The sequence below is a fragment of the Streptomyces olivochromogenes genome (assembly GCF_001514115.1).
GTDB lineage: Bacteria > Actinomycetota > Actinomycetes > Streptomycetales > Streptomycetaceae > Streptomyces > Streptomyces olivochromogenes.
Genome location: NZ_KQ948454.1, coordinates 227910 through 283467 on the forward strand (window position 1 = coordinate 227910; position 55558 = coordinate 283467).

Consider the following 55558-nt stretch of genomic DNA (forward strand, 5'->3'; position numbering starts at 1 on the left):
AGCACGTCGTCCAGATGCAGCGCGCCCTCGTGCGAGGCGGCGTAGACGATCTCGGCCTTCAGGTAGTCCTCGGCGGCCGGAAGGGGCTCGCCCAGCGCGGGGTGGGCCGCGATGAGCTCGAAGATCTCCTCGGCCAGCACACCGAACCGGTTCAGCAGATGCTCCACCCGGACCACATGGAGCCCGGTGCGCTGAGCGATGCGCGCCCGCGCGTTCCACAGCGCCCGGTACCCCTCGGCCCCGAGCAGGGGGATGTCCTCGGTGACGCATTCGGCGACCCGCTGGTCGAGGCCGTGCACCGCCTCGTCGACCGCGTCCTTGGCCATCACCCGGTACGTCGTGTACTTGCCGCCCGCCACGACCACCAGTCCCGGCACCGGATGGGCCACGGTGTGTTCGCGCGAGAGCTTGCTGGTGGCGTCCGACTCGCCCGCGAGCAGCGGCCGCAGTCCCGCGTACACGCCCTCCACGTCGTCGCGGGTCAGGGGTACCGAGAGCACCGAGTTCACATGCTCCAGCAGATAGTCGATGTCGGCGCTGGAGGCCGCGGGGTGGGCCTTGTCGAGGTTCCAGTCGGTGTCCGTGGTGCCGATGATCCAGTGCCGCCCCCAGGGGATCACGAAGAGGACGGACTTCTCCGTGCGCAGGATCAGACCCGTCGCGGCGTTGATCCGGTCCTTCGGCACGACCAGGTGGATGCCCTTGGAGGCCCGTACGTGGAACTGGCCCCTCTCGCCCACCATGGCCTGGGTGTCGTCGGTCCACACCCCCGTGGCGTTGACGATCTGCTTGGCGTGGATCTCGTACTCCCCGCCGCCCTCGACGTCCTGCACCCTGGCGCCGACCACGCGCTCGCCCTCGCGCAGGAATCCGGTCACGCGGGCGCGGTTGGCGACCTTCGCGCCGTACGCCGTCGCCGTGCGCACCAACGTGGCCACATAGCGGGCGTCGTCCACCTGCGCGTCGTAGTACTGCAACGCGCCGACCAGCGCGTCCTTCTTCAAGGCGGGGGCTATGCGCAGGGCGTGGCTGCGCGTCAGATGGCGGTGGGCGGGCAGTCCTCGGCCGTGTCCGCTCGTCATCGACATGGCGTCGTACAGCGCGACGCCCGATCCCGCGTACAGCCGCTCCCAGCCCTTGTGCTGGAGCGGGTAGAGGAAGGGCACCGGCTTCACCAGGTGCGGTGCGAGGCGCTCCAGAAGGAGTCCACGCTCCTTTAGCGCCTCGCGCACGAGGGCGAAGTCGAGCATCTCGAGATAGCGCAGGCCGCCATGGATCAGCTTGCTTGACCTGCTGGAGGTGCCCGACGCCCAGTCGCGCGCCTCGACCAGGCCTGTGGACAGGCCGCGCGTCACGGCGTCGAGCGCCGTCCCCGCGCCGACCACGCCCGCGCCCACCACCAGCACATCCAGCTCACGCTCGGCCATTTGCGCCAGGGACTCGGCGCGCTCCGCCGGTCCCAGTTTCGCTGTCCTCACCGCTGCCTCCCGCTGTCTGTCGCGCTGGCCGCACCTGTCCGGCGACGCCCGGCTCACGTCCCCCTGCCCCAAAGTCTGACCGCGATGTCCGTCATCGGCCACCACGCGCCCCCAGCCTGTGGACAACACTCCCGGAAACTCGCCCGCCCAATACCGTAAATCGGTCATATTTACTCCTAGTCTGACATTGCGCTCGCCCGTTCTGTCCACAGGGCTTGCGCACCTGTCCCGCTTCGGTTACTGGGAAGGACGGCCCACGCCATGCCCGCAGATCTCGCCGTCATCGGACTCGGACATCTCGGCCTGCCCCTGGCCCAGGCCGCCGTCGCCGCCGGCATCCCCACGCTCGGCTACAAGACCGGGCCGGAGGGCGGCTCACTCACCCCGGCCGAACTGCGCCGGATGCTCTCGGGGGGCTTCCGGCCGACCACCAACCCCGCCGAACTCGGCCGCGTCCGCACCGCCGTCATCTGCGCCCCGACCCCACCCGGCCCGGACGGCACCCCCGACCTGGGCCAAGTGGCCTCGGCCGCCCGCACCCTGGCCGGACGGCTGCGCCCGCACACCACCGTCATCCTGGAGTCGCCGGTCCACCCCGGCACCACCGAGGACTTCCTGCGCCCGCTCATCGAAGAGGGCTCGGGCCTGCGCGCGGGGCGCGACTTCCACCTCGCGTACTCGCCCAGCCGCGTCGATCCCGGCAACCGCGACTTCACCCCCGCCAACACCCCCAAGGTCATCGGCGGCCTCACCCCTGCCTGCACCGAGTCGGCCGCCGCCTTCTACGGGCGCCTCACCGACAAGGTCGTACGCGCGCGTGGCCCCCGCGAGGCGGAGACCGTGCAGCTCCTGGAGAACAACTACCGGCACGTCAACATCGCCCTGGTCAACGAGATGGCCGTGCTCTGCCACGACCTGGGCGTCGACGTGTGGGACGTCATCCGCTGCGCCGAGACCAAGCCATTCGGATTCCAGGCGTTCCGGCCGGGACCCGGCGTCGGCGGCCACGGCATCGCCCAGGACCTGGCAAGCCACTCGGGCCGCACCCTCCGCATGGTCGAACTGGCCCAGCAGGTCAACAGCCACATGCCGCGGTACGTCATCCAGCGCGCCGCCACGCTCCTCAACGAGCACGGGAAATCGGCCCGCGCCGCGCGCGTGCTCCTCCTCGGCGTCACCTACAAGCCCGACCTCGCCGACCAACAGGGCACGCCCGCCCACGAGATCGCCCTGCGTCTGATGGAGCTCGGCGCGACCGTCAGCTACCACGACCCGCACGTCCCGGCCTGGAACGTCCTCGGCCGCCCCGTCCCGCGCGCCGACTCCCTCTACGAGGCCGCCGCCGACGCCGACCTCACGATCCTGCTCCAGCCGCACCGGACGTACGACCTCCAGGGGCTCTCCGTGAAGGCCCAGCTGCTGCTGGACACCAGGGGAGCGACCCCGACCGGAGCCGCGCACCGACTCTGACCCTGGCGAAACCCCTGGACGGGATGTCACTGCCGACTGCTACTGTGCGTCAGCTCTCGCACACCAGTGCGCCCGCGTCCCGGGCGCTCTCCGGTGTGCGCTCACATCCCTGGGGGGAACCACATGAGTCAGTCGTCTCCGCCGCCGTCCGGTCCACCGGTCGACAACCCGTACGCGGGGCAGAACCCGTACGCCGACCAGCCGGGCCAACCGCCCGCGCCGCCGCAGGACGCCGTCCCGGCCGGGTTCCCGCAGCAGGGTGCCCCGCAGGGCGCACCCCAGCCGGGCTTCCCGATGGCCCCCGTCGCCCCGGCCGCTCCGGTGCGCGACAAGCTCGGGCTCGGCCTCGCGGCCGCCGTCGGTGCCGCCCTGGTCGCGGCGGGCGTCTACGGAGTCATCATCGGCCTGACCAAGCACGAGATCGGCTGGGCGGCCGTCGGCGTCGGCTTCCTGATCGGCCTCGCCGCGGGCCGCGTCGGCGGACGCAACCCGATCCTGCCGATCGCCAGCCTGATCCTTTCGGTGGCCTCGGTCTACCTCGGTCAGCTGGTCGGCGAGGCCATGATCGGCGCCAAGGAGGTCGGCGTCAGCTTCAACGAGGTCTTCTTCCACCACTTCGGCGTGGTCCAGGAAGCCTGGAAGGCCGAGGCCGACCCGCTGACCTTCCTCTTCTTCGCCATCGCCGCGTACGCGGCCTTCTCCGGCGCCAAGAAGGCCGGTCAGTAACCCCGTCCGGCATGCGCGAGGGCCCGCCCACCTCATGGTGGACGGGCCCTTCGGCGTCGTACGAGCCGGCGTACCGCTCCCGCTAGCGCTTGTGCTGGGAGTCCGCGACCGTCACCTCGACGCGCTGGAACTCCTTGAGCTCGCTGTAGCCGGTGGTGGCCATGGCGCGGCGGAGGGCCCCGAAGATGTTCATGGAGCCGTCGGGGATGTGCGAGGGTCCGGTGAGGATCTCCTCGATGGTGCCGACGGTGCCGAGGTCGACCTTCTTGCCGCGCGGCAGCTCCTCGTTGACCGCTTCCATGCCCCAGTGGTGGCCCCTGCCGGGCGCGTCCGTGGCGCGGGCCAGCGGGGAGCCCATCATCACCGAGTCGGCGCCGCAGGCGATCGCCTTGGGGAGGTCGCCGGACCAGCCGACACCACCGTCCGCGATCACGTGCACATAGCGGCCGCCGGACTCGTCCATGTAGTCACGGCGGGCCGCGGCCACGTCGGCGACGGCGGTCGCCATCGGCACCTGGATGCCCAGCACGTTGCGCGTGGTGTGCGCGGCGCCGCCGCCGAAGCCGACCAGGACACCGGCCGCGCCCGTACGCATCAGGTGCAGCGCCGCCGTGTACGTGGCACAGCCGCCGACGATCACGGGGACGTCGAGCTCGTAGATGAACTGCTTCAGGTTCAGCGGTTCGGCGGCACCGGAGACGTGCTCCGCGGAGACCGTCGTACCGCGGATGACGAAGATGTCCACGCCCGCGTCGACGACGGCCTTGGAGAACTGCGCCGTGCGCTGCGGCGACAGGGCGGCCGCGGTGACGACGCCCGAGTCGCGCACCTCCTTGATGCGCTGCCCGATCAGCTCCTCCTTGATGGGAGCGGCGTAGATCTCCTGGAGGCGGCGGGTCGCGGTGTCCGCGTCCAGCTCGGCGATCTCGTCGAGCAGCGGCTGCGGGTCCTCGTACCGCGTCCACAGGCCTTCGAGGTTCAGTACGCCCAGGCCGCCCAGCTCGCCGATGCGGATCGCGGTGGCCGGGGAGACGACCGAGTCCATCGGGGCGGCCAGGAACGGCAGCTCGAAGCGGTAGGCGTCGATCTGCCAGGCGATCGAGACCTCCTTCGGGTCTCGCGTACGGCGGCTCGGGACGACGGCGATGTCGTCGAAGGCGTACGCCCGGCGGCCGCGCTTGCCGCGCCCGATCTCGATCTCAGTCACGTGTGTGGCCTTTCCCTCTTCGGTTCTGCGCGTCCCAGTATCCCCGACACCCACGACAAGGGCGGCCCCGGAACCTCCGGGACCGCCCTCACGTACCTGTACGGCTAGTCGTTACGGCTGTAGTTCGGCGCCTCGACCGTCATCTGGATGTCGTGCGGGTGGCTCTCCTTGAGACCCGCCGAGGTGATCCGGACGAACCGGCCCTTGGACTCCATCTCGTCGATGGTGGCGGCGCCCACGTACCCCATGGTCTGGCGCAGACCGCCGACGAGCTGGTGCAGCACGTTGGCCAGCGGGCCGCGGTAGGGCACCTGTCCCTCGATGCCCTCGGGCACGAGCTTGTCGTCGGAGGCCACGTCCGCCTGGAAGTAGCGGTCCTTCGAGTACGACCTGCCCTGGCCCCGGGACTGCATGGCGCCGAGGGAGCCCATCCCGCGGTACGACTTGAACTGCTTGCCGTTGATGAAGAGCAGCTCGCCGGGCGACTCCTCACAGCCCGCCAGGAGGCTGCCGAGCATCACCGTGTCGGCACCGGCGGCCAGCGCCTTGCCGATGTCGCCGGAGTACTGCAGACCACCGTCGCCGATCACCGGGACACCCGCGGCACGGGCCGCGAGGGCCGCTTCGTAGATGGCGGTGACCTGCGGGACGCCGATGCCGGCGACCACACGGGTGGTACAGATCGAGCCGGGGCCGACGCCCACCTTGACGCCGTCGACACCGGCGTCGATCAGGGCCTGGGCACCGTCACGGGTGGCGACGTTGCCGCCGATCACGTCGACGTGCACGCTCGACTTGATCTTCGCCATCCAGTTGAGCGCGTTGCTGTTGTGCCCGTGCGAGGTGTCGACGATCAGGAAGTCCACCCCGGCCTCGGCCAGCGCCTGGGCGCGCTCCAGCGCCTCGGGGCTGGCGCCGACGGCGGCACCCACCAGCAGCCGGCCCTCGGCGTCCTTCGCGGCGTTCGGGTACTTCTCGGCCTTCACGAAGTCCTTGACCGTGATGAGGCCCTTGAGGACACCCGCGTCGTCGACCAGCGGAAGCTTCTCGATCTTGTGGCGGCGCAGCAGCTCCATGGCGTCGGTGCCGGAGATGCCGACCTTGCCGGTGACCAGGGGCATCGGCGTCATGACCTCGCGCACCTGGCGCGAACGGTCGGTCTCGAAGGCCATGTCCCGGTTGGTGACGATGCCGAGCAGCTTGCCGCCGCCGTCGGTGACCGGCACGCCGGAGATGCGGAACTTGGCACAGAGCGCGTCGGCCTCGGCCAGCGTCGCGTCCGGGTGCACCGTGATCGGGTCGGTGACCATGCCGGACTCGGAGCGCTTCACCAGGTCGACCTGGTTGACCTGGTCCTCGATGGAGAGGTTGCGGTGCAGTACACCGACGCCTCCCTGCCGCGCCATGGCGATCGCCATGCGCGACTCGGTCACCTTGTCCATCGCCGCGGACAGCAGTGGGATGTTCACACGTACGTTGCGGGAGATACGCGACGAGGTGTCGACCGCGTTGGGCAGCACCTCGGAGGCGCCCGGCAGCAGCAGCACGTCGTCGTAGGTCAGCCCGAGTGTCGCGAATTTGGCGGGCACTCCGTCGACGTTGGCAGTCATGACACCTTCCCCAAATGGCCTTGATCGGTGCGGATGTCCATGCTAACGGGAAGCAAGGGTCTCCCATTCCACGGTTCGGATCGCCTTCGGGCTTCGTAGGTTCGTACGGGCGGGGTGGCGATGCCGTTCAGTTGTGGGCCGGGGCCCGGTCCCCGCGGAAGGACGACGCGAACCCCACGCCCGGGCAAAACCCGGTCCGCCCCTTGGGAGGGCGGACCCGTAGCGCCGGCGAACGCGTCCCCAGAGGTCCCGGTGTCGGAGGCCCCTGAGACCCGCCTACTGCTCCGCCAGCGCCCGCAACCGGCTCAGTGCGCGGTGCTGCGCCACCCGAACGGCGCCCGGTGACATTCCCAACATCTGGCCCGTCTCCTCGGCCGTGAGGCCCACCGCGATGCGCAGCAGAAGCAGCTCGCGCTGGTTCTCGGGGAGGTTGGCCAGGAGTTTCTTGGCCCACTCGGCGTCGCTGCTGAGGAGAGCGCGCTCCTCGGGGCCGAGGGAGTCGTCGGGGCGCTCGGGCATCTCGTCCGAGGGAACCGCCGTCGAACCGGGGTGGCGCATCGCGGCGCGCTGCAGGTCGGCGACCTTGTGCGCGGCGATGGCGAAGACGAACGCCTCGAAGGGGCGCCCGGTGTCCTTGTAGCGCGGCAGTGCGAGGAGCACCGCTACGCAGACCTCCTGGGCCAGGTCCTCGACGAAGTGCCGCGCGTCGCCCGGAAGCCGGGAGAGGCGGGTGCGGCAGTAGCGCAACGCCAAGGGATGTACATGCGCGAGCAGGTCGTGCGTGGCCTGCTCGTCGCCGTCGACCGCGCGATGGACGAGCGCACCGATCACCGTCGTCTCGTCGTCGCGCATCGGTCCATGGTGCCTCGGCGTCGTCTTGTCCGTGGCACCGCGTCCGTAGTTGTGCACCGAAGCGTTATGAGCAGGTGCGCCGGAACTCATCTCCTGCGCCCTCCCCTTCCGCTCGACCGACTCGTCCCCGAGGAACTCCACACCTCAAGCATGCGGCATCCGCGGCGAAACGAGCAGCGGGCACTCGGCGGGCGCTGTTGTCGGCCCCGCCCACCATGAGGTAGGCGGGGTGCGTCGTACCCCCGCGACGGCTCACCTAACGAACCAGACCCCATCGGAAACCGAGCGCCACGGCGTGCGCGCGGTCCGAGGCGCCGAGTTTCTTGAAGAGCCGCCGGGCGTGCGTCTTCACGGTGTCCTCGGAGAGGAACAGCTCGCGGCCGATCTCGGCGTTGGAGCGGCCGTGACTCATGCCTTCCAGCACCTGGATCTCACGCGCCGTGAGCGTCGGCGCCGCGCCCATCTCGGCCGACCGCAGTCTGCGCGGGGCGAGCCGCCAGGTGGGGTCGGCGAGCGCCTGGGTCACGGTCGCGCGCAGCTCGGCGCGGGAGGCGTCCTTGTGCAGATAGCCGCGGGCCCCGGCGGCGACGGCGAGCGCCACACCGTCCAGGTCCTCGGCCACGGTGAGCATGATGATGCGCGCACCGGGGTCGGCGGACAGCAGCCGCCGGACGGTCTCGACGCCACCCAGTCCGGGCATGCGTACGTCCATCAGAATCAGGTCCGAGCGGTCGGCACCCCAGCGGCGGAGGACTTCCTCGCCGTTGGCTGCCGTCGTCACGCGCTCGACGCCGGGCACGGTCGCCACCGCTCGGCGGAGCGCCTCTCGGGCAAGCGGGGAGTCGTCGCAGACGAGGACGGATGTCATGGCCGCCCTCCGCAGCTGATGCGCGTCACCTTGAGCCTCCAGGCTGGTACGAATCGTCATCTGTGCGGTCGACACTCGCCGACGGAACTGCCGTCTGCCCGAGCGCTTGTTCCTTCAACCGCCTCCGCACTCTCAACGACGGTCACTCGAAAGAGTTACGGGGCAGTCGGTCGCCTTCGGCACTCTACGTGAGGGCGTGGACACGAGGCAGACATGCGCAACGGACCCTCAACGTTTCATCACAACCTATGCCCCATTCAGCCTGTTTTCTTCCCCTTTGCTGGTGTCTGCGGCTAGATTCGCAATGAGTCATATTTTCATCTCCTTAGATCGTAGATGTACGGTCGGTGGGCACAGAGCGGCCCAGAACGGCAACAAGGGGACAAAGCAATGGCAGATTTCTCCCGCCTTCCCGGTCCGAACGCGGACCTCTGGGACTGGCAGCTCCTCGCGGCCTGCCGCGGGGTCGACAGCTCGCTCTTCTTCCACCCGGAGGGCGAGCGTGGTGCGGCACGGAGCGCTCGCGAGAACTCGGCCAAAGAGGTCTGCATGCGATGCCCGGTTCGCGCCCAGTGCGCTGCGCACGCTCTGGCGGTGCGCGAACCGTACGGCGTATGGGGCGGCCTGACCGAGGACGAGCGCGAGGAACTCATGGGGCGGGCGCGCAACCGGCTGGTGGCGGCGTCGACCACCGGGAGCGGCGATCCCGCTTCGAACAACTGAAGGAACGTTTCTGCTTTTCAGTCCACCGTCGGGCACGCGCACGCGTGCCCATGCTGTTTGGCGGCGTCAGCGGCTCGCGGCGCGCGCCAGTTGGTCGAGCGTCGCCGCCACCGCCGGCACCTGTGCCAGGTCCGGCAGGGTGAGCGCGACGATCTCGCGCCGCACCGGCGGCTCCACCGTCACGGTGCGTGCACCCTTGGGGCGTACGGACTCGATCGCGAGCTCCGGCAGGACCGCGACCCCGAGGCCCGCACCGACCAGCCCGACCACGGCCGGGTAGTCGTCGGTGGCGAAGTCGATGCGGGGCACGAAGCCCGCGGCGCGGCATACCTCCACCAGTTGTCCGCGGCAGCGCGGGCAGCCCGCGATCCAGGGCTCCTCGGCGAGTTCGGCGATCGCGACCGACCCGGCCCGCGCGAGCCGGTGCTTCTCGGGGACCAGCCCGACGAGCCGGTCCCGCAGCAGGGGCCGTACGACCAGGTCGTCCCACTCCTCGGCACCCGCGGCTCCCTCGTAGCGGAACGCGAGGGCGATGTCGCAGTCCCCGGCCCGGAGCTTCTCGACGGACTCCGGCGGCTCGGCCTCCTCCAGGGAGACCCGGGTGCCGGGATGCGCGGCGCGCAGCGCGGCGAGGGCCGTGGGGACGAGCGTGGAACTGCCGCTGGGGAACGAGACGAGCCGGACCCGGCCCGCACGCAGGCCCGCGATCGCGGCGACCTCCTCCTCGGCCGCGGTCAGGCCCGCGATGATGCCCGCCGCGTGCCGGACCAGCGCCTCGCCCGCCTGGGTGAGGCGCATCTCGCGGCCCGTGCGGACGAGCAGCGGGGTGCCGACGGACGATTCGAGCGCCTTCATCTGCTGGCTGACGGCGGGCTGGGTGCAGCCCAGTTCACGTCCCGCCGCCGAGAAGGAGCCGGTGGCGGCGACGGCGCGCAGGACACGGAGATGACGGGCCTCGATCACCTTTCGAGCATAAGTGAGTCTTGGGTACGGCGGCGAATATTGCGTCGCTGCTTTGGTTCTCATCGCCTAGCGTGCTGTCATGAAGCTTCTGTCCCTGAACATCGGCCGCCCGCGGGCCGTCCCGTACACGGACCAGCCCGAGGGCGTCACCGGCATCGACAAGCGACCGGTGGACGGGCCGGTGCGGGTGACGGCACCCGGGCCCAAGGGGGTCGGCGCGAGCGGCCTCGCCGGGGACGCGGTGTGCGACCTGCGCCATCACGGCGGGAACGACCAGGCGGTGTACGCGGTCGCCCGCGAGGACCTGGACGACTGGGGGCGCGAGCTCGGCCGGTCGCTGGCGAGCGGCGCGTTCGGCGAGAACCTGACGACCCAGGGGCTCGACGTGTCCGGCGCGCGGATCGGCGAGCGCTGGCGCGTCGGCTCCGAGGTGGTCCTCGAAGTCACCTGCGGGCGCATCCCCTGCCGTACGTTCCAGGGGCACGTCGGTGAGCAGCGCTGGGTGAAGCGGTTCACCCAGAAGGGCTCGCCCGGTGCCTATTTGCGGGTGATCGAGCCGGGCGAGATCCGGGCGGGCGACCCGATCGAGGTCGTGCACCGGCCCGACCACGAGGTGACGGTCGCCCTCGCCTTCCGCGCCGAGACGACCGAACGGGCGTTGCTGCCGAGCGTGTTGGCCGCGGGTGACGCGCTGCACCCGGAGTTGCTGGAGATGGCGGAGAAGTACATGGCGCGGCACAGCGGCTAGCCGCTCGAAGCGGGGGCGCGGGGTGGGGCACGGGGGTGGGGCGTCCGGGGTGTGCGGGGAACTCGTGGAGCAAGGTGGGCGTTGGGTGGCGGGAGTGGGGCGGGCCTGGTCAGGTCACTAGCCTTGGGCCATGACAACGGCTCTGATTACGGGATCGACCGCGGGCATCGGCGCCGCCTTCGCGCGGCGGCTGGCGGCTGACGGGCACAACCTCGTGCTGGTGGCGCGTGACACCAAGCGGCTGGGCGAGCAGGCGACCGAACTGCACGACCGGCACGGCATCGAGGCGGAGGTGCTGACCGCCGACCTGGCGACGGACGAGGGCATCGAGGCGGTGGCCACCCGCCTCTCCGACCGCAAGAACCCGGTCGACCTGCTGATCAACAACGCGGGCTTCGGCAACAAGGGCCACTATCTCGAGGTGTCGATGGCCGACGAGCTGACGATGCTCAAGGTGCACTGTGAGGCGGTGCTGCGGTTGACGTCGGCGGCGACCGAGGCCATGCGGGAGCGCGGCCGGGGCGGAGTCGTCAACGTCGCGTCGGTGGCCGCGTTCGTGCCGCGGGGTACGTACGGGGCGTCCAAGGCGTGGGTCGTGCAGTTCACGCAGGGCGCGGCGCGGGATCTGGCGGGCAGCGGCGTACGGCTGATGGCGCTGGCCCCCGGTTTCGTCCGCACCGAGTTCCACCAGCGGGCCGGGATGGGCACGGACAACATCCCGAACTGGATGTGGCTGGATGCGGACAAGCTGGTCGCGGCGGCGCTCGCGGACCTGGCCCGCGGCAAGTCGCTGTCCATCCCCGACCCCCGCTACAAGGCGCTGATGGGCCTGGTGAAGGTGGCGCCGCGCGGACTGCTGGGCGGGATCACGTCGAAGACGGGCCGGAAGTACGGCCCCCGGTAAGGACCACCGCGCAGTGGGTGGTGTCGTCCCTCCGGTGGGAAACTGAGGGTGTTCAACCGGACCCAGGGGGCCGGAGGCGACGCCATGACATTCGTACAGCTCATCGATTGCAGGACCAGCCGGTTCGACGAGATGAACCAGCTGATGGACACATGGGTCGAGAAGACCAGGGGCAAGCGGACCGCGACGCACAGTGTGATCGGCAAGGACCGCTCCGACGCGACCCACTTCATAGAGATCGTGGAGTTCCCCTCGTTCGAGGAGGCGATGCGGAACTCGCACCTCCCCGAGACCGACAGGATCTTCCAGGAGATGGTGGCGCTCTGCGACGGACTGCCGACGTTCACCGACCTGGACGTGGTGCGGGACGAGCAGCTGTTCGCGGCCAACATCCGCAGGTTCTTCGAGACGATGGCCGGCCCGGGTGAACTGCCGCCGCTCAACGGTCTGATGGTGGAGAGCTACCACGACCACGATCCCGCCAACGAGCAGGACACCATCGGCCTCGACGCGATGCGGCGCGAGATCGAGATGTGGCGCGGCGGATTCGACTTCACGTTCACCGTCGAGGACCAGCTCACCCAGGGCGACCGGGTCTGCACCCGGTGGGCCTGGAACGGCACCCACAAGGGCGACTTCATGGGGATCCCGGCGACCGGGAAGCAGGTCACCATGACCGGCACGACCGTCTTCCGCTGTCAGGAGGACGGGAAGATCGCCGAGGGCTGGTGGCAGTACGACCGGCTGGGGCTGTTGGCTCAGCTGGGGGCGCTGGACGCGCTGGAGCAGTAGTTCCGGCGGGCTGGTAGGTACCGGCTGGAGCGGTCGGAGCAGGTGGTGCCGGTCGGAGCGGGGGTACCGGGTACGGGAGAAGCCCCCGTTCCGTGCGGAACGGGGGCTTCTTCGGGAGTACGAGACTCAGTGGGAGTGCCCGTGGCCGTGACCGGCGTCGGCCTCCTCCTCGGCCGGCTTCTCGACGACCAGGGTCTCGGTCGTGAGGAGCAGGGAGGCGATGGAGGCGGCGTTCTCCAGGGCGGAGCGGGTGACCTTGACCGGGTCGATGACACCGGACTTGACCAGGTCGCCGTACTCGCCGGTGGCGGCGTTGAAGCCCTGGCCCTTGTCGAGCTCGGCGACCTTGGAGGTGATGACGTAACCCTCCAGGCCGGCGTTCTCGGCGATCCAGCGCAGCGGCTCGACGGCGGCCTTGCGGACGACCGCGACACCCGTGGCCTCGTCGCCGGTCTTGCCGAGGTTGCCCTCGAGGATCTTCACGGCGTGGACGAGCGCGGAGCCACCACCGGAGACGATGCCCTCCTCGACCGCGGCGCGGGTCGCGGAGATGGCGTCCTCCAGACGGTGCTTCTTCTCCTTGAGCTCGACCTCGGTGGCGGCGCCGACCTTGATCACGCACACGCCGCCGGCCAGCTTCGCGAGGCGCTCCTGGAGCTTCTCGCGGTCCCAGTCGGAGTCGGTGTTCTCGATCTCGGCCTTGATCTGGTTGACCCGGCCGAGGACCTCCTCGGAGTTGCCGCCACCGTCGACGATGGTGGTGTCGTCCTTGGTGACGGTCACACGGCGGGCGCTGCCCAGCACGTCCAGACCGACCTGGTCGAGCTTGAGGCCGACCTCCTCGGCGATGACCTGACCACCGGTGAGGGTGGCGATGTCGCCGAGCATGGCCTTGCGGCGGTCACCGAAGCCGGGGGCCTTCACGGCGACGGCGTTGAACGTGCCGCGGATCTTGTTCACGACCAGGGTCGACAGGGCCTCGCCCTCGACGTCCTCGGCGATGATCAGCAGCGGCCGGGAGGCGTTGGACTGGATGACCTTCTCCAGCAGCGGCAGCAGGTCCTGGATGGAGCTGATCTTGCCCTGGTGGATGAGGATGTACGGGTCGTCGAGGACGGCCTCCATACGCTCCTGGTCGGACACCATGTACGGCGACAGGTAGCCCTTGTCGAAGGCCATGCCCTCGGTGAAGTCGAGCTCCAGGCCGAAGGTGTTGGACTCCTCGACGGTGATGACACCGTCCTTGCCGACCTTGTCCATCGCCTCGGCGATGAGCTCGCCGACCTGCGGGTCCTGGGCGGACAGCGCGGCGACGGCCGCGATGTCGGACTTCTCCTCGATGGGGCGCGCGGTGGCGAGGAGCTCGTCCGAGACCGCCTTGACGGCCGCGTCGATGCCCTTCTTCAGCAGCGCCGGGGAGGCACCCGCGGCGACGTTCTTCAGGCCCTCGCGGACGAGCGCCTGGGCCAGCACGGTGGCGGTGGTCGTACCGTCACCCGCGATGTCGTTGGTCTTGGTCGCCACCTCCTTCACCAGCTGGGCGCCGAGGTTCTCGTACGGGTCGTCGAGCTCGACCTCGCGGGCGATGGTGACACCGTCGTTGGTGATGGTGGGTGCGCCGAACTTCTTGTCGATGACGACGTTGCGGCCCTTGGGGCCGATCGTCACCTTGACCGTGTCGGCAAGCTTGTTGACGCCGCGCTCGAGGGCGCGACGGGCGTCCTCGTCGAACTTCAGGATCTTCGCCATGGGAGCGATTCAGCCCTCTCGGAAAACTGGGGTGAACGAACCGCGCCCCCGACGCCCGGCTGGTTATGGTCGCGGGGGCCAGGGGCGCAGTTCACTGCAAAACTGGGTGGAACGGTGAAGCTGGGCGAACTACTTCTCGATGATCGCGAGCACGTCGCGAGCCGAGAGGACGAGGTACTCCTCGCCGTTGTACTTCACCTCGGTGCCGCCGTACTTGCTGTACAGCACGATGTCGCCGGTGCTGACGTCGAGCGGCAGGCGCTCGCCGTTCTCGAAGCGGCCCGGGCCCACGGCGAGGACGACGCCCTCCTGGGGCTTCTCCTTCGCGGTGTCCGGGATGACCAGGCCGGAAGCCGTGGTCTGCTCGGCGTCCAGCGGCTGGACCACAACACGGTCCTCGAGCGGCTTGATGGCAACCTTGGAGCTGGTGGTCGTCACGATCCGACCTCCCCCTTCGGAGATCTCACGGGGTTAACTGTCTGAGGTGGCGACCAGGTGGATCCGTCGTCGCGGGTGCCGGACCTGCCCGTCGCTATTGGCACTCTCCAGTGGGGAGTGCCAGGGCCGAGACTATGACCGCGATTAGCACTCGGTCAAGCGGAGTGCCAAAGCCTCCGGCGTGGCGTGGGGTTTTGGGCACCCGGCGCGCGTGTCGGCGTACCCCCAGCCGCATGGTCAGAGGTAGTTCTCAAGACGCGCCGGCGTGAAGCCCTCCGCCTGGATGCGTCGCAGGAGTCTGACCGTCGCCTCCGTGAGGTTGGGCTCCTCGAAGCCGGAGAGGATGTCACCCGGTCGCAGGCGGCGGGCGTCGGGCTCCCGGCCGAGGACGACGGCCGCGACCCCGCAGTCGGCGGCGGCGTGCAGCGTGGTGGTGTCGTAGGTGCCGTAGGGGGGACGGAAGAGCCTGGGGCGGACGCCGAATCGGGCCTTGAGCTTCTCCTGCTGGCCGCAGATCTCGGCCCGCTGGCCCGCGTACGGCAGTCCGCGCAGCGAGGCGTGGTGGAGGGTGTGGTTCTGCACGCTCGCGCCGACCGTCCGCAGCTGGGCGAAGTGCCCGTACCCCGGCCCGACGACACTGTCCGTGAGGAACATGCTGACCGGCAGCCGCAGTTCACGGACCATGTCGACGAACCGCGGATCGCGCTCGGCACCGTCGTCGTACGTCAGGAAGACCACCTTGTCGCGGGTGGGTACGCGGTCCACGACGGGAGCCAGCCCCGGCGCCGCACCGCGCAGGGCGGGCCGGGCGGGCCGCTGCGGCGGGGCGGCGAGCGGGGTGGGCAGCCCCCAGTGGCGGTACGTCGCCGGGGTCGGCCCCTCCGGCCTGGACCTGCGTACCTCCTGCGCGGCCTTCTTGCCCAGCCGTTCGATCGGGTCGACGGACTGGGCACAGCCGGTGCAGCCGGTCAGGAGCGCCGCGGTGAGCGCCCCCGCGACCAGCGCCCGCGTTCTCACAGGTAGTCCTCCAGCCGTGCCACCGCGTACCCCTTGTCGGTGACCAGCTTCAAAAAGCGGCGGATCATGTCGGGCATGGTGCCGTCCCAGTCCTCCCTGCCGCGGAAGTGGGTGAGGACGATGTCGCCGGGGTGCAGGTCGCGGTCCCAGTCGCGGTACTCCCAGTGGTCGACGAAGACCTCCTCGTCCCAGATGGGCGCGTACTTGATGCCACAGGACTTGGCGGCACGCAGGGTGTCCCGGTTGTAGTTGCCGTAGGGCGGCCTGAAGACCTTGGGGCGCTTGCCGAACTGCTTCTCCATGATGTCCTGCATGCCGCAGATCTCGTGCTGCTGCTCCTCGTACGACAGCCCCGGCAGGTAGGGGTGGGTGAGGGTGTGGTTGTTGAGGGTGACACCCCGGTCGCGCATCTTCCGGAAGTACCCGTAGTCGTCCTTGACCAGGTAGTTGCTCAGGAAGGCGGTGTACGGGATCTTCAGGTCGCTCATCATCCTGAGGAACGCCGGGTCCTTCTCGGAGCCGTCGTCGATGGTGAGGAAGACGACCTTGTCCTTGGTGGGGACGGTCGTGAAGACCGGCGGCAGGTCGAGCTCTTCCTGATCGGTGACCTCGAAGCCGTCGCGGGGTCCGATGACCGGCTTCCTCGCCGGGGCCGGCGGCGCGGCCAACGGGACCTTCGTGAGCCCCCAGTGCTTGGCCGCGACGGCCCGGGCGGCCTGCTGCGCGCGGAGTCTGGCGGCGTAGGAGTCGAGGGCGCGGGCCGGGGGCGCGTGCAGCGCCTGCTGGGGTCCCTCGACGGGACGGGCGCCGTTGGTGTCGTCGTCGGCGCAACCGGACGCGAGGGCGGCGACGGCGAGGACGGCCACCCCGCCCCACGCGCGCGCCCTCTTTGCGTTGTTTTTGTACTTTTGTCGTACTGATCGCATGGTGTCGGATCCTCGCAGGCCACCGCCCGTCCGGGGCTCCGACACCGCGACCGGGGGCGCACCGTCCACCGACTGGCCCACACCCACCCGCGCTGACCGACAATGGGCCGGTGAACGACGTCTCCTTCGCCTCTCTCCTCACCCCCGAGGGCCACGCCCTGCTCGACGAGGTGCGCGGCACCGAACCCGCCCAGGAGCTGGCCGTCGCCACCCGGCTGCGCCGCGACCACCCGGCCGAACTGGTCTCGGCCGCGCTCGGGCAGGCGCGGCTGCGGCAGCGGGCGGCGGCGAAGTTCGGCGCCGAGGACGCGGAGCGGATGTACTTCACCCCGAACGGGGTCGAGCAGTCGACGCGCACCACGGTCGCCACCCATCGCGCGCGGCGACTGCGGTCCCTGGGGGTGCGCTCGGTCGCCGACCTGTGCTCCGGCATCGGCGGCGACGCGATCGCGCTGGCCCGTGCCGGAATCCGCGTCCTCGCCGTGGACCGGGACCCGCTGACGGTGGCGGTGGCGCGCGCGAACGCCGAGGCGCTCGGGCTCGCCGAGCTGATCGAGGTGCGCGAGGCCGATGTCACGGAGGTCGACACACAGGCGTACGACGCGGTCTTCGTGGACCCGGCGCGGCGCGGCGGACGCGGCCGTATCTTCGATCCGGAGGCTTACTCGCCCCCGCTCTCCTGGGCGATCGCGACGGCTCTGAAGGCCCCGCTCGCCGCCCTGAAGATCGCCCCGGGCATCCCCCACGAGGCGGTCCCCGCCGAGGCCGAGGCCGAGTGGATCTCGGACGCCGGTGACGTGAAGGAGGCGGTGCTGTGGTTCGGCACCGAGCCGGGGCTGGTGCGGGCCACCCTGCTGCCCGGCCCGCGCGAGCTGCGCGGCCGCGGCCTGCCCGACCCCGCGGTGCGAGCGGTCGGGCGCTACCTGTACGAGCCCGACGGCGCCGTCATCCGGGCCCATCTGGTGGCCGAGGTCGCCGAGGAGGTCGACGGCGGCCTGGTCGACGAGACGATCGCGTACATCACGGCGGACGAACTGCGCCCGACACCGTACGCCTCCGCCTACGAGATCACCGACCGGCTTCCCTTCAACGTGAAGAAGTTGAAGGCGCTGCTGCGGGAGCGGGGGGTCGGGGTACTGACCGTGAAGAAGCGGGGGTCGGCGGTCGAGCCGGAGGAACTCCGCAAGAAGGCCCTGCCCAAGTCGCACGGCCCCCACTCGGCCACCGTCTTCCTGACCAGGGTCGCGGGGGCACCGACGATGCTGCTCGGCCACCCGGCCCAGCGGCACGCCTCCTAGGCCCTAGCGACACTCCCGCGCCCGCGTCTCCAGCAGCTCGCGTTCCCGTTCGTTGCGGGCCAGGCTCGCGGCTCGTTCGAACTCCGCGCGGGCCTCCGTCGTACGGCCGAGGCGGGCCAGCAGGTCGCCGCGGACGCTGGGCAGCAGGTGGTAGTCGCGCAGGGCCGGTTCGCCGGCCAGCCGGTCGACGATCTCCAGTGCCTGGGCGGGGCCCTCGGCCATGGAGACGGCGACGGCGCGGTTCAACTCGACCACGGGAGAGGGGGAACGGGCCGCCAGCAGCCCGTACAGGGTGGCGATCCGTTCCCAGTCCGTGTCCTCGTACGCGTACGCCTGGGCGTGGCAGGCGGCGATGGCGGCCTGGAGGGCGTACGGGCCAGGGGGGCCGGTGGTGACGGCGTTCGCCCGGCCGAGGGCGGCGAAGCCGCGGCGGATCAGCAGACGGTTCCAGCGGCGCCGGCTCTGGTCCTTGAGGAGGACGGGCTCGCCCGAGGGGCCGGTGCGGGCGGCGGCACGGGACTCCTGGAGTTCCAACAGGGACACCAACGCGTGCACTTCGGGCTCCTTGGGCATCAACTCGGCCAGCACGCGGGCCAGTCGCAGCGCGTCCTCGCACAGGGCGGGGCGCAGCAGGTCGTCGCCCGCCGTGGCCGCGTATCCCTCGTTGAAGACCAGGTAGATGACCTCGAGCACGGACCCGAGGCGGGCCTCGCGGTCCGAGCCGTAGGGGACCTCGAAGGGGACGCCCTTCGTCGCCAGGGTCCGCTTGGCGCGCACGATGCGCTGGGCGACGGTCGCCTCCGGGGCGAGGAAGGCGCGGGCGATCTCGGAGGTGGTCAGACCGCCGACCAGGCGCAGCGTGAGGGCGATGCGGGCCTCGGCGGAGAGGACGGGGTGGCAGGCGGTGAAGACGAGCCGCAGCAGGTCGTCGTCGATGTCGTCCGGGTCGGAGGGTTCGTCGAGGTGGTGCGGGGCGGTCACCGAGAGGTCCCGCCCCACCTCCGCCAGCTTGCGTGCGTACTGCTCCCGGCGGCGTACGAGATCGATCGCACGGCGCTTGGCCGTGGTCGTCAGCCAGGCGCCCGGGTTGTCCGGGACGCCGTCCCGCGGCCACTGCTCCAGCGCCGCGACCAGGGCGTCCTGCGCGAGCTCCTCGGCGATGCCGACGTCGCGGACGATGCGGGAGACGCCGGCGATGATGCGGGGCGACTCGATCCGGAAGATCGTCTCGACGGCTTCGACCGCTTCGACGGCTTCGCCGGCACCTCGGGCGGCCCCGGACGCGACGGGCTGCGTGACGGGCGTGACAGTGGGCTGCTGCTCTTCCACAACCCACCATCAGACACCCGCGTCGGCCGTGGGCCAAGGAACCGCTGCGGCATGATCCGCCGGACAGGTCCTAGCCCTCGGCGATCTCCCGCACCTCGCAGGTCACCGTCCAGTGCTCCTCGTGCACCTTCAGGAACCGCTTGGTCCACTCCAGGGCCTCGGCCATGTCCTTGCACTGCATGAGCGCGTAGCCGCCGACGACCTCCTTGGACTCGGTGAAGGGCCCGTCGGTGACGGACAGCTGCCCGCCCGACCAGTGCACCCGCTTGCCCTGGGCGGACGGCGTCAGCCCGGCGGTGTCGAGCATGACCCCCGCCTTGGTGATCTCCTCGATCAGCTCGCCCATCCGCTGCATCAGCTCCGGGCTCGGGCCCTCGGCGGGCGCGGTGCTCTCGTCGATCTGGACCAGCGACAGGTAACGCGGCATGGTGACTCCTCGTGTCCGTGGTGCCTCGGAGGCGGGGCTTCTCCCTGCCTCTCACCCGTGCGTCGAACGGGAGACACCGGTTTCGACACCGTCCCCGGATTTCTCTGGATTTTTTTCTCCCGGCGGGGTGAGGCGGCTACGGCTCAGTCGGCGAAGTCCTTGAGCTCCACGGTCTCCAGGGTAAAACCGACGGGGTCCGGCAGTTCGATGGCGGTGCCGTACGGACGAGTCGTGATGCAGCGGTACTGGCCGCCCTCGGGCTCTGCGTGGACGATGACGCTGCCCGCGTCCCTGTCGATCAGGAGATAGACGGGGATGCCCGCGGCGGCATAACCGTCGGGCTTGTCGATGTGATCACGCCGAACAGCGTCCCCGTCGTGCGAAGTGACCTCGACGGCCATCAGGACACCGTCCGAATCCGCCCACTCACGGGCCCCGACGAAATGCCGACGGGGTGCCAGGACGCCGTCCGCCTTCGCCCGTCCGTTGCGGTACTCCTCGATCTTCAGGCCTTGCTCCCCGTATAGCCAGAGATCGGGCCGGTGCTGCATGCAGATCTGCTGAAGCCAGGCGATGACCTCGTTGTGGTTACCGTCCGGCACGGGCTTGACCACGACCTTTCCGCTGATGAACTCCAGCCGCACAAGCTCGGGCGCGTTGCGGGCGAGCTCCTCGAATTCCTCGACGAGCATCTGGGGCCGGTCGGCAGTGCTGGGGGTCATGGCGTCGCCTCCTCCCCTCCATCCTGCCCCGGTCACGGGCGGACCGTGCTGCAAGGTCGTCATGTGCCTGCTCCTTTCTCCGTCTTGTCCATGCGGGTCCCGGTACGCAGGACGGCGCGCAGCCGTCCGGCATGGGCGCGCACCTCATCGACCGCGAGGGTCGGCCGCCCGCCCCAGCACCCCCCGCACAACCCGCCCCGCAGCTCGTCACCGTCCCCGCCCGGCTCCCCGCACGCCGTGCACACCACCTCGTACCGGGGCGCCGGTGACTGTGGCCGCGGCTCGGGCGGCGGGGGCAGTTTGGCGAGGAGTCGGGCGCGTACGAAGGCGTACGCGTGCGCCACGCGCTCCGGGAGCCCCGCCGTCAGCGCCTGGACGAGCTGTGCCTCACCCGCGCCCCGCGCGAACCACTCGGCGGCCTCCTCCTCCAGCGCCGCGCACTCCCCCGCCGACAGCGTGAGCCGGGCGTCGATCCGGCCGAGCCGGGCCAGCGCGCCGTACGCCGTCGAGCGCGCCGCCTGCGCCACGGGCCGCTCGGTCACCGGCGTCCGCCCGGCGAGGAAGGCGTTCCACCAGGCGTCGTCGTGCGCGGTGCGCGAGAAGAAGGTGTGCCAGACCCAGCGGGGGCAGCCGTCGACGGTGACGGGGCGGCGTACGCGGCGCAGATGGCCCGCCGCCGAGAGGTTGTTGAGGGCGGTGGCCAGGGCGCACTGGCCGTACGGGAGGTGCTTGGCGAGGGTCTTGATGGAGAGGTCCGACTCGTCGGCGAGCCGGTCGATGTACGTCGCGATCGATGCCTCGCGGGTGGGCAGATGCGCGAAGTCGCGACCCGTACGGGGGGTTTGATCGGGCGCCGACCGTTTTCCGTAGCCCGGATTGGCCAGGGGATGGGCGGAGGGGCGCGGGGCAGCACTAAGCTGGGCGACAGCCATGAGTCGAAACGTCTCTTTCGGTCTCGGTGGTCAGACCCCCGCGCGGTGCTGAGAACACCCACGGGGGTCGATGCTTTCCCGGCGCACGCTACACGTCCGCCACGCTCCGCCGCGACCCGATCACGAAAAGTCATCACCCCTGGCCGGAGCGGCACTTGGGCCGCCGGACAGGGAGGGTGGGCGGGTAGGGCCTCCCGCCCAATCCATACAAAAGCGTCTCGAATCCCGACCCCCGAAGCTCAAGTCCCGGCGAACGGGGCGCAGACGTGCTCGCGGAAGCGCGGGGCTGACCCGGGGGCCGGGTGGGCAGGTTCCTGTATGCCCTTCGATCACAACGATCACTACCACCGGATGCTGCTGCGGAAGTTGCCGAAGCACGGGCGTACCGCTCTCGACGTCGGCTGTGGCACCGGGGGTTTCGCGCGGCGGATGGCGGCGCGGGGCTATGAGGTCGACGCCGTCGATCCGTCCGCCGAGGTGATCGCCGCGGCGCAACGGATCGGGGGCGGCCCTCGGTTCCGGCGAACGGACATCGCCTCCGCCGGGCTGCCGAAGGGGCACTACGACGTCATCACCTGCCTGGCGAGCCTGCATCACATGCCGTTCGGCACGGTGACCAGGTTCCGGGAGGCGCTCGCGCCCGGCGGGGTGCTGCTGGTGCTGGGCTGCTACGCGGGAATCAGCTGGTGGGACCTCGCCGCCGTGCCCGCCAACGCCGTGGCGCGGGCGGGGGTGGCGATGGGCGAGCGGCTGCGCGGAAGCGAAGCCGTGCCCCGTGCGGGCGCCGGTGCGCGAGCCGCGGATGTCGCTGGCGGACGTCCGGAGCGAGGCGGACCGGCTGCTGCCCGGCTCCCGCGTCCGCCAACTCCTCTACTGGCGTTATCTGTTGACGTACCGGGTCGGCGGGGTCGACCGGGTCACTTGAGCGAGGCCCACAGGTCGCTCGCCTCCGGCTCGTCGGCGACCACCCGGTTGGGGTTCGACGGGGCCGTCACCACCGGCATGGTGATCGTCTTGACCTTGTCGGAGGAGAGGGACTTCAGACTCTGGCCGAGCTTCATCAGTTCGCCGAGCGAGTCGAGCCCCGTGTCCGTCGTCAGACTGCCGGTGACGGCGTCGGCGACCTTGTAGAGCTTGGCGGGGTCGGTCAGCAGGGACGTCGACGCCATCTGTTCCAGCAGTGCCTTCACCAGCTTCTGCTGGAGGCCTATGCGCCCGAGGTCGCTGCCGTCGCCTATGCCGTGCCGGGTGCGGGCAAGCGCCAGGGCCTGGGTGCCGCCCAGGTGGTGCGTGCCCGCCTTCAGGTGCAGATGGCTCTTGTCGTCGTCGATGTTCTGGTCCGTCGTGACCGTGACGCCGCCGAGCGCGTCCACCAGCTTCGCGAAGCCGGAGAAGTCGATCTCGATGTAGTGGTCCATGCGGACGTCGGTGAGGGACTCGACGGTCTTCACCGCGCAGACCGGACCGCCCACCGAGTACGCGCTGTTGAACATCGCGTTGTACGCCACCGAGGTCGTCCCGCCGGACGAGGTCGGGCACGACGGACGGGTCACCAGGGTGTCCCGGGGGATGCTCACCACCGTCGCCTCGGTGCGACCCTCGTCGATGTGGACGACCATCGCCGTGTCGGAGCGGGCGCCCGAGCTGTCACCGCCCCCGAGCGTGGCGTTCGCCTTCCCGCTGCGCGAGTCGGAGCCGAGGACCAGGATGTTCACGGCGCCGCTCGGCAGCGGGGCGGCCGAGGCGGACGCGGACGCCGACGGGGCCGACACCGCCTTCGCCGGACGGTCGTCGCCCAGCGCGCTGTTGATGTCCACGCTCTTGATGTTCTGGTTCAGATGCCAGTAGACCCAGCCCGCCCCCGCCGCGGAGAGCACGAGGACGCCGGCGAGCGTGATGCCGGCGGCTTTCAGCAGACCTCTCCGCCGTCCGGCACGTCTCGCGGCGCCCTCGTTCCCGTCCCCGCTCTCGACCCCGTTCCAGTCTCCGCGCCCGGCCCCATGTCCGCCCCCGCGCTCCTCTTCTGCAGTCACGCGGAGGAACGTAAGTCCGAATTATTACGAGCAGGAACCTCTTCTGGGGTTTCCTTCGGAAAATCTCAGACTTCTCACGCCACCCTCAGCCCAGCGTCACCGTGGGCACCGGATTGCTTCCGCTCCATGACGCGTTGAACCCGAACGTCACTGATCCGCCGTTCGGTACCGTTCCGTTGTAGGAGGCGTTCGCGCACGTCACCACCGCACCGGACTGGGTGCAGTCGGCGTTCCAGGCCTGAGTGATCCGCTGGCCCGCGCCGTAGGTCCAGTTCACCTTCCACGACGACAGCGCGGCCCCGGAACAGGCGATCCTCACCTGCCCCGTGAACCCCGTGTTCCACTGGCTCTGGACGCTGTACGCCGCCGTGCAGGCACCCGTGGGCGGTGGTGTCGTGGTCCCGCCCAGCGAGCCCGCGATCGCGTAGTACGCCGGTTTCGGCACGTAGTTCTCGTCGTACGGGGTCGCCGCGCCGTAGCCGGAGAAGACGTCCGGGATCCAGGAGTCGGAGTCGGTGAAGCCCCAGACGGTGACGCCGTAGCACCGGGACACCGCCACGCACGCGTCGAACACGGACTTGTAGTCGGCGGCCTGCTGCGCCAGCTTCGTGCTGTCGGAGGGGAGTTGCATACGGATGTCCAGCTCCGTGATCGCCACGTCGACGCCGAGGTCGGCGAAGCGCTGGATGTTCTGCTGGAGCGTGGACGGCACCTGGCCGAGGATGAGGTGGGCCTGGAGGCCGACCCCGTCGATCGGAACGCCGCGCTCCTTCAGCGACTTGACCAGGTTGTAGAGGGCGGTGCTCTTGGCGCCCACGCCCTCGACGTTGTAGTCGTTGATGTAGAGCTTGGCGCTCGGGTCGGCCGCGTGCGCCCAGGTCAGGGCCTGGGCGATGTAGTCGGAGCCGAGGCCGTTGTACCAGAGGGTCGAGCGGTAGGTGCCGTCCTCGTTGAAGGGCTCGTTCACCACGTCCCAGGCGGCCAGCTTGCCCTTGTAACGGGTGACCTCGGTGTTGATGTGGTCCTGGAGGAGGGCGCTGAGCTGGGCGGACGTCCAGGTGCCGTTCGTCAGCCAGCTCGGGTTCTGGCTGTGCCAGACCAGCGTGTGGCCGCGCACCTGCTGGTTGTGGGCCTGCGCGAAGGCCACGATCTGGTCGGCCTCGGCCCAGTTGTAGGTGCCCCGGGTGGGCTCGACGGTCTCCCACTTCATGGCGTTGCCGGGAGTGAGCGAGTTGAACTGGGCCCCGGCGATGTCGCCGTACGTCCCCGTCAGCTTGGACCCGGTGACGGCGGTGCCGATGACCTTGCCCTTGGCGGCGGCGAGGTCGCGCAGCGGGGTGTCGGCCGCGTGGGCGGTCGTTGCGACCGCGAGTAGGGCGCCCACCATCGCGCCGCCGGTGAGGAGCGCCGTGAGGCGCGCACGTAAGGAAGTTCGGGAGGTTCTCATTGCGGGTGCCTCCGAAAGTTTCGGTCGTGCAACCGATTGACTTCGGAGAGTGTCAGGCCATGCGCCCCACTCGTCAATAACAGGAACAGCAATCCGTTCCCTATGCCGGAGCCGCCCCCGTACTGCTGCGCACCACCAGACTCGTCGCCAGCTCCACCCTGGTTCCCGCCGCCGGCCGCTCCTCGCGCCCCAGCTCCAGCACCAGCTTGGCCGCCGCCTCCGCCATCTCCGTCAGCGGCTGTCGTACGGTCGTCAGCGGCGGCCCGACCCAGCGCGCCACCGGCAGATCGTCGAACCCCACGACGCTCAGGTCCTCCGGGATGCGCAGGCCCAGCTCGCGGGCGGCCTCGTACAGGCCGAGCGCCTGGAGGTCGTTGCCGGTGAAGACGGCCGTCGGGCGGTCGGGGCGGCGCAGCAGGTCGAGGCCCAGCCGGTAGCCGTCCTCGTGGTGGAAGTTGCCGGTCCTGATCAGCTCCGGGTCCACCGGCAGTCCCGCCGTCTCCAGCGCCGCCCGGTATCCGTCGACGCGCGCACGGCTGCACATCATCCGAGAGGGCCCGCTGATCGCGCCGATCCGCCGGTGCCCCAGGTCGACGAGATGGCGGGTCGCGGCCAGCCCGCCGTGCCAGTTGGTGGCGCCGATGGACGGCACGTCGTCGCCCGGGTCGCCCGCCGGGTCCATCACCACGAACGGGATGGACCTGCTGGTCAGCAGCGCGCGCTGGGACTCGTCCAGCCGGGACAGCACGAGGATCACGCCGTGCGGACGGCGGGCGGCGACCTGGTCGGCCCAGGTCCGCCCGGGGGTCAGCCGTCCCGCGCTCTCCGAGAGGACGACGCTCAGCCCCTCGTCCCGGGCCACGTTCTCGACGCCCCGGATCACCTCCATCGCCCAGGCGCTCTCCAACTCGTGGAAGACCACGTCGATGAGGGGCGAGCGGGCCGCCTCGGCCCGGCGGCGCCGGTAGCCGTACGCGCGCAGCAGCTCCTCGACCCGGGTGCGGGTGGCCGGGGCGACATCGGCCCGGCCGTTGAGCACCTTCGAAACAGTCGGAGCGGACACGCCGGCCTCCCGGGCGATCTCGGCGAGGGTCGCGGTACCCGAGGAACGGTCCGCCATCCGATTCTCCACGGGCTTCGCGGGATTCATGGGCGCGATCGTATCCCCGGGTGCACGCCGGGCGACCCCTCTCCGACCTCAGTAAGGTCCGTAACATTCGGAGACTGGCGAGAAACATTCGGCCACCGTGGGAACCGACGGCTCACTTCACGCGCACCTCGCACCGCATCCGCCGCTCCCGGCCCACCACCCGCTCGGGCCCGGTCAGTGTCACCGGCACCGCGTACCGCACCTCGCCCTCGGCGCTGGACGCCCCCAACCGCAGCTCCAGCTCCCCCGGTTCGACGATCCGGTCGCCGTCCGGGCCGGTGTACGCGGCCAGGTCCGCCGGGACCGTGAAGTGGACCTCCGCCGACGCGCCCGCCTCCAGCGGCACCCGCGCGTAGCCCACCAGCCGGGCCACCGGCCGCGCCACCTTGCCGACCGGGTCGTGGAGATAGAGCTGCACGACCTCGGTTCCGGCCCGCTCCCCCGTGTTGCGGACGGTCAGCCGCAGGGTCGTCTCGCCGTCCGTCGGGAACGCGGTGTCGTCGACCGACGGCGTCTGCCAGTCGTAGGTCGTGTAGGACAGCCCGTGTCCGAACGGGAACAGCGGCGTCGGGTCGAGGTTGCTGGCCTCGCCGCGCTGTCCGAGCGGCGGGGCGAGATACGTCCACGGCTGCCCGGCCCGCTCGCGCGGCACGCTCACCGGGAGCCGCCCCGACGGGTTCACCCGCCCGGACAGCACCCCGGCCACCGCGGGACCCCCCTCCTGTCCCGCGAAGAACGCCTGCACCACCGCCGCGCACCGGTCCGCCCAGCGCCCGAGCGCGTACGGCCGCCCCGACAACACCACCAGCACGACCGGTGTCCCGGAGGCCAGCGTCTTGTCGACCAGTTCTCCCTGTCCCTCGGGCAGTTCGAGATCGGCCGCGTCGCACCCCTCGCCCGAGGTGCCCCGCCCGAACAGCCCCGAGCGGTCGCCGACCGCGACCACGCACACGTCGGCGGCCACCGGATCGTCGGTGAACTCCACGTCCGGCAGCTCGGCGCGCAGCGCCTCCAGCAGCGTCGGCACGTCCACCCCCATCTCGACCTCGGGGTGGTCGAGGAGGACATGGCGGGGGAAGGTGTAGCAGCCGAGCATGGCCGCGGGATCGTCGGCGAGCGGACCGAGCACGGCGATCCGCCGCACCCCGGACGCCAGCGGCAACGTACCCCCGTTGGCCAGCAGGACGACCGACTCCTCCGCCAGCTGCCGGGCCAGCGTCCGCATGTGCGGCGGATCGAGATCGGCGGAAGCGGAGTCGGCGGGCGGCGCCCAGTCGGGATCCAGCAGCCCCAGTTCGCACTTCTGCGTCAGCACCCGCAGCGCGGCCCGGTCCACGAACTCCTCGTTGAGGGGCCCGGCGCCGTAGCAGCGCACGGCGGGCAGTTCGACGTCCACGCCCGCCGCGAGCGCGAGCCCGGCCGCCCCGGCGGGCGAGTCGGTGAGCCCGTGCGCTGTCTCCAGGAAGGACACCCCGAAGTAGTCGGCCACGACCGTGCCGGTGAACTGCCACTCCTCCCGCAGGAGTTCGGTGAGTAGTCGGCGGTGCGCGTGGGCGGGCAGCCCGTCGAGGTCGTTGTACGAGGCCATCACCGACCGCGCGCCGCCCTCCCGTACGGCCATTTCGAACGGTGGCAGGATGACGTCCGCCAGTTCGCGCGGGCCGAGCGAGGCGGGCGCGTGGTTGCGGGCGCCGCGGGAGGCCGAGTAGCCGGCGAAGTGCTTGAGGGTGGCGACGACACCCGCCGACTCCAGGCCCTGGACATAGGCGGTGCCGACGGTCGCCACGAGGTAGGGGTCCTCTCCGATCGACTCCTCCGTGCGGCCCCAGCGGGGATCGCGTACGACGTCGAGGACCGGGGCGAGGCCCTGGTGGACGCCGACCGAGCGCATCGAGGCGCCGATCGCCGCCGCCATCTCCTTCACCAGGGCCGGGTCGAAGCTCGCGCCCCAGGCGAGCGGGGTCGGGAAGACGGTCGCCCGCCAGGCCGTGAACCCGGTGAGGCACTCCTCGTGGGCGAGCGCCGGCAGCCGGAAGCGGTTCGCGGAGCGGATGCGTTCCTGGAGGGAGGCGAGGCGGGCGGCGCCCTCGGCCGGGTCGACCGGCGCGGTGCCGAAGGGGCGGGTCAGCTGGCCGAGCCCGTGCGGGAGCAGCCGCGTCAGGTCGATGTCCTCGGACAGGGCGTGCTGCAGCGGCGCCATGTCCCGGCCCGGGGTCTCGTTCGAGCCGGGCCACACGCTGTAGAGCTGGGCGACCTTCTCTTCCGTGGTCATACGGGCGAGCAGGTCGGCGGCGCGGACGCCTGCGGGCAGAGCCGGGTCCTGCCAGGGGTCGGTCATGTAACTCCTCACGTATACAAGGCGGTAAGGCCGCCTCATAGGGCGGTAAGGCCGTCAGCCCTTGGTCGCGCCGAGCGTGATGCCGCCGATCAGCTGTCGTTCGGCGACCGCGTAGAAGGCCAGGGCGGGCGCCATGGCGAGGACCAGGTACGCGAAGATGCGGGCCAGGTCGGAGGCGTACTGGCCCTGGAACTGCTGGATGCCGACGGGGACGGTCCACCAGGTGGGTTCGCTGAAGACGAGCAGCGGGAGCAGGAAGTTGTTCCAGCTGCCCACGATGGCGAGGACGGAGACGGTGCCGAGCGCCGGGCGGGCCAGCGGCAGCAGGATGCGCCAGAAGAAGCCGAACGGGGAGCAGCCGTCGAGGGTGGCGGCCTCCTCCAGTTCGCCGGGGATCTCCCGGAAGAAGCCGCGCAGGATGACGATCGTCATGGGCAGGCCGAACGCGGCCTGGGGCAGGATCACACCCCAGGGGTTGTCCAGCAGTCCGAAGGTGCGCAGCAGGATGAACAGCGGCAGGATCGCCACCGCGAAGGGGAACATCAGCCCCATCGTGAAGACGGTGAAGAGCACTTCCCTGCCCCGGAAGGCGAACCGGGCGAGCGCGTAGGCGGCGAGCGCCGACGCCCCCACGGTCAGCAGGGCGGTGGCGACCGCGATGAGGGTGCTGCTGCCGACGGACCGCCAGAACGGTCCCGAGCCGAGCAGCGAGGTGTAGTTCGAGGTCACCCAGGGGTGGGGAAGGCCGAAGGTGTTGCTGGAGAGCTGGTCGGTGGACTTGAAGCCGGAGACCAGGGCGTACAGCAGTGGGGTCACCATGACCGCGCCGACCAGCCACAGGGTCACGTACACGGGCAGCGTGCGCAGCCTGCGACGGCGTACGACACTCTTCGGGACCGTGTTCTTCGGGACCGTGTTGTCCCCGACCGTGCTCTTCACGACCGCGCTCATCGGTTCGCTCGCATGGTGGTGATGGCTCCCTCTGTGTCGCGGCGCAGCACGAAACGCTGGTAGGCGAGGGCGAAGACGAGGCTGATCAGGAACATCGCCACGCTGATCGCGCTGGCGTATCCCATCTGGTAGCGCTTGAAGCCGTACTGGAACATGCTGATGACCATGGTTTCGGAGTGGTGGTCGGGACCGCCCGCGGAGATCACCCACACCAGGTCGAAGAGCTGGATGGCGCCGATCACGGACAGGAACACGCTGATCCGCAGGGTCGGCGCGAGCAGCGGGAGCGTGACGTGGCGGAAGCGCTGCCAGCTGCCGGCGCCGTCGATGCGTGCCGCCTCGTGCAGCTCCGCCGGGATGCCCTGGAGGCCTGCCAGGTAGAGCATCATGTGGAAGCCGAAGTACTTCCAGGTCATGACCAGGAAGAGGGTGGGCAGGACGGTGTTCTGGCCCGCGAACCAGAGCCCGCCCAGGCCGTCGAGACCGACCGCGCCGAGGATCTTGTCGGCGAGTCCGTCGCCCGGCGCGAAGATCATGCTGAACAGCACGCCGGTGATGACCTCGGACAGGATGTACGGCGCGAAGAACAGCATCCGGTAGACGGCCCGGCCGCGCAGTCTCTGGTTGAGCAGCACGGCCATGGCGAGCGCGAACGGCAGCTGGAGGACGAGGGAGAAGGCGATGAGCAGGAAGCCGCGCCACAGGTCCCCGAGGAACACCGGGTCGTGGAAGAGCCGGGTGTAGTTGTCGAACCCCACGGAGTCGGTGGGCGAGCCGAATCCGCCCCAGTTGAAGAAGCTGACGTAGAAGGCGTAGCCCATCGGCAGGAGGACGAGCATCCCGAACAGGGCGAGCGCCGGGACCGTGAAGACGAAGGCCGCGAACCAGTCGCGCACGCGCCGCAGGGCGGGACGGCGGGGCCCGCCGCCCGGTGAAACGGCCGTCGCGCCGGTCGGCTTGCCGAGATCGGGCACATACGTCGACGTGGTCGAGGCCGAGGTCGAGTGCGTCATCGCCGGCCGCTAGCTCTTCTCGCTCTTGGCGACCTGGGTCACCGAACGCGTGACCTGCTCGGGCGACTTGGAGCCCGCGATGAGCGCGGCGACGCTGTCGTTGATCTCCTGGCCGACGGCGGGGGCGTAGGCCTGGTCGAGGTAGAGCTGGAAGCCGGTGGCGTTGTTCAGGGCGTCCGACACGGCGGTGAGGTTGGGGTCGGTCAGCGCGGGGCGCGCGTCCTTGGACACCGGTATCAGGCCGGTCTCCTTGACGAGGGTCTCGGCGAACTGCTTCTCGGCGAAGAACTTCAGGAACTCCACCGCCGCGTCCGGCGCCCCCTTGCGCACCGCGTGGCCGCCGCCCCCGCCGAACACCTCGGTGAGCGCGCCCTTTCCGCCCTCCACGGAGGGGAAGGAGAAGAAGCCGAGATCGGCGCCGAGGCCCTTGCCGGACGACTTCTCGACGCTCGGCGCCCACTGGCCCATCAGCTCCATGGCCGCCTTGCCGTTGCCCATGGTGGCGGCCTGGCCGTTGGGCTCGGAGTAGGCGGCGCCGAGGACCCCCTTCTGGAAGGGTTCGAGCGCGACGAGGTCCTTGAGGTGCTGGCCGGCCGTGACGAACCCGGCGCCGGTGAAGTCGGCGTCGGTGGCGGCCTTCTGCATCGCCTCCAGTCCGGCGACGCGCATCGACAGGTACGCCCAGTAGTACATGCCGGGCCACTTCTCCTTGCCGGCCAGCGCGATGGGCGTGATCCCGGCGCTCTTGAGTGCCTTGACGGCGTCGAGGTAGCCGGACCAGGTGGTGGGCGGGGTGTCGATCTTGGCCTTCTTGAAGAGCGCCTTGTTGTACCAGAAGCCGACCATGCCGATGTCGAACGGGACCGCGTACGTCTTCTTGTCGAACTGGTAGGCCGCCAGCGAGGCGGGCACATAGTCCTTCGTCCAGGAGGCGGTCTTGTCGGTCAGGTCCTCGACCAGACCCGCGTCGATCTGCTGCTTGAGGACTCCGCCGCCCCAGGTGTGGAAGACGTCCGGCAGTTTCCCGGACGTGGTCAGCGCGGTCATCTTGGACTTGTACGCCTCGTTCTCCAACGTGACGATCTTGACCTTCACATCCGGGTGCGCGGCCTCGAAGTCCTTGGCGCGCTGGGCCCACAGCTTCTTCGCCGGGTCGGTGGTGGTGATGTTCCACCACTCGATCGTGGTCTTGCCCGAACTGTTCCCGCTGTCGGAGGAACCGCACGCACTCAGGGCGGCCGCCCCCAGTCCGGTCGCCGCGGATGCCGCCAGGAACCTCCGGCGGGAGAAAGAGGTGTAGGTGTCGCCCAACGCTCGCATCGCACACCTTCCGGAAGAGAGCCGATAATTATCGGCCGAGTGCGCCGGAAGTTACGGGGGTACGCCAGACGTGTCAACGCCCCTGACAAATATCGGCAGTTCTTCACGCGCGGGCCGATGGGGGCTGCTCGCGCCCCGCGGCGGAGCCGCTGATGTACACAGCCCCGCGCCCCTTCGGGCGCGCCGGGATCAGCGCCCCTTCAGGGGCGCGAGGAACTGCGCGACCGGCCACGAATCACCCGCAGCCGCCGAACCGCCCTCGAACACCCCGCCCCTGCCGCGCCCCTCAACCCCGTCGCGCCGTACTCGCCCGAACGACCAGCTCAGTAGCCAGTTCAACCCTCGGAGAGACCGGGTCCTCGCCCAGCGCCAGCCGGAGCACCGTGCGCGTGGCCAGCTTCCCCATGTCCGCGAGCGGCTGCCGCACCGTCGTGAGCGGCGGCGCCGACCACCGGACCTCCGGCAGGTCGTCGAACCCGACGACACTCATGTCCTCGGGCACCCGCATCCCCCGCCGCCGCAACGCCTCGATCGCCCCGAGCGCCATCTGGTCACTCGCCGCGAACACGGCGGTCGGCGGTTCCTCCAGGTCGAGCAGCGTGTTGCAGCCGTCGAAGCCGGCCTGATGGTAGAAGTCCCCCGGCACGATCAGCGCGTCGTCGACCGCGACCCCCGCACCGTCCAGCGCCGCCCGGTACCCGTCGAGCCGTGCCCGCGAGCACAGCAACCGCACGGGTCCGGCGACAAAGCCGATCCGCCGGTGCCCGAGCCCGAGCAGATGCTCCGTCGCCGCCATCCCGCCCGCCCAGTTGGCGGCGCCGACGGTCGGCACGTCGAGGGTCGGGGACCCCGCCGGATCGATCACGACCAGCGGCACCCCGAGCCGCCGCAACTCCTCGTGCAGCCGGGGTTCGAGGACCGAGGTCACGAGGATCACGCCGTCCGAGGCGCGGGCGCGCAGATTGGTCATCCACTGCCGGGCCGAGCCCGACGCACCGTGGATGGCGGAGACGACCGTGCCCACCCCGGAGGCGTGCGCGACCTCCTCGACCCCCCGGATGATCTCCACGGCCCAGGGGCTGTCGAGGTCGTTGAAGACCAGGTCGATCAGGGCCGCCCGGTCACCGGGCGCGGACGACTTGCGCTGGTAGCCGTGGCGCCGCAGCAGGTCCTCGATGCGGGCCCGGGTCTCCGGCGACACGTCGGAGCGGCCGTTGACGACACGCGACACGGTGGGCACCGAGACGCCGGCCTGCCGGGCGATCTCGGTGATCGTCACCTTGTTCTTGATGCTCTCCCGGGCCACTGCGCCCACCTCCGTCGACACGTCGAACCGCCCCTCTACCGTTCCACACCCACGAACGAAACTTTGCAGGAGTCTTCCGGAAAAGCGAGGTCGGCGTGAAGCCCGGCGGAGACGAAGGCGTCAGGAGACCGACTCGAACCGCCACCGATGGACCGTCCGGGTCACCAACTCCCCGCCAGGCTCCGGGAGTTCGGGCAGCTCGGCGTCGTAGGGCGCATCCCACCAGGTGATGACGAGCACCCGGTCCTGCGGCGCGCGCAGGATCTCCCGCCGCAGCGGCTCGCTCGCGAGCTCCTGCCTGCGCACCCAGGCGAGCAGTTCCTCGCCCCGCCCGGGGACGGCCCGCGCCTCCCACATCAGCGCGACGCTCACGAGTACAGGTTCTCCTTCGAGACCTCGTGCACGTGATCATGATCGTGGCCAGGGCCGTGGCCGTGGCCGTGCTCGTGCGAACGGCCGGGCACATGCGGGTCCGTCACCGGCAGTGAGGAGTCGGCCGACAGGTCCCAGTCGGAGGCGGCCCGGTTGCGGGAGACCATCTCCGCGCCCAGCGCGGCCACCATCGCCCCGTTGTCCGTGCACAGCTTCGGCCGCGGCACCCGCAGCCGGATCCCCGCGGCCTCGCAGCGCTCCTGCGCCAGCGCCCGCAGCCGTGAGTTGGCGGCCACGCCACCGCCGATCATCAGATGGTCGACGCCCTCGTCCTTGCAGGCCCGTACGGCCTTGCGGGTCAGCACGTCGACGACCGCCTCCTGGAAGGAGGCCGACACGTCACGCACCGGCACCTCCTCACCCGCCGCCCGCTTGGCCTCGATCCAGCGGGCAACGGACGTCTTCAGGCCGGAGAAGGAGAAGTCGTACGCCGGGTCGCGCGGGCCGGTCAGGCCGCGCGGGAAGGCGATCGCGGAGGGGTCGCCCTCCTTCGCGTACCGGTCGATGACCGGACCGCCGGGGAAGCCGAGGTTGAGCACGCGCGCGATCTTGTCGAAGGCCTCGCCGGCCGCGTCGTCGATGGTCGCGCCCAGCGGGCGGACGTCCGAGGTGATGTCGGTCGACAGCAGCAGCGAGGAGTGACCGCCGGAGACCAGCAGTGCCATCGTCGGCTCCGGCAGCGGGCCGTGCTCCAACTGGTCCACACAGATGTGGGAGGCGAGGTGGTTGACGCCGTAGAGGGGCTTGCCGAGCGCGTAGGCGTACGCCTTGGCGGCGGTGACGCCGACGAGGAGGGCGCCGGCGAGGCCGGGACCTGCGGTGACCGCGATGCCATCCAGGTCCTTCGCGCTCACCCCCGCCTCCTTCAGCGCACGGTCGATCGTCGGCACCATCGCCTCCAGGTGCGCCCGGGAGGCGACCTCGGGCACGACACCGCCGAAGCGGGCGTGCTCGTCGACGCTGGACGCGATGGCGTCCGCGAGCAGGGTGGTGCCGCGGACGATGCCGACGCCGGTCTCGTCGCAGGAGGTCTCGATGCCCAGGACAAGCGGTTCGTCAGCCATTGCTCTCTGTTCCTTGTACGCCGTTTACTGAGGGTGAACCCGGGGCGGAGCCGCTGTCGGACGCGGTGCGCATCCGCATGACCAGGGCGTCGACGTTGCCCGGCTGGTAGTAGCCGCGACGGAAGCCGATGGGCTCGAAGCCGAAGCGCTCGTACAGCTTCTGCGCGCGGACGTTGTCCACGCGGCACTCGAGCATGACCTCGGCGCACTCGAACGCGGTCGCGGCCCGCAGCAGCTCGGTCAGCAGCCGGGCGCCGAGGCCGGTGCCCCACTGATCACGTCGTACGGCGATGGTCTGTACGTCGCCCAGGTCGCCGGAGGCGGCGAGCCCGGCGTATCCGACGAGCCGGCCGCTCTCGGTCGCCACCACATACCGGCGCGTCGCCCCGGGCCCGCGGGCGTGGGCCAGCTCGGACCAGAACATCCCCCGCGACCAGGCGTCCTCGGGGAAGAGGTCCTTCTCCAGCTCCAGTACGGGATCGATGTCCCACCAGCGCATCTCGCGCAGTTCGGCGGTCACTTCGGGGTGACCACCTTGTAGTTCTTGGGCACCTGGGCGTCCGGGCGGCGCAGGTAGAGCGGCCGGGGCGCCTCGAGCTCCTCACCCGCGGCGAGTTTCTCCGCCGCCAGGGACGCGAGCGCGCCCGCGGAGACGTGCTCGGGTGCACGGGCGTCCGGGAAGGTGTCGGGATAGAGCAGCGCACCCGCGCCCACGGCGGGCAGACCGGCGACCGTCGCGGCGATGTCGGCGGGCCGGTCGACGGCGGGCTCGGAGACACGCGTACGGGGGTCGTCGTACAGGGCCCAGTACACCTCCTTGCGCCGGGCGTCCGTCGCGACGACGAACGGCCCCTCGACGCCGGTGCCGTCGGCGGCGTACGCGAGCCCGTCGAGGGTGCACAGGCCGTGCACGGGCACGCCGAGCACGAGGCCGAAGGTGTCGGCGGTCATGAGGCCGACGCGCAGCCCCGTGTACGGGCCGGGGCCGACGCCCACGACGATGCCGGTGACGGCGTCCAGCTTGAGGCCTGCCTCGGCGAGCACCCGGTCGACGGCCGGCAGCAGCAGCTCTCCGTGCCGGCGCGCGTCCACCTGGCTCGACGAGGCGATGACGGACGTGCCGTCGTGCAGGGCGACGGTCACGGCGGGGGTGGCGGTATCCAGAGCGAGCAAGAGCACGCAAACAGCCTACGGCGCCCGAGCGGGACGCACGGCCGTCCCGGTCTGCGGGGCGGCGACTGCTACCGTCACCACAAAGGACGTAATGGACACGAACGCGGTACGAGAGGCGGGTACACAAGATGGCTAGGAGCAGCTCGGGATTCGTGGCCGGGCTCACCGCGGCGGCTGTCGCGGTGGTCGGCTTCCTCGCCTACCAGGCGTCCGCGAACGTGCCCGACACCCTCGGCAAGCCCCTCGCGGGCGCGTCCAAGGTCCCCACCACGAAGGCACCCCGGGACAAGAAGAACCCGGTGGCGCTGCCGACCCCCTCGGGCAGGGGTGAGCGGGTCGTCTACTCGGTCGACGACGACCGCGTGTGGCTGGTCGACGCGAACAACAGGACCGAGCGCACCTTCCAGGTCACCCCCGGCACGGTGGACCCGGCGGTCGGCACCTACGCCGTCACCTCCCGCTCCAAGGCCGTCACCGGATCGGACGGCACTCAGGTCGAGCACGTGGTCCGCTTCAGCGTCGTGGACGGCGTGGCGATCGGCTTCAGCTCCGCCATGGACGGCTCCACGGGTTCCCCCGACTCCACCAAGAAACTCGGCGGTATCCGGGAGACCCGCAAGAACGGCACCGCGATGTGGAACTTCGCGACGATCGGCGTGAAGGTAGTCGTCATCCGCTAGTCGTCATCCGCTAGTCGTGGTCATTGACCAGTCAGCGGGCCTGTGCGGAGGCGCGCCCTTAGGGGCGCGGGGCTGTGTACATCAGCGGCTCCGCCGCGGGGCGCGACCAGCCCCCACCGGACCCGCAGCCGAACCACCGCCCCTCTGCGGAGCGTCCGCGGAGCGCTCACGCCGCTTTGCGGACCTGCTCCTCCGCGGAAGCCCCCGGAGCCTCCGCCGCAGGCGCGACCGGCGGCCTGGACACCGCGTCGGCCGCCGCACACGACGCCAAAAGATCCCGCATCGACACCCCACCGCACGGCTGCTGCACCGGCACGTCACGTTCCGAAGCCGACATGGACGCCTCCTGGGGATTCGGGGGCAAGCGTGGTTAGGTAGACCTAACTACCGACTGAGGTCCATGTGACCACGGCCGGGACGCCCAACGCAACATCTTGCCGACGACTTGTCGGAACCTTCACGTCCCCCGGAACCCTCACCCAGGGTGATCAAGCCGCGAGCACGCTCAGATCGATCGTCGCCCAGCGCTCCCCGAGCCCGGTGAGCGTGACGTGCCGCACCTCGTCCGTGGTGTCGCCGACGGCCCGGTGGATGACGACGTCGAGCCGGTCGTCGGTCAGCTCCTCGACCTTGCCCTCGCCCCACTCCACGACGATCACCGAGTCGGTGAGCGACACGTCGAGGTCGAGGTCCTCCATCTCGTCGAGGCCGCCGCCCAGCCGGTACGCGTCCACGTGCACGAGCGGCGGACCGTCACCGAGGGAGGGGTGCACACGGGCGATGACGAACGTCGGCGAGGTGACCGCGCCCCGTACGCCGAGCCCCTCGCCGAGCCCGCGGGTCAGTGTCGTCTTGCCCGCGCCGAGCTCCCCGTTCAGCATCACGAGATCGCCCGCGCGCAGCAGCTTGGCCAGGTGAAGGCCCAACTCCCGCATCTGCTCGGGCGAGTTGACGGTGATCTGGACGTTCACGCCCTCGGCGGCGGGCTCAGCCGGGTTGTGCGCTGCTGCTGGTGCTTCCATAGCCACCCACGGTAGCCCCTGCCGGGACGGCGCCCGCGCGCATCAGAAGGTCGGCGAGACGGTCTATGACCACCTCGGGGTGCTCCAGCATAACCAGATGCCCGGCGTCCGGAACGAGCACCAGTTCGGCGTCCGGCAGCAGGTCCGCGATCGCCTCGCTGTGCTCACTCGGTGTCACCATGTCGCCGACCCCGGCCAGCACCAGCACCGGCAGTTCGGCGAAGTACGCGAGGGCTTCGGTCTTGTCGTGCTCGGTGAACGCCGGGTAGAACTCCGCGACGACGTCGATCGGAGTGCCCTCGATCATCCGTTCGGCGAAGCGCACGATGGCCGGGTCGACGTCCCGGGACGCGAACGAGTACCGCTTGATGATCCCCGCGAACAGGTCGGCCGTCGCCCGTCGCCCCCGCTCCACCAGGGCAGCCTGCTGACCGAGCGCCTTCAGCACACCGGGGAGCACCCGGCGCACCGCGTTGACGCCCGCGACGGGCAGCCCGAAGTTGACCTCGCCGAGCCGCCCCGACGACGTACCGACGAGCGCGACGGCGACGACCCGCTCGCGGACGAGGTCCGGATACCGGTCGGCCAGCGCCATGACGGTCATCCCGCCCATGGAGTGCCCCACCAGCACGATCGGCCCCTCGGGCACGGCCGCGTCGATGACGGCCTTCAGGTCCTGGCCGAGCTGGTCGATGGAGACGGGCGTGCCGTCCTTCGTCTGCGCGACCCCGCGCCCGGAGCGGCCGTGACTGCGCTGGTCCCAGTGCACCGTGCGCACCACCCCGCGCAGCGCGGCCCGCTGGAAGTGCCAGGAGTCCTGGTTGAGGCAGTACCCGTGACTGAAGACGACGGTGACGGGGGCCGGGGCCTTGCGCCCGAAGAGCCGCCGCCGACGTGGGGTGAACGTCACATCCTGCTCGATGTCGTCCACCTCGTAGTACAGCTCGGTGCCGTCGTCGGCGTACGCCTTGCCGGGCGTGCCGCGCAGCGAGCCGTACGGGCCCGTCGAGTCGAGCGCGAGGCGGGCCTTGTTGCGCATGCCGCGGCCCACCGTCAGCCGCTCTATGGCGACTCCGGCGGCGGCGCCCGCGGCGACCACGCCTATGGCGACGCCGGCGATACCGGCCTTGCGCCAGTTCCCGGCGGCGGAGGCGACGGCCGCCGCGGCGACGTCCGTGACGGCCTCCGCGCTGCTCTCGCTCACGTACCGCTCCTCTTCGCCGGGGTGTCGTTCACTTCAGTAGGTCGTGCTGAGGGTGGTGCCGGAGGTACCGCTGGTGGTGCAACTATGTCCTGTTGCCCTGTTGTCCTGCGCGGGGCACCCCCTGTACTCCTTGCGGGTTACCCGCCTTGTTCCTTATTCACGTATACGCGCGGCACTCGGGTTCCGATCCGGGTGACGATTTCGTACGCGATCGTCCCCGCCGCCCGCGCCCAGTCCTCGGCGGTCGGCTCGCCCCGGTCGCCCGGACCGAACAGGATCGCCTCCGAACCGGGCACCGGCTCGTCCCCGCCCAGGTCGACCACGAACTGGTCCATCGCGACCCGCCCCGCCACCGTCCGCCACTTGCCGCCCACCAGCACCGGTCCGGTGCCGGAGGCGTGGCGCGGCACGCCGTCCGCGTAGCCGACGGGGACGAGGCCGAGGGTGGTGGCACCCGCGGTGACGTAGTGATGCCCGTAACTGACCCCGTGGCCCCCCGGTACGTGCTTCACCAGCGCGAGGGACGCGCTCAGTGTCATCACCGGGCGCAGCCCGAAGTCGGCCGGGGTGCCGATCTCGGGGCTGGGCGAGATGCCGTAGACCGCGATCCCCGTCCGTACGAGGTCGAAGTGGCTCTCGGGGAGGGTCAGCGTGGCCGGCGAGTTCGCGATGTGCCGCACCTCGGGACGCGCGCCCCGCTCCTCGGCGTACGTCACCATCTCGCGGAAACGGTCCAGTTGGGCACGGATGGAGGGGTGCCCGGGTTCGTCGGCGCAGGCGAAGTGCGACCACAGACCGGTGATGTCGATCAGCCCGCGTTCCTCGGCGCGCAGCGCCTCGCGCACGAGTTCGGGCCAGTCGGCGGGCTGGCAGCCGCCGCGCCCGAGCCCGGTGTCGGCCTTGAGCTGGACCCGGGCGGCCGTCCCGGCCGCCTCGGCCGCGGCGGTGACCTCCCGCAGGGCCCACATCCCGCTCACCGACACGTCGAGGTCGGCCTCGATGGCCTCCCGCCACGGCCCGCCGGGCGTCCACAGCCAGCACATGATCCGGCTGTCGGTCAGGCCGGCCGCGCGCAGGGCGAGGGCCTCCTCGGGGGTGGCGGTGCCGAGCCAGGTGGCGCCGGCCTCCAGCGCCGCGCGGGCGCACGGGACCGCCCCGTGGCCGTACGCGTCGGACTTGACCACGGCCATCAAGGCCGCGGAGGGCGCGTGGGCACGCAGGGTCCGCACGTTGGCCCGCAGGGCGGCCAGGTCGATCTCTGCGCGGGCGCGCAGGGGTGCTGTGTCGTTCATCGCGCCCCCAGTGTCTCAGAGGGGTCCGAGGGCCCCCGGAGGACGGTCAGGTGCCGGCCCTGCGGCCCCACACGTACACGTGGTCGTTCGTCTTGGTGACGTTCCACAGGGAGCGGGCGTCGGCCAGGCGCAGATTGACACAGCCGTACGAGCCGTTCGGGTCGTAGATGCTGCCGTAGATGGCGTGGAAGGCCTCTCCGCCGCTGAAGAACTGGCTGTACGGCATCGGGGTGTTGTACAGCGTCGACCAGTGGCTCTTGTGCTTCCAGTAGACCTTGAACGAGCCGGTCCTGGTCCGGTACCCGGCCCGGCCGCTGCGCATCGGCACCGGTCCCCACAGCACCTTCTTCCCCTTCTGCACCCAGGTGAGCTGCCGGGTCAGGTCCACACACGCGACGCGGTACGACCGCACGGGACACTTCCCGGCCGCGTTCGGGTTCTTCTTCGCGGACAGCAGCTGCATCCGGGCCCAGGTGACGGGGCCGGCGAAGCCGCTGTTCGGCTTGATCCCCTCCTTCGTCTGGAACGCCCGGATGGCGGCGCAGTCCCTCGCCGACTGCTTCCCGTCGACCTTCAGCTTCAGCCACCGCTCGACCTGCCGCTGGTACGGCCCGGTCAGCTTGCTGCACATCACGGACTTGCCCGCGACGGCCTCGCTGAGGGGGACGTACTCGATGAGCGCGTCCGTCTCCGCGGGGGCGTCCCTCGGCTCGGCAGCGTCCTCCTGCGCGCTCGGTGTGTACACCCTCGGTGGCAGCATCTGGTCCGGCGTGTCCACGTGCCACGGCTGATGGGGCCCCGGCGGCACGCCGGGCACCAGCTCGCTGCCCGGCCCGGGCGCGGGGGGCCCGGCCTCCGCCGCCGCGCCCTCCACCGGCATCACCACCAGCAGCGCGAGGAGCACCCCCACGCTCCCGCGTCTCATTCGTCTGCTCATCATCATGCGACCAGCGATACGCAACCCCGACGCGAGCGGGGGTGCGCCGCGCGGACGGGGTCCCCCGTAATGGGCAACGCAGCGCCCCCGTAAGGGGCGCGGGGGGGCTGGGGCGAAGCCCCACCCCAGGGGCGCGGGGAACTGCGCGACAAGCCCCCACCCACCCGCAGACGAAGAACGGCGGGGTCAGCGGAGCGCGTCGCGGATGTCCCGCCAGGCCTCCGGAATCGCCGCCGCGACATCATGCGCCCCCAGGGGCGCCCCGTCCGCCGCGAGCCTCCCCGCCAGCCCATGCAGATACGCGCCCACACTGCCCGCGTCCAACGCCGACAACCCGGCCGCGAGCAACGACCCCGCGAGCCCCGACAGCACGTCCCCACTCCCGGCCGTGGCCAGCCACGCCGTCCCCGTCGGATTCACCCGCACCGCACCGCCCTGCGGATCGGCGACCAGAGTCGTCGACCCCTTCAGCAGCACGGTCGCCCCGTACCGAAGCGCCAACTCCCGCGCCGACGCCAGCCGAGCCGCCTCCACCGACTCCCGCGAGACCCCGAGCAACGCCGCCGCCTCCCCGGCATGCGGAGTCATCAGCGTGGGCGCGGTACGGGCCCGTACGGCGGACCGGTCCGCGAGCCGCAGCCCGTCCGCGTCCACCAGCACCGACACATCCGCCTCGAGCACCTGCGCCACCGCCGACGCGTCGTCCCCGACCCCGGGCCCCACCACCCACGCCTGGACCCGCCCGGCCCGTGCGGGCCCCTGGTCCGACACAAGCGTCTCGGGAAAACGGGAGATCACGGCATCCGCCGCGGGCCCGACGTACCGCACCGCCCCCGCGCCGCCCCGCAACGCCCCGGACACGGCGAGCACGGCGGCCCCGGGATACCGCGCGGACCCGGCCGCGATCCCGACGACCCCGCGCCGGTACTTGTCGCTCTCGGCCCCGGGCACCGGCAGCCGCACCGCCACGTCCGCGTGCTGAAGGGCCTCCAGTTCGGCCTCCTCGGGCAGTTCGAGCCCGATGTCGACGAGGCGTACCGAACCGGCGTACTCGCGCCCCGGGTCGATGAGCAGCCCGGGCTTGTGCGTTCCGAAGGTCACCGTCAGATCGGCGCGGACGGCGGTGCCCAGGACCTCTCCGGTGTCGGCCTCGATCCCGCTCGGCAGGTCCACGGCGACCACGGCGGCCCGGGAGTCCGCCGCGTACCCGGCCAGCGGCACCGCCTCGGGCCGCAGCCCGCCCTTGCCCCCGATGCCGACGATCCCGTCCACGACGAGGTCGGCCCGCAGGATCAACTCCTCGGCGGCGCCGGACCCGGCCACCGTGCCCCCGGCCCCCCGCAGCGCGGCCAGGCCCGCGCCGTGCGTCCGTTCGGGCGCGAGCAGCACGGCGGTGACCCCCGCCCCACGCCGCGCCAGCCGGGCCCCGGCGTACAGGGCGTCGCCCCCGTTGTCCCCGCTGCCCACGAGCAGCACGACCCGGCTGCCGTACACCCGTCCCAGCAAGTCCGCGCAGGCAGCGGCGAGTCCGGCCGCGGCGCGCTGCATCAGCGCACCCTCCGCAAGCCGCGCCATCAGCTCACGCTCTGCCGCCCTGACCGTCTCCACGCTGTACGCAGTACGCATGGGTCGAGTCTCCCGTACGCGGGCTCACCGCGCCGCCCCGGCCGCCGTGCAACCGCGCTCCCCTACCCCTCCGCCACCACCACGGCCGAGGCCACCCCCGCGTCGTGGCTCAGCGACACATGCCACGAACGGACGCCCAGTTCGGCCGCGCGCGCCGCCACCGTCCCCGTCACCCGCAGCCGCGGCCGGCCGCTGTCCTCGACGTAGACCTCCGCGTCCGTCCAGTGCATGCCCGCCGGAGCGCCCAGCGCCTTGGCGACCGCCTCCTTCGCGGCGAAGCGCGCGGCCAGGGAGGCGATGCCGCGGCGCTCCCCGTTCGGCAGGTGCAACTCCTGATCCAGGAAGAGCCGATGGGCCAGCCCCGGCGTACGCTCCAGCGCCGCCAGGAACCGGTCGATCTCGGCCACGTCGATACCGACCCCGATGATGCTCATGCCCAGCACCCTATGGGCCGGACGGCCGCCGACGTGCCGACCTCTCGGCGTTGCTCGCGCGAGCTCAGTGCTTGGCGTTCTTCGGCACGGTGATCTGGTGCTCGCCCCAGCTCATCCGCGTCGTCGCCTCATAGTCCACCGTCGTACCCGCGTCGAGACCCGCCTCCCGGGCCCTGGCCGACGGTTCGACCAGCACGACCTGCTCGCAGAGCATCGCGCCGGTGGCCGGGTCCACGACCAGCTGCTGCTGCACGCTCCCCAGCGGGGTCCGCGCCGTGCCGGGGAACGCGACACCGACGCCCTCACGCCCCAGTGGATCGGTGACACGCCCGAGCCCCCGGACGCCGGGCAGGTTCGCGATCACCCGATACGCGGCCGCCCGTACGGCGGGCTTCACCGGCATCGTGATGAGGTCGGCCGCCTGGCGCAGCACATAGGCCGTGCGGCCGGCGCCGGTCTCGGCACCGCTGCTGTCCTCCGCGTACAGCTTCTCCAGCTGACGGCGCAACTCTCCACTGTTGGAGGGGAGTTCGCGCAGGTCCTGGTACGAGACGTTCCGCGGGCCGAGGGCGTAGATCTTGTCGTCGGCGTCCGTCCGCATGACCATCGGCCGCCCGGTTCCGATCCTGTACCCCAGCGTGCCCTGTCCGGCCGTTGTCGAGGCCTCGGCCTGCACGGTGGCCGGCGAGCCCGCGGCCCGCCAGCGTGCCTTGTCCGCCTCGGTGCGGGGCGCGGTCACGTCGTCCAGACCGGAGACCATCAGGCTCTGGGTTCCCGGGCGCACACCCACCGACCACTGTCCGGTCGACGTGGTGCGCACGGCGAAGAGCTGTCCCTTCGCATCGACGACGTTCACGTCCTGCGAGCGGGTGGTGGTCTGCCAGTACGTTCCCTCGGCGGCCGGTGTCTCCGCCTTCTTCGCCACGCTGAGCAGTTCGAGGCGGCCGTCGACCTGGACGTCGGCACGGCCCTCCGACGCCGCCGAGGCCGACCCCGCCGTGGCGGACGAGGACTGCGGGTGGGCGCTCGCACGCACCCCTGAAGGGTCCTGCCCGTCGAGCGTGCTCACGACCACCACGGACGCCGCGACGGCCGCGACGGCCACGACGGTCCCGAGCGGCCGGATCCCCGCCCAGAGGCGCCGCGGTTCCTCGGAGCGTGCCGTGCGACTGTCCGTCGCTCCGGCCAGGATGCGTGCCAGGTCGTCGTGCTGCCGCGGGGAGTCGGCCAACCGGGCCGGGTCGAGTTCGTCGGGCCGGGCGTCCGCGAGCACCCTCAGGACGTCGGGTCGCCCGGACCGTACACGGGTGTTCTTCATGTGAGTGCTCCTTTGCGATCAGCGCTGTGGTGCGGGGCCCGAGCCGGCGGCACCCGTGAAGGCGGCGTTTGTGTGGCTGCTACGGACGCCGTCTCCGCCGGGGACACCGCCTCCAGGGCCTTCTCCAGACGGCGGCGGGCCCGGTGCAGCCGGACGGTCAGCGTCGCGATGGTGCAGCCCAGGACCCGTGCCGCCTGCTTGGGGCTCAGCCCGTGCCAGGCGATCAGAGTCAGCAGCTCCCGGTCGGCGTCGGACAGACTCGCCAGGGCCTGCAACGCGGCTTCCCGGTCGGTCACGTCCGCCGCGACGTCACCGACGTCGCTCCGGGCACCGCTGCTGATGCGCTGCGCCTCCTCGGCGGCCAGGGCGTACTGGTGGCTGTCCCGGCGGCGCAGTTCGCGCACCAGGTTGCGGGCCACTCCCAGGAGCCAGGGCAGTGCGGGTTGCGGAATGTCCCGCACGCGCCGCCAGGCGACGGTGAACGTCTCGCTCGTGATGTCCTCGCCTACCTGTCGACCCACCAGACTCGTGGCATAGGCGAGGACGCGCGGATAGCACTCCTCGTAGACATCCCTGAAGCGTTGGGCATGTGTCACACGCCATCCCCTCATATCGGCTCTCTCACCAAGCAATGCGCGTGAGCGCCCACTTCTTACAGGGCGAGCCGAAATTCCTGTGGTGTGGTCCGCGTCACGCCGGGGAGAGGCGAGGGGTGCCCGATACCGATCGAGCGGGAACGGCCGCAGCCGTTCCCGCTCGATCTCTGCGCTGTACGGCCGGACGAGTCCCGGCCCGGATCTCTCAGACGGTGCCGGAGTCCGCGATGACGATCTTCTTGGACGTGGTGCCGGAACGGCTGCCGAGCTTCTCGACGGCCTTGACGACGTCCATGCCCTCGACGACCTCACCGAAGACGACGTGCTTGCCGTCGAGCCAGTCGGTGACGATCGTGGTGATGAAGAACTGCGAGCCGTTGGTGTTCCGGCCGGCGTTGGCCATGCTCAGCAGACCCGGCTTGGTGTGCTTGAGCTTGAAGTTCTCGTCCGGGAACTTCGCACCGTAGATGCTCTTGCCGCCGGTGCCGTCCTCGTTGGTGAAGTCACCGCCCTGCAGCATGAAGTCCGGGATGACACGGTGGAACGGCGAGCCCTTGTAGCCGAAACCGTTCTGACCGGTGGCCAGCTCACGGAAGTTGCGGGCCGTCTCCGGGACCACGTCGTCGTACAGCTTGAACTCGATCCGGCCGAGCGGCTCACCGTCGGCGGACACCTCGAAGAAGACGTTCTGTCCCATGGCACTGCTCCTCTTGTATTCGAAAGGTCGTGTCCGAGAATAAGAGGGCACCGGCCCACGGGTCGCAGCGGGAACCCCCACAGCGGGACAAACGGCCTAACGCCACCATCTGGACGAGCCTTCTTGCCGACGTCAGCGCCTGTCCGACGGGTCAGGCCCTAGTCGCCGTCACTGCTGGACTGATTCACACTCCGTCGCCCGTTGCTCTTCGCGGCGGCGCGCACCAGCTCCCCCACGACGAGCGTCACCGCCGCCACGCCCCGGACCCAGCGGGGCCCGCCCCGCGACGCCCACACCACACACACGCACCCACCGATGACAAGCACCAGGAGACCGGCCAGCACCAGAACGCCCATGTTCCCCACCCTGCATTCGCATATCCGTACGGTGCGGGTGATCCTAGGCGGCCGCCAGCTCGCACCACACGTACTTGCCGCGCTGCCCGTTCCTGGCCAGCGGCTGCCAGCCCCACAGATCGGCGCAGGCCCGCACTCCATGAGGCGGCACTTGGGATCAGGGTCAGCGACCGCGCCGCCTCGAAGGCTCAGCTCAACACTTACCGAACGAGCTTCCGTAGAGTAGAGGCCGCTTCACTCGAACCCGAACGGTCGCGCGAGTTCATCCACAAGCTGACGAAAGAGCTGTGAGGCACCCCACGGACAACTGGCGGAAGTCGTCCTACTCGAGCGAGGCCGACGGCAACGAGTGCGTGGAAATCTCGAACTCGCCCACCCACATAGCCATCCGCGACTCCAAGACCCCGGCCAGGGCCACGCTCACCTTCCCGGCCGGAGCCTTCTCCGCCTTCATCGACGCCCTAAAGCCGGCTCACTCCACCGTCACCGACTTCGCCAGGTTCCGAGGCTGATCCACCTCGTTGCCCCGCGCCGTCGCCAGTTCACACGCGAACACCTGCAACGGCACCGTCGCGACCAGCGGCTGAAGCAACGTCGGCGTGGCCGGAATCCGGATCAGGTGGTCGGCGTAGGGAACCACCGCCTCGTCCCCCTCCTCCGCGATCACGATCGTGCGCGCGCCCCTCGCCCGGATCTCCTGGATGTTGGACACGATCTTGTCGTACAGAACCGAGCGCCCGCGCGGCGACGGCACGACGACCACGACCGGCAGATCGTCCTCGATCAACGCGATCGGCCCGTGCTTCAGCTCACCCGCCGCGAAACCCTCGGCGTGCATGTAGGCGAGCTCCTTGAGCTTGAGGGCACCTTCCAGGGCGACCGGATATCCGACGTGCCGCCCCAGGAACAGCACGGTCTTCTTGTCGGCGAGCGATCGCGCGAGCTCCCGTACCGGCTCCATGGTCTCCAGGACGCGTTCCACCTCGCCGGAGATCTGGGACAGGTCCCGGATGACGGCCTGGATCTCGTCGCCCCACTTGGTCCCGCGGACCTGGCCCAGGTACAGGGCGACCAGATAACAGGCGACCAACTGCGTCAGGAAGGCCTTGGTGGACGCGACGGCGACCTCAGGACCCGCGTGCGTGTAGAGCACCGCGTCCGACTCGCGCGGGATCGTCGAACCGTTCGTGTTGCAGATCGCCAGCACCTTGGAGCCCTGCTCGCGGGCGTGCCGCAGCGCCATCAGCGTGTCCATGGTCTCGCCGGACTGGGAGATGGCGATCACCAGCGACCGCGTACCGAGAATCGGATCCCGGTACCGGAACTCGCTCGCGAGTTCCACCTCGCACGGGATCCGCGTCCAGTGCTCGATGGCGTACTTGGCGATCAGCCCGGCGTGGAAGGCGGTCCCGCAGGCCACGATGACGACCTTGTCGACCTCGCGCAGCTCGTGAACCGGGATCCGCACCTCATCGAGCGTCAGTGAACCGCCCGCGTCGATCCGGCCCAGGAGCGTATCGGCGACCGCCTTGGGCTGCTCGGCGATCTCCTTGAGCATGAAGTAGTCATAGCCCCCCTTTTCCGCGGCCGAGGCGTCCCAGTCGATGTGGTACGAGTGCACCTCCGCCGGACGGCCGTCGAAACCGGTCACCGTCACGCCGTCCCGGCGCAGCTCCACCACCTGGTCCTGACCCAGCTCGATCGCCGACCGCGTGTGGGCGATGAACGCGGCGACATCCGAGGCGAGAAAGGCCTCGCCCTCTCCAACGCCCACCACGAGCGGCGAGTTCCGCCGCGCCCCCACCACCACGTCCGGATCGTCCGCATGCACCGCGACCAGCGTGAACGCGCCCTCCAGACGGCGGCACACGAGCCGCATCGCCTCCGCCAGGTCCTCGCACGCCGAGAACTCCTCGGCGATCAGGTGTGCGACCACCTCGGTGTCGGTCTCGGAGGCCAGCTCGTGCCCGCGCTCGGCCAACTCGGCACGCAGCAGCGCGAAGTTCTCGATGATCCCGTTGTGCACGACGGCGACGCGCCCGGCGTTGTCGAGATGCGGATGGGCGTTCGCGTCCGTGGGCCCCCCGTGCGTGGCCCAGCGCGTGTGCCCGATCCCCGTCGACCCGGTCGGCAGCGGCCGGCCGACCAGCTCCTTCTCCAGGTTGACCAGCTTCCCGGCCTTCTTCGCGGCGGCGAGCCCCCCGTCCGCCAACACGGCGACACCCGCCGAGTCGTACCCCCGGTACTCCAGCCGCTTCAGCCCGGCCATCACCACATCAAGCGCCGACTGCGACCCCACGTATCCCACGATTCCGCACATGCGCCGCAGCCTAAGCGCCAACAACCTCCCGAACCCGGCACTGCGTGCCCGAATTCGGAAATTCCAGCCACCTTTCGGGGGGTCCCCCGGCCCCTGGACGCCCATGCGTAACCCCGCGTAGCCGACTACGTGACCGACCCCACCCCCCACCCCGTCCACACTCCCGTAACAATGGACTGTGATCTCTCCGGTCTCCCCGATGCCCCGGAGCGCCCACCGGCACAGGCCGGAGGCGACTCCCTACGTCGACCTCACCCGAGCCGAGTGGAGCGTGCTGCGCGAAAAGACGCCGCTGCCACTGACCGCCGAGGAGGTCGAGAAGCTGCGCGGTCTGGGCGATGTCATCGACCTCGACGAGGTGCGGGACATCTATCTGCCGCTGTCCAGACTGCTCAATCTGTACGTCGGCGCCACCGACGGGCTCAGAGGGGCGCTGAACACGTTCCTCGGTGAGAAGGGCTCCCAGTCCGGCACCCCGTTCGTCATAGGGGTGGCCGGGTCGGTCGCCGTCGGCAAGTCCACCGTCGCGCGCCTGCTGCAGGCCCTGCTCTCCCGCTGGCCCGAACACCCACGCGTCGAACTGGTGACCACGGACGGTTTCCTGCTCCCCACCAAGGAGCTGGAGGCACGCGGTCTGATGTCGAGGAAAGGTTTCCCCGAGTCGTACGACCGTCGGGCCCTCACCCGGTTCGTCGCCGACATCAAGGCGGGGAAGGACGAGGTCACGGCCCCCGTCTACTCCCACCTGATCTACGACATCGTCCCCGACCAGCGGCTCACCGTCCGCCGTCCGGACATCCTCATCGTCGAGGGCCTGAACGTCCTGCAGCCCGCCCTCCCCGGCACGGACGGCCGCACCCGCGTCGGCCTCGCGGACTACTTCGACTTCAGCGTGTACGTCGACGCCCGCGCCGAGGACATCGAGAGCTGGTATCTCAACCGGTTCAAGAAGCTCCGTCAGACCGCCTTCCAGAAGCCCGACTCCTACTTCCGCAGGTACACCCAGGTCTCCGAGGAGGAGGCGCTCGACTACGCCCGCACGACCTGGCGCACCATCAACAAGCCCAACCTGCTGGAGAACGTGGCTCCCACCCGGGGCCGCGCCACCCTCGTCGTGCGCAAGGGCCCGGACCACAAGGTGCAGCGCCTGAGCCTGCGCAAGCTGTAGTCGCGAGGCCCCGTCGCCTGCTGTCGTCGCACGCCGTAACGCCGTCATCCCGTGCGTATACCCTGCGCCGCATGCTGCATCTACGTCTGATCAGCCCGGCCGACCGCACCGACGACGTCGTACGGCTGATCGAGAGGACCGTGGGCACGACCCATCTCGTCGTGCTCACGGGCGCCGCCCGCAACCCGGCAGGGGACGTGGTGACGTGTGACGTCGCGCGTGAAGCGGGCGACGAACTGATCGGCGGGCTGCGGGAGATGGAGCTCGACCGGACCGGGTCGATCGCCGTCGAGAACATCGATCTGTCGCTGTCGAAGCGCGCCGACAAGGCGGAGGACGAGGCGCCGGGCGAGAGTGCGGACGCGGTGCTGTGGGAGCACCTGGCCGACGCGACGCACGAGGAGTCGACGCTCTCGGTGACCTACGTCGCCTTCCTCACGCTCGCCACGATGATCGCGGCCTGCGGTGTGGTCCTCGACAACGCGATCCTGATCGTGGGCGCGATGGCGGTGGGCCCGGAGTTCGGGCCGCTGGCCGGCATCTGCACAGCGCTGGTCCAACGCGACCCTCGGCTGGCGTGGCGCTCCCTGAACGCGCTGCTCGTGGGCTTCGCGGTGGCGTTGGTGGTGACGGTCGGCTTCACGTACTTCATGGACGCGGTGGGCCTGTTCAGCGCGGTCAAGCTGGACGCCGAGCGGCCCAACACCAACTTCATCTACCGTCCCGACGCGTTCTCGTTCGTCGTCGCGGTCCTGGCCGGCGTGGCCGGCACCCTCTCGCTGACCTCGGCGAAGTCGGGCGCGCTGGTCGGTGTCGCCATCTCGGTGACCACGGTGCCGGCGGCGGCGAACGCTGCCGTGGCCTTCGCCTACGGCGAGTACCGGCAGGCCTGGGGCTCCAGCGAGCAGCTGCTGCTCAACCTGCTGGGCATCGTGCTGGCCGGTACGTTCACGCTGGTCGTCCAGAAGTGGCTCTGGGCCCAGCAGCGTGAGCGTACCGCCAGAACAGACCGGTTCTAGCCCAGCGCCGACTTCACCGCGTCCGCGAGCCGCCCCGCCACCGACCGCGCGTGGTCGATGTCGGCGGCCTCGACCATGACCCGGACGAGCGGCTCGGTGCCGGAAGGGCGCAGCAGCACCCGGCCGGTGGAGCCGAGTTCCCGCTCGGCCTCGGTGACCGCGGCCGCCAGTTCGGCGGAGCTGTTCACCCGCGAGCGGTCGACGTCGGGGACGTTGATGAGGACCTGCGGCAGCCGCTCCATGACGGACGCGAGGTCCTGGAGCGTACGGCCGGTCTGGGCGATCCGGGCCGCCAGCAGCAGGCCGGTCAGCGTGCCGTCGCCGGTGGTGGCGTGGTCGAGGATGATCACGTGCCCGGACTGCTCGCCGCCGAGCGCGTAGTTGTGCTCCTTCATCTCCTCCAGGACGTAGCGGTCACCGACCGCGGTCTGGATGAGGGAGACACCCTCGCGCTCCATGGCGAGCTTGAAGCCCAGGTTGGACATGACCGTCGCGACAACTGTGTCGGAGCGCAGTGCGGAACGCTCCCGCATCGCCAGCGCGATGACGGCCAGGATCTGGTCGCCGTCCACCTCGGCACCCGTGTGGTCCACGGCGAGGCAGCGGTCGGCGTCGCCGTCGTGCGCGATGCCGAGGTCGGCCCCGTGCTCGACGACGGCGGCCTTCAGGAGGTCGAGGTGGGTGGAGCCGCAGCCGTCGTTGATGTTCAGGCCGTCGGGCGAGGCGCCGATCGTGATGATCTCGGCACCGGCCTGCGTGAAGGCCTCGGGAGACACTCGGGCGGCGGCGCCGTGCGCCTCGTCGAGGACGACCTTCAGGCCGTCGAGGCGGTTCGGGAGCACGCCGAGGAGGTGGGCGACGTACTGGTCGAGCCCCTCGTCGTACCCGCGCACGCGCCCGACGCCGGCGCCGGTGGGCCGGTCCCAGGGCGCACCGGTGCGGTGCTCCTCGTACACGCCCTCGATCCTGTCCTCCAGCTCGTCGGCCAGCTTGTGGCCGCCGCGGGCGAAGAACTTGATGCCGTTGTCGGGCATGGCGTTGTGGCTGGCCGAGAGCATCACGCCGAGGTCGGCGCCCAGCGCACCGGTGAGGTACGCCACCGCGGGGGTGGGCAGCACACCGACGAGCAGGACGTCCACTCCCGCGCTGGCCAGGCCCGCGACCACGGCGGCTTCCAGGAACTCCCCGGACGCGCGCGGGTCCCGCCCGACCACTGCCACCGGCCGGTGGCCCTCGAACGTACCCGCCTCGGCCAGCACATGCGCCGCCGCCACGGAGAGACCGAGCGCCAGCTCGGCCGTCAGATCCGCGTTGGCGACACCGCGCACGCCGTCCGTGCCGAAGAGTCGTCCCACTGGTGTCCTCCTGATGAAGCTCAGTTTTCGGAAGTCATCCGATCATGCAAGCCTTTGAGCGCCTTGTGCCGTTATACGCCCTGAGCTGTGATAAACGAACGCCCCGGCGGCACACAGCGTGCCGCCGGGGCGAACGGTCGTACGAATACGCAGCAGCCAGCGATTAACGCTTGCTGTACTGCGGAGCCTTACGGGCCTTCTTGAGACCGGCCTTCTTGCGCTCGACCGCACGGTCGTCGCGCTTGAGGAAGCCGGCCTTCTTCAGGGCCGGGCGGTTGTTGTCGACGTCCGCCTCGTTCAGCGCGCGGGCGACACCGAGACGGAGCGCACCGGCCTGACCGGAGACGCCGCCACCCGAGATGCGGGCGATGACGTCGTAGCGGTTGTCGAGCTCGAGCACCTTGAAGGGCTCGTTGACTTCCTGCTGGTGCACCTTGTTGGGGAAGTAGTCCTCAAGGGTGCGACCGTTGATCTTCCACTTGCCGGTGCCCGGGACGATCCGGACGCGGGCGATGGCGTTCTTGCGACGGCCCAGGCCGGCGGCCGGCTGCGGGTCGCCGAAGCGGCCCGCGAGCGACTCCGAGGTGTACTCGCCCTCGACGGGGACCTCGGACTCGGTGGTGTAGTTCTCGATGTCGACGAGCTCAGTCTCTTCGACCGGCTGCTCAACGGTGGTCTCGGCCACGATTCTCCTCAGATTCTTTTCTGTCTTAGGGGGTGGTGGCCGGAACTACTGCGCGACCTGGGTGATCTCGAACGGGACCGGCTGCTGAGCAGCGTGCGGGTGGTTCTCGCCCGCGTAGACCTTCAGCTTCGAGAGCACCTGACGGCCCAGGGTGTTCTTGGGGATCATGCCCTTGATGGCCTTCTCGATGGCCTTCTCGGGGTTCTTGGCCAGCAGCTCGTCGTAACGGACGGAGCGCAGACCACCCGGGTAGCCGGAGTGGCGGTACGCCAGCTTCTGGGTCTTCTTGTTGCCGGAGAGGTGCACCTTGTCGGCGTTGATGATGATGACGAAGTCACCAGCATCGACGTGCGGCGCAAAGATCGGCTTGTGCTTGCCCCGCAGGATGTTCGCGGCAGTGGTGGCCAGACGGCCCAGGACGACATCCTGGGCGTCGATGACATACCACTGGCGAGTGATGTCGCCGGGCTTGGGGCTGAACGTACGCACTTCGCAGCCTTCTTCTTCAGTGGATGGGTGCTGACACATGGCATCACTGAAGCGATCGTGCAGCTGGGGACGACAGTGCCGGGAACGATGCCCGTATGCCGCCCACTGGTAACTGCTCCAGGGAACCTACGTAGGGGCCTCTCGCGTGAGAACGACCAAGCCGATACGCATAACGAACTGTAAGAGTACCCGCGGTTGCCCGGACGGGTCAAAACGCGGGTTCGCGACCCGAGCACTCAGGGCCACGCGAGCAGTCCCTGTAAACAGAGTAAGGCAGTCCTTTCCTCCGCAACGGTCCGACTACCCGGCGTCACCCGACGGCCCGCACCTGGAAGCCTGCCGAAGCGTGTCGCACCAAGCACCCGGAGATGTCAGTTTTGCCCGTGCGCACTCAGGTCACGCTAGGGGCTCAAGTGCCCTCCGGTGCGGACCGCCACCCCCCGGACCCCGTCTAAGATGCGCGCATGAGTTATGGGCAGGGTGGGCAGGGGGAGCCTCCGTGGGATCCCTGGAAGCCTGGTTCTCAGCAACCCGATTGGGGACGTCGGAACCAGACTCCGGACTGGGCGGCACTCGCCGACGCGTCCGAGGCACGCAACCGGCGGCGCAGACTGCTGGTGATCGTCGGCTCGGCGGTCGCCACGATCGCGGTCGGCGCTGCCGTCGCCGTGGCCGTCGTCTCCTCGAACGGGGACAACCAGGCCGGGAACACGCCCAGCAAGCTGCCCGTCACCGCGAGCATCCCGAGCGACAGCACGGCGCCGGTACCGACGTTCGCGCCGACCTCGGCGCCGCCGCCGCTGGATCCGATGGACTTCATATCCAGCGTGCAGAAGGACACCGCGCCGCTCAGCCCGGACATCCTCTTCCCCGGTTCCCAGCTCACGATGGGTGACCGCGTCTACCGCAAGGGCCCCACCGCCTCGACGACGAACTGCGCGTCGGCCGTGCAGGGCACGCTGCCCGCGGTGCTCAACAAGAACGACTGCACCCGGATGATGCGCGTCACCTACACCAAGGACGGCGTCTCGGTGACCGTCGGCGTCGCGGTCTTCAACACCGCGGCCCAGGCGGTCAAGGCGAAGTCCGAGGCGGACAGCAAGAGCATCATCACCTCGCTGTCCGGCCAGGGCGTCGCCAACTTCTGCCGTACGGCGGTCTGCCGCTCGACCACCAACTCCTACGGCCGTTACGCCTACTTCACGCTGGCCGGCTTCAACAACGGCAAGGACGTGACGACGAAGGACGCCAAGGTCTTCACGACCGGCGACGACCTGGCCGAGTTCGCCTTCCGCCAGATCCGCCGCCGCGGCGAGGCCCAGGCGTCGACGGCGGCCAACCAGTAACCGGCCGACCGCCGCCGTACCCAGGACCTGGGACCCGGAACCTGGGACCCGGGTCAGTTCTTCTTCATGCGCAGCCGGATCGGCACCAACGCCGACTCCAGCTGCGTCTTCAGTGTCATCTTCGAGACCCCCTCGGTCCGCTCCTCGAAGCGGATCGGGATCTCGACGGCGCTGTGCCCCGCCCGTACGGCCTTGTACTTCAGCTCGACCTGGAAGCTGTAACCGGCGCTGTCCAGCGTGGCCAGGTCGATGTCGCGCAGGGCCTGGGCCGACCAGAGGTTGAACCCGGCCGTGATGTCCCGGATCCGGGTGCCGAGCACGGTACGGGCGTACCGGTTGGCGAAGCGGGAGAGCAGGACGCGGTGCGTACCCCAGTCCTCGTCCAGCGAGCCGCCCTCGACGTACCGGCTGCCGATGACCAGCCCCACCCCGTTGGCCAGGGCCGTGCCGAGCATCCGGGGCACGGCCTCGACGGGGTGGCTGCCGTCGGCGTCCATCTGGACGACGTACTCGGCGCCCTCGTCGAGCGCGAGGCTCATCCCGGCCGCGTAGGCGCGCCCGAGCCCGTCCTTCTCGGTGCGGTGCAGCACGCTCATCCGGCGCCGCCCCTTGGTGTTGTACTTCTCCGCCAGCTCGTCGGCGATCCTGCCGGTGCCGTCCGGGCTGGAGTCGTCCACGATCTTCAAGTGAAGCCCGTCGAGCGGCAGTTGAAGCACCGCTTCCGCCATCCGCGGCAGGTTGGCCGCCTCGTTGTAGGTCGGCATCACCACAGTGACGGCAGTGCCCGCCCCCAGGTTGTTCGTCATTTCCCTTTCCCTCCCCATATGTCGCTTATGTAGTCTTAAATTCCCCCTCCCTCGGCGGGCGGCCGTGTCCGGCACGGCACCCGGAGGGAAAGGTGCTGCGCTCAGCTGTAGATCTTGCGGTGGGCGACGTCTTCCTTCTTGTCCGTAGTCCCGCCCGTGGCCGCCTTGGCGGTCCGCTCGAGCAGGACGAGCGTGAGGCCCTCCAGCTCGCGGGTCTTCACTACGCGGAAGTTGCGCCGGACCGCGGTCGCCGTCGCCTTGGGCATACCGCTGAGCGGCTGTCCTTCGCGCATGGTCGACACCAGCCACAGCCGGTCCGCGTCCGCCAGGCACTTCGCGGGCTGCGGGCACTGCTTGGCGCCGAAGGAGCCCAGCTCCTGCGGGGTGCGGTACATGAGCACGTCCCGCGGGCGGCCCTTGTCGTCGCGCAGCTCGTAGGCCATGGCCCGGCGCTCCGACAGCTTCCCGCTGAACACGATCCCGTCGCCCTTGCGCTGCCCGGCCTCGACAAGGTGCGCGGCGCCGTGGAAGTCGGGCTCCCCGAGCGCGTTCTCACGGGTCTCACGGATGCCCGGCAGCGCCTGCCAGGCGAGCCCGGCGACCACCGCCACGGCGAGCACCCAGCCGAACCCGCGCCGGGCCGCCGCCCCCGTGCCCGCCTTCGCCCCGGCCACCGGTCCGGCGATCCGGCAGACCGCGACCGCCGCGAGCAGCACCCAGGCGGGCGCCGTGAACAGCAGATACCACGGCAGGAAGAGGTGCAGCTGGGACGCGGTGACATACGTCGCCAGCGGCGGCAGCA

At 70.5% G+C, this 55558-nt stretch carries 55 protein-coding genes and 3 pseudogenes (2 of these 58 only partly in view); 15 read left to right on the plus strand and 43 right to left on the minus strand.

Annotation, left to right across the window (positions count from 1 at the left end):
- A protein-coding gene (locus AQJ27_RS13415; RefSeq protein WP_067366946.1) for a glycerol-3-phosphate dehydrogenase/oxidase crosses the window boundary here: on the minus strand, positions 1–1478 show its 5' portion. 229 nt of this gene lie to the left of the window's left edge; the window shows 1478 of its 1707 coding nt (coding positions 1–1478); it begins with the start codon at positions 1476–1478; the stop codon falls past the left edge of the window.
- A gap of 261 nt (positions 1479–1739) precedes the next feature.
- Here AQJ27_RS13415 and AQJ27_RS13420 point away from each other — a divergent pair, with 261 nt between their 5' ends.
- A complete protein-coding gene (locus tag AQJ27_RS13420) occupies positions 1740–2948 on the plus strand; it encodes a nucleotide sugar dehydrogenase (protein WP_067366949.1) in 1209 nt (402 codons plus the stop codon).
- A gap of 123 nt (positions 2949–3071) precedes the next feature.
- Positions 3072–3674, plus strand: a complete 603-nt coding sequence (locus tag AQJ27_RS13425) for a hypothetical protein (protein WP_067366952.1) — start codon at positions 3072–3074, stop codon at positions 3672–3674.
- An 82-nt stretch (positions 3675–3756) separates the two neighbouring features.
- Here the strand turns inward: AQJ27_RS13425 and AQJ27_RS13430 are convergent, their stop codons facing one another.
- The 4 genes from AQJ27_RS13430 to AQJ27_RS13445 form a co-directional block, all read right to left on the minus strand.
- Complete coding sequence (locus tag AQJ27_RS13430; RefSeq protein ID WP_067366955.1) at positions 3757–4881, minus strand: GuaB3 family IMP dehydrogenase-related protein; 1125 nt, start codon at positions 4879–4881, stop codon at positions 3757–3759.
- 104 nt (positions 4882–4985) lie between these two features.
- Positions 4986–6491 (minus strand): IMP dehydrogenase, encoded by a 1506-nt coding sequence (gene guaB, locus AQJ27_RS13435; RefSeq protein ID WP_060901470.1) that lies wholly within the window; start codon positions 6489–6491, stop codon positions 4986–4988.
- Between the two features lie 276 nt (positions 6492–6767).
- The gene (locus AQJ27_RS13440; protein WP_060901477.1) at positions 6768–7343 is read right to left on the minus strand and encodes a sigma-70 family RNA polymerase sigma factor; all 576 of its coding nucleotides are present in this window, start codon (positions 7341–7343) and stop codon (positions 6768–6770) included.
- 256 nt (positions 7344–7599) lie between these two features.
- A complete protein-coding gene (locus AQJ27_RS13445) occupies positions 7600–8211 on the minus strand; it encodes a response regulator transcription factor (RefSeq protein WP_003948568.1) in 612 nt (203 codons plus the stop codon).
- 390 nt (positions 8212–8601) lie between these two features.
- On the opposite strand from AQJ27_RS13445, the gene AQJ27_RS13450 reads away from it, so the two are divergent.
- A complete protein-coding gene (locus AQJ27_RS13450) occupies positions 8602–8934 on the plus strand; it encodes a WhiB family transcriptional regulator (protein ID WP_060901471.1) in 333 nt (110 codons plus the stop codon).
- A gap of 66 nt (positions 8935–9000) precedes the next feature.
- Here the strand turns inward: AQJ27_RS13450 and AQJ27_RS13455 are convergent, their stop codons facing one another.
- Positions 9001–9897 carry a LysR family transcriptional regulator gene (locus AQJ27_RS13455; RefSeq protein WP_067366957.1) on the minus strand — a complete coding sequence of 299 codons (897 nt, stop codon included), beginning with the start codon at positions 9895–9897 and terminating at the stop codon, positions 9001–9003.
- A gap of 79 nt (positions 9898–9976) precedes the next feature.
- Between AQJ27_RS13455 and AQJ27_RS13460 the strand changes: the two genes are divergently transcribed.
- The 3 genes from AQJ27_RS13460 to AQJ27_RS13470 all read left to right on the plus strand — a co-directional run bounded on the left by AQJ27_RS13460 (position 9977) and on the right by AQJ27_RS13470 (position 12341).
- The gene (locus tag AQJ27_RS13460; RefSeq protein WP_067366960.1) at positions 9977–10645 is read left to right on the plus strand and encodes an MOSC domain-containing protein; all 669 of its coding nucleotides are present in this window, start codon (positions 9977–9979) and stop codon (positions 10643–10645) included.
- A 130-nt stretch (positions 10646–10775) separates the two neighbouring features.
- Complete coding sequence (locus AQJ27_RS13465) at positions 10776–11549, plus strand: SDR family NAD(P)-dependent oxidoreductase (RefSeq protein ID WP_067366963.1); 774 nt, start codon at positions 10776–10778, stop codon at positions 11547–11549.
- An 84-nt stretch (positions 11550–11633) separates the two neighbouring features.
- On the plus strand, positions 11634–12341 hold the full coding sequence (locus tag AQJ27_RS13470) for an ester cyclase (protein WP_067367860.1): 708 nt from the start codon (positions 11634–11636) through the stop codon (positions 12339–12341).
- A 126-nt stretch (positions 12342–12467) separates the two neighbouring features.
- On the opposite strand, the gene groL is transcribed toward AQJ27_RS13470, so the two are convergent.
- The 4 genes from groL to AQJ27_RS13490 all read right to left on the minus strand — a co-directional run bounded on the left by groL (position 12468) and on the right by AQJ27_RS13490 (position 16471).
- Positions 12468–14090, minus strand: coding sequence for a chaperonin GroEL (groL, locus tag AQJ27_RS13475; RefSeq protein ID WP_067366966.1), 1623 nt, complete (start codon positions 14088–14090; stop codon positions 12468–12470).
- Positions 14091–14219: 129 nt separating this feature from the next.
- On the minus strand, positions 14220–14528 hold the full coding sequence (groES, locus tag AQJ27_RS13480; RefSeq protein WP_060901476.1) for a co-chaperone GroES: 309 nt from the start codon (positions 14526–14528) through the stop codon (positions 14220–14222).
- Positions 14529–14765: 237 nt separating this feature from the next.
- A complete protein-coding gene (locus AQJ27_RS13485; RefSeq protein WP_067366969.1) occupies positions 14766–15545 on the minus strand; it encodes a polysaccharide deacetylase family protein in 780 nt (259 codons plus the stop codon).
- Positions 15542–16471: a polysaccharide deacetylase family protein gene (locus AQJ27_RS13490; RefSeq protein WP_079064990.1), complete on the minus strand. Its 930-nt coding sequence runs from the start codon at positions 16469–16471 to the stop codon at positions 15542–15544. Before AQJ27_RS13490 ends, AQJ27_RS13485 begins: the two co-directional genes overlap by 4 nt.
- A gap of 110 nt (positions 16472–16581) precedes the next feature.
- On the opposite strand from AQJ27_RS13490, the gene AQJ27_RS13495 reads away from it, so the two are divergent.
- Complete coding sequence (locus tag AQJ27_RS13495; RefSeq protein ID WP_067366974.1) at positions 16582–17769, plus strand: THUMP-like domain-containing protein; 1188 nt, start codon at positions 16582–16584, stop codon at positions 17767–17769.
- Positions 17770–17772: 3 nt separating this feature from the next.
- Here AQJ27_RS13495 and AQJ27_RS13500 read toward each other — a convergent pair whose 3' ends face one another.
- The 4 genes from AQJ27_RS13500 to AQJ27_RS13515 all read right to left on the minus strand — a co-directional run bounded on the left by AQJ27_RS13500 (position 17773) and on the right by AQJ27_RS13515 (position 21179).
- Positions 17773–19098, minus strand: coding sequence for an RNA polymerase sigma factor (locus AQJ27_RS13500; RefSeq protein WP_067366977.1), 1326 nt, complete (start codon positions 19096–19098; stop codon positions 17773–17775).
- A gap of 70 nt (positions 19099–19168) precedes the next feature.
- Positions 19169–19525: a YciI family protein gene (locus AQJ27_RS13505; RefSeq protein WP_060901481.1), complete on the minus strand. Its 357-nt coding sequence runs from the start codon at positions 19523–19525 to the stop codon at positions 19169–19171.
- 143 nt (positions 19526–19668) lie between these two features.
- Entirely contained in the window at positions 19669–20247 is a 579-nt protein-coding gene (locus AQJ27_RS13510; protein WP_067366980.1) for a Uma2 family endonuclease, read from the minus strand.
- 59 nt (positions 20248–20306) lie between these two features.
- Positions 20307–21179: a hypothetical protein gene (locus AQJ27_RS13515; RefSeq protein WP_067366983.1), complete on the minus strand. Its 873-nt coding sequence runs from the start codon at positions 21177–21179 to the stop codon at positions 20307–20309.
- 351 nt (positions 21180–21530) lie between these two features.
- Between AQJ27_RS13515 and AQJ27_RS58615 the strand changes: the two are divergent.
- Together AQJ27_RS58615 and AQJ27_RS58620 are read left to right on the plus strand one after the other, a co-directional pair.
- Positions 21531–21791: pseudogene (locus AQJ27_RS58615) on the plus strand (class I SAM-dependent methyltransferase); the annotation flags it as partial.
- 163 nt (positions 21792–21954) lie between these two features.
- Positions 21955–22104 (plus strand): hypothetical protein, encoded by a 150-nt coding sequence (locus AQJ27_RS58620; protein WP_235613606.1) that lies wholly within the window; start codon positions 21955–21957, stop codon positions 22102–22104.
- On the opposite strand, the gene AQJ27_RS13525 is transcribed toward AQJ27_RS58620, so the two are convergent.
- The 12 genes from AQJ27_RS13525 to tsaB form a co-directional block, all read right to left on the minus strand.
- Positions 22097–23095 (minus strand): LCP family protein, encoded by a 999-nt coding sequence (locus AQJ27_RS13525; RefSeq protein ID WP_079064991.1) that lies wholly within the window; start codon positions 23093–23095, stop codon positions 22097–22099. The two genes, AQJ27_RS58620 and AQJ27_RS13525, sit on opposite strands and share 8 nt — an antisense overlap.
- Before the next feature lie 202 nt (positions 23096–23297).
- Positions 23298–24659: an endo-1,4-beta-xylanase gene (locus AQJ27_RS13530; protein WP_067366994.1), complete on the minus strand. Its 1362-nt coding sequence runs from the start codon at positions 24657–24659 to the stop codon at positions 23298–23300.
- Between the two features lie 100 nt (positions 24660–24759).
- Positions 24760–25809 carry a LacI family DNA-binding transcriptional regulator gene (locus AQJ27_RS13535; RefSeq protein WP_067366997.1) on the minus strand — a complete coding sequence of 350 codons (1050 nt, stop codon included), beginning with the start codon at positions 25807–25809 and terminating at the stop codon, positions 24760–24762.
- Between the two features lie 112 nt (positions 25810–25921).
- Positions 25922–28147 (minus strand): beta-xylosidase/alpha-l-arabinosidase, encoded by a 2226-nt coding sequence (locus AQJ27_RS13540; RefSeq protein ID WP_079064959.1) that lies wholly within the window; start codon positions 28145–28147, stop codon positions 25922–25924.
- Positions 28148–28201: 54 nt separating this feature from the next.
- Positions 28202–28966 (minus strand): carbohydrate ABC transporter permease, encoded by a 765-nt coding sequence (locus AQJ27_RS13545; RefSeq protein WP_235613602.1) that lies wholly within the window; start codon positions 28964–28966, stop codon positions 28202–28204.
- A 128-nt stretch (positions 28967–29094) separates the two neighbouring features.
- Entirely contained in the window at positions 29095–30111 is a 1017-nt protein-coding gene (locus AQJ27_RS13550) for a carbohydrate ABC transporter permease (protein WP_067367003.1), read from the minus strand.
- Between the two features lie 9 nt (positions 30112–30120).
- Positions 30121–31422 carry an extracellular solute-binding protein gene (locus AQJ27_RS13555; RefSeq protein ID WP_067367867.1) on the minus strand — a complete coding sequence of 434 codons (1302 nt, stop codon included), beginning with the start codon at positions 31420–31422 and terminating at the stop codon, positions 30121–30123.
- A 295-nt stretch (positions 31423–31717) separates the two neighbouring features.
- Positions 31718–32758, minus strand: coding sequence for a LacI family DNA-binding transcriptional regulator (locus AQJ27_RS13560; protein ID WP_388118542.1), 1041 nt, complete (start codon positions 32756–32758; stop codon positions 31718–31720).
- A gap of 99 nt (positions 32759–32857) precedes the next feature.
- Entirely contained in the window at positions 32858–33109 is a 252-nt protein-coding gene (locus AQJ27_RS13565) for a hypothetical protein (protein WP_067367008.1), read from the minus strand.
- A complete protein-coding gene (tsaD, locus tag AQJ27_RS13570; protein WP_067367011.1) occupies positions 33106–34233 on the minus strand; it encodes a tRNA (adenosine(37)-N6)-threonylcarbamoyltransferase complex transferase subunit TsaD in 1128 nt (375 codons plus the stop codon). Before tsaD ends, AQJ27_RS13565 begins: the two co-directional genes overlap by 4 nt.
- Positions 34226–34732: a ribosomal protein S18-alanine N-acetyltransferase gene (rimI, locus tag AQJ27_RS13575; protein ID WP_060895788.1), complete on the minus strand. Its 507-nt coding sequence runs from the start codon at positions 34730–34732 to the stop codon at positions 34226–34228. The genes tsaD and rimI overlap by 8 nt, the downstream gene beginning before the upstream one ends.
- A 17-nt stretch (positions 34733–34749) precedes the next feature.
- On the minus strand, positions 34750–35412 hold the full coding sequence (gene tsaB / locus AQJ27_RS13580; RefSeq protein ID WP_067367014.1) for a tRNA (adenosine(37)-N6)-threonylcarbamoyltransferase complex dimerization subunit type 1 TsaB: 663 nt from the start codon (positions 35410–35412) through the stop codon (positions 34750–34752).
- A gap of 122 nt (positions 35413–35534) precedes the next feature.
- Here tsaB and AQJ27_RS13585 point away from each other — a divergent pair, with 122 nt between their 5' ends.
- Positions 35535–36086, plus strand: coding sequence for a hypothetical protein (locus tag AQJ27_RS13585; RefSeq protein ID WP_067367017.1), 552 nt, complete (start codon positions 35535–35537; stop codon positions 36084–36086).
- A gap of 488 nt (positions 36087–36574) precedes the next feature.
- Here the strand turns inward: AQJ27_RS13585 and tsaE are convergent, their stop codons facing one another.
- From tsaE to AQJ27_RS52020, 11 genes and pseudogenes are all read right to left on the minus strand, one after another.
- On the minus strand, positions 36575–37108 hold the full coding sequence (tsaE, locus tag AQJ27_RS13590; RefSeq protein ID WP_067367020.1) for a tRNA (adenosine(37)-N6)-threonylcarbamoyltransferase complex ATPase subunit type 1 TsaE: 534 nt from the start codon (positions 37106–37108) through the stop codon (positions 36575–36577).
- A complete protein-coding gene (locus AQJ27_RS13595; RefSeq protein WP_067367025.1) occupies positions 37074–38312 on the minus strand; it encodes an alpha/beta fold hydrolase in 1239 nt (412 codons plus the stop codon). Before AQJ27_RS13595 ends, tsaE begins: the two co-directional genes overlap by 35 nt.
- A gap of 137 nt (positions 38313–38449) precedes the next feature.
- The gene (gene alr, locus AQJ27_RS13600; RefSeq protein WP_067367028.1) at positions 38450–39604 is read right to left on the minus strand and encodes an alanine racemase; all 1155 of its coding nucleotides are present in this window, start codon (positions 39602–39604) and stop codon (positions 38450–38452) included.
- A gap of 46 nt (positions 39605–39650) precedes the next feature.
- Positions 39651–40529, minus strand: coding sequence for a L,D-transpeptidase family protein (locus AQJ27_RS13605; protein WP_079064961.1), 879 nt, complete (start codon positions 40527–40529; stop codon positions 39651–39653).
- 198 nt (positions 40530–40727) lie between these two features.
- Complete coding sequence (locus tag AQJ27_RS13610) at positions 40728–42167, minus strand: bifunctional ADP-dependent NAD(P)H-hydrate dehydratase/NAD(P)H-hydrate epimerase (protein WP_067367034.1); 1440 nt, start codon at positions 42165–42167, stop codon at positions 40728–40730.
- Positions 42168–42229: 62 nt separating this feature from the next.
- Positions 42230–42601: a holo-ACP synthase gene (locus tag AQJ27_RS13615; protein WP_060895278.1), complete on the minus strand. Its 372-nt coding sequence runs from the start codon at positions 42599–42601 to the stop codon at positions 42230–42232.
- Positions 42602–42665: 64 nt separating this feature from the next.
- Positions 42666–43919, minus strand: a complete 1254-nt coding sequence (locus AQJ27_RS13620; RefSeq protein WP_067367038.1) for a CU044_5270 family protein — start codon at positions 43917–43919, stop codon at positions 42666–42668.
- Complete coding sequence (locus AQJ27_RS13625) at positions 43916–44515, minus strand: RNA polymerase sigma factor (RefSeq protein WP_067367041.1); 600 nt, start codon at positions 44513–44515, stop codon at positions 43916–43918. Before AQJ27_RS13625 ends, AQJ27_RS13620 begins: the two co-directional genes overlap by 4 nt.
- A 205-nt stretch (positions 44516–44720) precedes the next feature.
- A complete protein-coding gene (locus AQJ27_RS13630) occupies positions 44721–45212 on the minus strand; it encodes a peptidylprolyl isomerase (RefSeq protein ID WP_067367043.1) in 492 nt (163 codons plus the stop codon).
- A 158-nt stretch (positions 45213–45370) separates the two neighbouring features.
- Complete coding sequence (locus AQJ27_RS13635; protein ID WP_067367045.1) at positions 45371–45568, minus strand: hypothetical protein; 198 nt, start codon at positions 45566–45568, stop codon at positions 45371–45373.
- A 43-nt stretch (positions 45569–45611) separates the two neighbouring features.
- Positions 45612–45704: pseudogene (locus tag AQJ27_RS52020) on the minus strand (ATP-binding protein); the annotation flags it as partial.
- Positions 45705–45748: 44 nt separating this feature from the next.
- On the opposite strand from AQJ27_RS52020, the pseudogene AQJ27_RS58625 reads away from it, so the two are divergent.
- A pseudogene (locus AQJ27_RS58625) lies at positions 45749–45859 on the plus strand (transcriptional regulator); the annotation flags it as partial.
- On the plus strand, positions 45856–46080 hold the full coding sequence (locus AQJ27_RS52025) for a DUF397 domain-containing protein (RefSeq protein WP_079064962.1): 225 nt from the start codon (positions 45856–45858) through the stop codon (positions 46078–46080). The pseudogene AQJ27_RS58625 and the gene AQJ27_RS52025, both read left to right, overlap by 4 nt.
- Here AQJ27_RS52025 and glmS read toward each other — a convergent pair.
- Positions 46041–47888: a glutamine--fructose-6-phosphate transaminase (isomerizing) gene (gene glmS, locus AQJ27_RS13640; protein ID WP_079064963.1), complete on the minus strand. Its 1848-nt coding sequence runs from the start codon at positions 47886–47888 to the stop codon at positions 46041–46043. The two genes, AQJ27_RS52025 and glmS, sit on opposite strands and share 40 nt — an antisense overlap.
- Positions 47889–48087: 199 nt before the next feature.
- Here glmS and coaA point away from each other — a divergent pair, with 199 nt between their 5' ends.
- Positions 48088–49056, plus strand: a complete 969-nt coding sequence (gene coaA / locus AQJ27_RS13645) for a type I pantothenate kinase (protein WP_162489346.1) — start codon at positions 48088–48090, stop codon at positions 49054–49056.
- Between the two features lie 71 nt (positions 49057–49127).
- The gene (locus tag AQJ27_RS13650) at positions 49128–50075 is read left to right on the plus strand and encodes a DUF389 domain-containing protein (RefSeq protein ID WP_067367051.1); all 948 of its coding nucleotides are present in this window, start codon (positions 49128–49130) and stop codon (positions 50073–50075) included.
- Here AQJ27_RS13650 and glmM read toward each other — a convergent pair.
- The 3 genes from glmM to rplM all read right to left on the minus strand — a co-directional run bounded on the left by glmM (position 50072) and on the right by rplM (position 52604).
- On the minus strand, positions 50072–51430 hold the full coding sequence (gene glmM / locus AQJ27_RS13655) for a phosphoglucosamine mutase (RefSeq protein WP_067367054.1): 1359 nt from the start codon (positions 51428–51430) through the stop codon (positions 50072–50074). The genes AQJ27_RS13650 and glmM overlap by 4 nt on opposite strands.
- Positions 51431–51593: 163 nt before the next feature.
- On the minus strand, positions 51594–52115 hold the full coding sequence (rpsI, locus tag AQJ27_RS13660; RefSeq protein ID WP_060895271.1) for a 30S ribosomal protein S9: 522 nt from the start codon (positions 52113–52115) through the stop codon (positions 51594–51596).
- A gap of 45 nt (positions 52116–52160) precedes the next feature.
- The gene (gene rplM, locus AQJ27_RS13665) at positions 52161–52604 is read right to left on the minus strand and encodes a 50S ribosomal protein L13 (RefSeq protein ID WP_060895272.1); all 444 of its coding nucleotides are present in this window, start codon (positions 52602–52604) and stop codon (positions 52161–52163) included.
- Between the two features lie 464 nt (positions 52605–53068).
- Between rplM and AQJ27_RS13670 the strand changes: the two genes are divergently transcribed.
- Positions 53069–53950 carry a hypothetical protein gene (locus AQJ27_RS13670; protein ID WP_067367057.1) on the plus strand — a complete coding sequence of 294 codons (882 nt, stop codon included), beginning with the start codon at positions 53069–53071 and terminating at the stop codon, positions 53948–53950.
- 53 nt (positions 53951–54003) lie between these two features.
- On the opposite strand, the gene AQJ27_RS13675 is transcribed toward AQJ27_RS13670, so the two are convergent.
- Together AQJ27_RS13675 and AQJ27_RS13680 are read right to left on the minus strand one after the other, a co-directional pair.
- Entirely contained in the window at positions 54004–54756 is a 753-nt protein-coding gene (locus AQJ27_RS13675; protein ID WP_067367060.1) for a polyprenol monophosphomannose synthase, read from the minus strand.
- Between the two features lie 101 nt (positions 54757–54857).
- Positions 54858–55558, minus strand: partial view of a glycosyltransferase family 39 protein gene (locus AQJ27_RS13680; protein WP_079064964.1) — the 3' portion only. It continues 928 nt past the right edge of the window; 701 of the gene's 1629 nt are visible here — the last part of the coding sequence; the start codon falls outside the window, past its right edge; it ends in the stop codon at positions 54858–54860.

Coding starts and splice junctions, on each gene's coding strand:
- AQJ27_RS13620 (WP_067367038.1), bottom strand. CDS start 43,919: ATGAAGAACACCCGTGTACGGTCCGGGCGACCCGACGTCCTGAGGGTG.
- AQJ27_RS13490 (WP_079064990.1), bottom strand. CDS start 16,471: ATGCGATCAGTACGACAAAAGTACAAAAACAACGCAAAGAGGGCGCGC.
- AQJ27_RS13530 (WP_067366994.1), bottom strand. CDS start 24,659: ATGAGAACCTCCCGAACTTCCTTACGTGCGCGCCTCACGGCGCTCCTC.
- AQJ27_RS13585 (WP_067367017.1), top strand. CDS start 35,535: ATGGCTAGGAGCAGCTCGGGATTCGTGGCCGGGCTCACCGCGGCGGCT.
- AQJ27_RS13630 (WP_067367043.1), bottom strand. CDS start 45,212: ATGGGACAGAACGTCTTCTTCGAGGTGTCCGCCGACGGTGAGCCGCTC.
- AQJ27_RS13550 (WP_067367003.1), bottom strand. CDS start 30,111: ATGACGCACTCGACCTCGGCCTCGACCACGTCGACGTATGTGCCCGAT.
- AQJ27_RS13545 (WP_235613602.1), bottom strand. CDS start 28,966: ATGGTGACCCCACTGCTGTACGCCCTGGTCTCCGGCTTCAAGTCCACC.
- AQJ27_RS13445 (WP_003948568.1), bottom strand. CDS start 8,211: ATGACATCCGTCCTCGTCTGCGACGACTCCCCGCTTGCCCGAGAGGCG.
- rimI (WP_060895788.1), bottom strand. CDS start 34,732: ATGCGCTGGTGGGACATCGATCCCGTACTGGAGCTGGAGAAGGACCTC.
- alr (WP_067367028.1), bottom strand. CDS start 39,604: ATGAACGACACAGCACCCCTGCGCGCCCGCGCAGAGATCGACCTGGCC.
- AQJ27_RS13510 (WP_067366980.1), bottom strand. CDS start 20,247: ATGACCCCCAGCACTGCCGACCGGCCCCAGATGCTCGTCGAGGAATTC.
- AQJ27_RS13610 (WP_067367034.1), bottom strand. CDS start 42,167: ATGCGTACTGCGTACAGCGTGGAGACGGTCAGGGCGGCAGAGCGTGAG.
- AQJ27_RS13650 (WP_067367051.1), top strand. CDS start 49,128: ATGCTGCATCTACGTCTGATCAGCCCGGCCGACCGCACCGACGACGTC.
- AQJ27_RS13505 (WP_060901481.1), bottom strand. CDS start 19,525: ATGCCGCGTTACCTGTCGCTGGTCCAGATCGACGAGAGCACCGCGCCC.
- AQJ27_RS13535 (WP_067366997.1), bottom strand. CDS start 25,809: ATGAATCCCGCGAAGCCCGTGGAGAATCGGATGGCGGACCGTTCCTCG.
- AQJ27_RS13465 (WP_067366963.1), top strand. CDS start 10,776: ATGACAACGGCTCTGATTACGGGATCGACCGCGGGCATCGGCGCCGCC.
- AQJ27_RS13425 (WP_067366952.1), top strand. CDS start 3,072: ATGAGTCAGTCGTCTCCGCCGCCGTCCGGTCCACCGGTCGACAACCCG.
- glmS (WP_079064963.1), bottom strand. CDS start 47,888: ATGTGCGGAATCGTGGGATACGTGGGGTCGCAGTCGGCGCTTGATGTG.
- AQJ27_RS13440 (WP_060901477.1), bottom strand. CDS start 7,343: ATGCGCGACGACGAGACGACGGTGATCGGTGCGCTCGTCCATCGCGCG.
- coaA (WP_162489346.1), top strand. CDS start 48,088: ATGCCCCGGAGCGCCCACCGGCACAGGCCGGAGGCGACTCCCTACGTC.
- groL (WP_067366966.1), bottom strand. CDS start 14,090: ATGGCGAAGATCCTGAAGTTCGACGAGGACGCCCGTCGCGCCCTCGAG.
- tsaE (WP_067367020.1), bottom strand. CDS start 37,108: ATGGAAGCACCAGCAGCAGCGCACAACCCGGCTGAGCCCGCCGCCGAG.
- AQJ27_RS13635 (WP_067367045.1), bottom strand. CDS start 45,568: ATGGGCGTTCTGGTGCTGGCCGGTCTCCTGGTGCTTGTCATCGGTGGG.
- AQJ27_RS13615 (WP_060895278.1), bottom strand. CDS start 42,601: ATGAGCATCATCGGGGTCGGTATCGACGTGGCCGAGATCGACCGGTTC.
- tsaD (WP_067367011.1), bottom strand. CDS start 34,233: ATGGCTGACGAACCGCTTGTCCTGGGCATCGAGACCTCCTGCGACGAG.
- AQJ27_RS13450 (WP_060901471.1), top strand. CDS start 8,602: ATGGCAGATTTCTCCCGCCTTCCCGGTCCGAACGCGGACCTCTGGGAC.
- AQJ27_RS13540 (WP_079064959.1), bottom strand. CDS start 28,147: ATGACCGACCCCTGGCAGGACCCGGCTCTGCCCGCAGGCGTCCGCGCC.
- AQJ27_RS13605 (WP_079064961.1), bottom strand. CDS start 40,529: ATGAGACGCGGGAGCGTGGGGGTGCTCCTCGCGCTGCTGGTGGTGATG.
- AQJ27_RS13470 (WP_067367860.1), top strand. CDS start 11,634: ATGACATTCGTACAGCTCATCGATTGCAGGACCAGCCGGTTCGACGAG.
- AQJ27_RS13420 (WP_067366949.1), top strand. CDS start 1,740: ATGCCCGCAGATCTCGCCGTCATCGGACTCGGACATCTCGGCCTGCCC.
- AQJ27_RS13460 (WP_067366960.1), top strand. CDS start 9,977: ATGAAGCTTCTGTCCCTGAACATCGGCCGCCCGCGGGCCGTCCCGTAC.
- AQJ27_RS13670 (WP_067367057.1), top strand. CDS start 53,069: ATGAGTTATGGGCAGGGTGGGCAGGGGGAGCCTCCGTGGGATCCCTGG.
- guaB (WP_060901470.1), bottom strand. CDS start 6,491: ATGACTGCCAACGTCGACGGAGTGCCCGCCAAATTCGCGACACTCGGG.
- AQJ27_RS13515 (WP_067366983.1), bottom strand. CDS start 21,179: ATGGCTGTCGCCCAGCTTAGTGCTGCCCCGCGCCCCTCCGCCCATCCC.
- AQJ27_RS13675 (WP_067367060.1), bottom strand. CDS start 54,756: ATGACGAACAACCTGGGGGCGGGCACTGCCGTCACTGTGGTGATGCCG.